54 protein-coding genes, 1 tRNA gene and 1 pseudogene (1 of these 56 only partly in view) are annotated in these 56,538 nt (G+C 55.3%); 32 read left to right on the forward strand and 24 right to left on the reverse strand.

The annotated features are described in order from the left end of the window. Positions 1-283: 283 nt before the first annotated feature. The 3 genes from ACMGEE_RS00885 to ACMGEE_RS00895 form a co-directional block, all read right to left on the reverse strand. A tRNA-Tyr gene (locus ACMGEE_RS00885) sits at positions 284-368 on the reverse strand. 146 nt (positions 369-514) lie between these two features. Continuing rightward, positions 515-1,363, reverse strand: coding sequence for a formyltetrahydrofolate deformylase (purU, locus tag ACMGEE_RS00890; RefSeq protein ID WP_125287754.1), 849 nt, complete (start codon positions 1,361-1,363; stop codon positions 515-517). 48 nt (positions 1,364-1,411) lie between these two features. After that, positions 1,412-1,870, reverse strand: coding sequence for a YchJ family protein (locus tag ACMGEE_RS00895; protein ID WP_436829487.1), 459 nt, complete (start codon positions 1,868-1,870; stop codon positions 1,412-1,414). Between the two features lie 104 nt (positions 1,871-1,974). On the opposite strand from ACMGEE_RS00895, the gene rssA reads away from it, so the two are divergent. The 5 genes from rssA to ACMGEE_RS00920 all read left to right on the forward strand — a co-directional run bounded on the left by rssA (position 1,975) and on the right by ACMGEE_RS00920 (position 7,478). Then, complete coding sequence (gene rssA, locus ACMGEE_RS00900) at positions 1,975-2,892, forward strand: patatin-like phospholipase RssA (protein WP_125287752.1); 918 nt, start codon at positions 1,975-1,977, stop codon at positions 2,890-2,892. Positions 2,893-2,971: 79 nt separating this feature from the next. Beyond that, positions 2,972-3,985: a two-component system response regulator RssB gene (rssB, locus tag ACMGEE_RS00905; RefSeq protein ID WP_301251621.1), complete on the forward strand. Its 1,014-nt coding sequence runs from the start codon at positions 2,972-2,974 to the stop codon at positions 3,983-3,985. A gap of 194 nt (positions 3,986-4,179) precedes the next feature. Continuing rightward, entirely contained in the window at positions 4,180-5,088 is a 909-nt protein-coding gene (gene galU, locus ACMGEE_RS00910) for a UTP--glucose-1-phosphate uridylyltransferase GalU (protein ID WP_125287750.1), read from the forward strand. Positions 5,089-5,115: 27 nt separating this feature from the next. Further along, positions 5,116-6,456 (forward strand): UDP-glucose dehydrogenase family protein, encoded by a 1,341-nt coding sequence (locus tag ACMGEE_RS00915; protein WP_253453776.1) that lies wholly within the window; start codon positions 5,116-5,118, stop codon positions 6,454-6,456. A gap of 14 nt (positions 6,457-6,470) precedes the next feature. Continuing rightward, entirely contained in the window at positions 6,471-7,478 is a 1,008-nt protein-coding gene (locus ACMGEE_RS00920; RefSeq protein ID WP_253453778.1) for an NAD-dependent epimerase, read from the forward strand. Between the two features lie 73 nt (positions 7,479-7,551). Here the strand turns inward: ACMGEE_RS00920 and hns are convergent, their stop codons facing one another. Beyond that, on the reverse strand, positions 7,552-7,959 hold the full coding sequence (gene hns, locus ACMGEE_RS00925; RefSeq protein ID WP_253453780.1) for a histone-like nucleoid-structuring protein H-NS: 408 nt from the start codon (positions 7,957-7,959) through the stop codon (positions 7,552-7,554). A 515-nt stretch (positions 7,960-8,474) separates the two neighbouring features. Here hns and tdk point away from each other — a divergent pair. Continuing rightward, positions 8,475-9,098 (forward strand): thymidine kinase, encoded by a 624-nt coding sequence (gene tdk, locus ACMGEE_RS00930; RefSeq protein WP_125287746.1) that lies wholly within the window; start codon positions 8,475-8,477, stop codon positions 9,096-9,098. Between the two features lie 120 nt (positions 9,099-9,218). Here the strand turns inward: tdk and adhE are convergent, their stop codons facing one another. Beyond that, positions 9,219-11,894, reverse strand: coding sequence for a bifunctional acetaldehyde-CoA/alcohol dehydrogenase (gene adhE, locus ACMGEE_RS00935; protein ID WP_301251624.1), 2,676 nt, complete (start codon positions 11,892-11,894; stop codon positions 9,219-9,221). A 457-nt stretch (positions 11,895-12,351) separates the two neighbouring features. Between adhE and ACMGEE_RS00940 the strand changes: the two genes are divergently transcribed. The 7 genes from ACMGEE_RS00940 to oppF all read left to right on the forward strand — a co-directional run bounded on the left by ACMGEE_RS00940 (position 12,352) and on the right by oppF (position 20,930). Beyond that, on the forward strand, positions 12,352-12,999 hold the full coding sequence (locus ACMGEE_RS00940; protein ID WP_125287744.1) for a YchE family NAAT transporter: 648 nt from the start codon (positions 12,352-12,354) through the stop codon (positions 12,997-12,999). A gap of 595 nt (positions 13,000-13,594) precedes the next feature. Then, on the forward strand, positions 13,595-15,214 hold the full coding sequence (locus ACMGEE_RS00945) for an ABC transporter substrate-binding protein (protein ID WP_436829488.1): 1,620 nt from the start codon (positions 13,595-13,597) through the stop codon (positions 15,212-15,214). A 146-nt stretch (positions 15,215-15,360) separates the two neighbouring features. Next, on the forward strand, positions 15,361-16,989 hold the full coding sequence (oppA, locus tag ACMGEE_RS00950; protein ID WP_369894657.1) for an oligopeptide ABC transporter substrate-binding protein OppA: 1,629 nt from the start codon (positions 15,361-15,363) through the stop codon (positions 16,987-16,989). A 77-nt stretch (positions 16,990-17,066) separates the two neighbouring features. Continuing rightward, a complete protein-coding gene (gene oppB / locus ACMGEE_RS00955; protein ID WP_253453790.1) occupies positions 17,067-17,987 on the forward strand; it encodes an oligopeptide ABC transporter permease OppB in 921 nt (306 codons plus the stop codon). Between the two features lie 14 nt (positions 17,988-18,001). Next, positions 18,002-18,910, forward strand: a complete 909-nt coding sequence (gene oppC / locus ACMGEE_RS00960; RefSeq protein WP_125287740.1) for an oligopeptide ABC transporter permease OppC — start codon at positions 18,002-18,004, stop codon at positions 18,908-18,910. 11 nt (positions 18,911-18,921) lie between these two features. After that, positions 18,922-19,935: an ABC transporter ATP-binding protein gene (locus tag ACMGEE_RS00965; RefSeq protein WP_253453792.1), complete on the forward strand. Its 1,014-nt coding sequence runs from the start codon at positions 18,922-18,924 to the stop codon at positions 19,933-19,935. Next, a complete protein-coding gene (oppF, locus tag ACMGEE_RS00970; protein WP_253453794.1) occupies positions 19,932-20,930 on the forward strand; it encodes a murein tripeptide/oligopeptide ABC transporter ATP binding protein OppF in 999 nt (332 codons plus the stop codon). The genes ACMGEE_RS00965 and oppF overlap by 4 nt, the downstream gene beginning before the upstream one ends. 39 nt (positions 20,931-20,969) lie before the next feature. On the opposite strand, the gene ACMGEE_RS00975 is transcribed toward oppF, so the two are convergent. After that, positions 20,970-21,293 (reverse strand): HI1450 family dsDNA-mimic protein, encoded by a 324-nt coding sequence (locus ACMGEE_RS00975; protein ID WP_125287737.1) that lies wholly within the window; start codon positions 21,291-21,293, stop codon positions 20,970-20,972. A gap of 45 nt (positions 21,294-21,338) precedes the next feature. Continuing rightward, positions 21,339-22,799: a cardiolipin synthase gene (gene cls / locus ACMGEE_RS00980; protein ID WP_253453797.1), complete on the reverse strand. Its 1,461-nt coding sequence runs from the start codon at positions 22,797-22,799 to the stop codon at positions 21,339-21,341. Positions 22,800-22,945: 146 nt separating this feature from the next. Between cls and ACMGEE_RS00985 the strand changes: the two genes are divergently transcribed. Beyond that, on the forward strand, positions 22,946-23,119 hold the full coding sequence (locus tag ACMGEE_RS00985; protein ID WP_125287735.1) for a YciY family protein: 174 nt from the start codon (positions 22,946-22,948) through the stop codon (positions 23,117-23,119). A 46-nt stretch (positions 23,120-23,165) separates the two neighbouring features. Here ACMGEE_RS00985 and ACMGEE_RS00990 read toward each other — a convergent pair whose 3' ends face one another. Together ACMGEE_RS00990 and ACMGEE_RS00995 are read right to left on the reverse strand one after the other, a co-directional pair. Next, the gene (locus ACMGEE_RS00990) at positions 23,166-23,264 is read right to left on the reverse strand and encodes a YoaK family small membrane protein (RefSeq protein ID WP_148101246.1); all 99 of its coding nucleotides are present in this window, start codon (positions 23,262-23,264) and stop codon (positions 23,166-23,168) included. A 21-nt stretch (positions 23,265-23,285) separates the two neighbouring features. After that, positions 23,286-23,582: a YciI family protein gene (locus tag ACMGEE_RS00995; protein ID WP_253453799.1), complete on the reverse strand. Its 297-nt coding sequence runs from the start codon at positions 23,580-23,582 to the stop codon at positions 23,286-23,288. Positions 23,583-23,783: 201 nt separating this feature from the next. On the opposite strand from ACMGEE_RS00995, the gene tonB reads away from it, so the two are divergent. Further along, on the forward strand, positions 23,784-24,527 hold the full coding sequence (tonB, locus tag ACMGEE_RS01000) for a TonB system transport protein TonB (protein WP_301251630.1): 744 nt from the start codon (positions 23,784-23,786) through the stop codon (positions 24,525-24,527). A 60-nt stretch (positions 24,528-24,587) separates the two neighbouring features. On the opposite strand, the gene yciA is transcribed toward tonB, so the two are convergent. The 3 genes from yciA to ACMGEE_RS01015 all read right to left on the reverse strand — a co-directional run bounded on the left by yciA (position 24,588) and on the right by ACMGEE_RS01015 (position 26,372). After that, a complete protein-coding gene (yciA, locus tag ACMGEE_RS01005) occupies positions 24,588-25,007 on the reverse strand; it encodes an acyl-CoA thioester hydrolase YciA (RefSeq protein WP_253453803.1) in 420 nt (139 codons plus the stop codon). Between the two features lie 40 nt (positions 25,008-25,047). After that, positions 25,048-25,584, reverse strand: a complete 537-nt coding sequence (locus ACMGEE_RS01010) for a septation protein A (RefSeq protein WP_436829489.1) — start codon at positions 25,582-25,584, stop codon at positions 25,048-25,050. 62 nt (positions 25,585-25,646) lie between these two features. Beyond that, positions 25,647-26,372, reverse strand: coding sequence for a YciC family protein (locus ACMGEE_RS01015; protein ID WP_436829490.1), 726 nt, complete (start codon positions 26,370-26,372; stop codon positions 25,647-25,649). Positions 26,373-26,721: 349 nt separating this feature from the next. Between ACMGEE_RS01015 and ompW the strand changes: the two genes are divergently transcribed. Then, the gene (ompW, locus tag ACMGEE_RS01020) at positions 26,722-27,357 is read left to right on the forward strand and encodes an outer membrane protein OmpW (protein WP_253453809.1); all 636 of its coding nucleotides are present in this window, start codon (positions 26,722-26,724) and stop codon (positions 27,355-27,357) included. 70 nt (positions 27,358-27,427) lie between these two features. Here the strand turns inward: ompW and ACMGEE_RS01025 are convergent, their stop codons facing one another. The 6 genes and pseudogenes from ACMGEE_RS01025 to ACMGEE_RS01050 all read right to left on the reverse strand — a co-directional run bounded on the left by ACMGEE_RS01025 (position 27,428) and on the right by ACMGEE_RS01050 (position 34,566). Then, positions 27,428-27,742, reverse strand: coding sequence for a BON domain-containing protein (locus ACMGEE_RS01025; protein WP_436829491.1), 315 nt, complete (start codon positions 27,740-27,742; stop codon positions 27,428-27,430). A gap of 271 nt (positions 27,743-28,013) precedes the next feature. Beyond that, complete coding sequence (trpA, locus tag ACMGEE_RS01030) at positions 28,014-28,820, reverse strand: tryptophan synthase subunit alpha (protein WP_253453811.1); 807 nt, start codon at positions 28,818-28,820, stop codon at positions 28,014-28,016. Then, positions 28,820-30,010: a tryptophan synthase subunit beta gene (gene trpB / locus ACMGEE_RS01035; protein ID WP_253453812.1), complete on the reverse strand. Its 1,191-nt coding sequence runs from the start codon at positions 30,008-30,010 to the stop codon at positions 28,820-28,822. The genes trpA and trpB overlap by 1 nt, the downstream gene beginning before the upstream one ends. A 46-nt stretch (positions 30,011-30,056) precedes the next feature. Further along, positions 30,057-31,415 (reverse strand): bifunctional indole-3-glycerol-phosphate synthase TrpC/phosphoribosylanthranilate isomerase TrpF, encoded by a 1,359-nt coding sequence (trpCF, locus tag ACMGEE_RS01040; RefSeq protein ID WP_253453814.1) that lies wholly within the window; start codon positions 31,413-31,415, stop codon positions 30,057-30,059. Position 31,416: 1 nt separating this feature from the next. Then, positions 31,417-33,007 (reverse strand): annotated as a pseudogene (gene trpD / locus ACMGEE_RS01045) (bifunctional anthranilate synthase glutamate amidotransferase component TrpG/anthranilate phosphoribosyltransferase TrpD). Further along, positions 33,007-34,566: an anthranilate synthase component 1 gene (locus tag ACMGEE_RS01050; RefSeq protein WP_436829492.1), complete on the reverse strand. Its 1,560-nt coding sequence runs from the start codon at positions 34,564-34,566 to the stop codon at positions 33,007-33,009. The pseudogene trpD and the gene ACMGEE_RS01050 overlap by 1 nt, the downstream one beginning before the upstream one ends. Before the next feature lie 274 nt (positions 34,567-34,840). On the opposite strand from ACMGEE_RS01050, the gene rnm reads away from it, so the two are divergent. Together rnm and ACMGEE_RS01060 are read left to right on the forward strand one after the other, a co-directional pair. Continuing rightward, positions 34,841-35,704, forward strand: coding sequence for an RNase RNM (gene rnm, locus ACMGEE_RS01055; protein ID WP_301251638.1), 864 nt, complete (start codon positions 34,841-34,843; stop codon positions 35,702-35,704). 38 nt (positions 35,705-35,742) lie between these two features. Then, a complete protein-coding gene (locus ACMGEE_RS01060) occupies positions 35,743-36,363 on the forward strand; it encodes an L-threonylcarbamoyladenylate synthase (RefSeq protein ID WP_369894660.1) in 621 nt (206 codons plus the stop codon). Positions 36,364-36,450: 87 nt separating this feature from the next. Here the strand turns inward: ACMGEE_RS01060 and ACMGEE_RS01065 are convergent, their stop codons facing one another. Then, positions 36,451-37,077: a serine protease gene (locus ACMGEE_RS01065; protein WP_436829493.1), complete on the reverse strand. Its 627-nt coding sequence runs from the start codon at positions 37,075-37,077 to the stop codon at positions 36,451-36,453. An 860-nt stretch (positions 37,078-37,937) separates the two neighbouring features. Here ACMGEE_RS01065 and rluB point away from each other — a divergent pair. Further along, positions 37,938-38,804 (forward strand): 23S rRNA pseudouridine(2605) synthase RluB, encoded by an 867-nt coding sequence (gene rluB, locus ACMGEE_RS01070; protein WP_253453824.1) that lies wholly within the window; start codon positions 37,938-37,940, stop codon positions 38,802-38,804. Between the two features lie 39 nt (positions 38,805-38,843). Here rluB and cobO read toward each other — a convergent pair whose 3' ends face one another. Both cobO and ACMGEE_RS01080 read right to left on the reverse strand, forming a co-directional pair. Next, the gene (gene cobO, locus ACMGEE_RS01075) at positions 38,844-39,434 is read right to left on the reverse strand and encodes a cob(I)yrinic acid a,c-diamide adenosyltransferase (protein ID WP_253453826.1); all 591 of its coding nucleotides are present in this window, start codon (positions 39,432-39,434) and stop codon (positions 38,844-38,846) included. After that, a complete protein-coding gene (locus ACMGEE_RS01080; RefSeq protein WP_436829494.1) occupies positions 39,434-40,189 on the reverse strand; it encodes a YciK family oxidoreductase in 756 nt (251 codons plus the stop codon). Before ACMGEE_RS01080 ends, cobO begins: the two co-directional genes overlap by 1 nt. 199 nt (positions 40,190-40,388) lie before the next feature. On the opposite strand from ACMGEE_RS01080, the gene sohB reads away from it, so the two are divergent. Further along, positions 40,389-41,438: a protease SohB gene (gene sohB, locus ACMGEE_RS01085; RefSeq protein WP_125287716.1), complete on the forward strand. Its 1,050-nt coding sequence runs from the start codon at positions 40,389-40,391 to the stop codon at positions 41,436-41,438. Between the two features lie 26 nt (positions 41,439-41,464). On the opposite strand, the gene ACMGEE_RS01090 is transcribed toward sohB, so the two are convergent. Beyond that, positions 41,465-41,713, reverse strand: coding sequence for a DUF2498 family protein (locus ACMGEE_RS01090; RefSeq protein WP_253453830.1), 249 nt, complete (start codon positions 41,711-41,713; stop codon positions 41,465-41,467). A 398-nt stretch (positions 41,714-42,111) separates the two neighbouring features. Here ACMGEE_RS01090 and topA point away from each other — a divergent pair, with 398 nt between their 5' ends. From topA to acnA, 5 genes are all read left to right on the forward strand, one after another. Then, positions 42,112-44,730 (forward strand): type I DNA topoisomerase, encoded by a 2,619-nt coding sequence (gene topA, locus ACMGEE_RS01095; RefSeq protein ID WP_253453832.1) that lies wholly within the window; start codon positions 42,112-42,114, stop codon positions 44,728-44,730. Positions 44,731-44,918: 188 nt separating this feature from the next. Then, a complete protein-coding gene (cysB, locus tag ACMGEE_RS01100) occupies positions 44,919-45,893 on the forward strand; it encodes an HTH-type transcriptional regulator CysB (protein WP_253453834.1) in 975 nt (324 codons plus the stop codon). A gap of 497 nt (positions 45,894-46,390) precedes the next feature. After that, positions 46,391-46,549 (forward strand): YmiA family putative membrane protein, encoded by a 159-nt coding sequence (locus tag ACMGEE_RS01105; RefSeq protein WP_125287712.1) that lies wholly within the window; start codon positions 46,391-46,393, stop codon positions 46,547-46,549. A gap of 2 nt (positions 46,550-46,551) precedes the next feature. After that, positions 46,552-46,716 (forward strand): YciX family protein, encoded by a 165-nt coding sequence (locus ACMGEE_RS01110; RefSeq protein ID WP_253453836.1) that lies wholly within the window; start codon positions 46,552-46,554, stop codon positions 46,714-46,716. A gap of 472 nt (positions 46,717-47,188) precedes the next feature. After that, positions 47,189-49,876, forward strand: a complete 2,688-nt coding sequence (gene acnA / locus ACMGEE_RS01115) for an aconitate hydratase AcnA (RefSeq protein ID WP_436829495.1) — start codon at positions 47,189-47,191, stop codon at positions 49,874-49,876. Positions 49,877-49,971: 95 nt separating this feature from the next. On the opposite strand, the gene ribA is transcribed toward acnA, so the two are convergent. Then, positions 49,972-50,565, reverse strand: a complete 594-nt coding sequence (gene ribA, locus ACMGEE_RS01120; protein ID WP_125287710.1) for a GTP cyclohydrolase II — start codon at positions 50,563-50,565, stop codon at positions 49,972-49,974. A gap of 212 nt (positions 50,566-50,777) precedes the next feature. Here ribA and pgpB point away from each other — a divergent pair, with 212 nt between their 5' ends. The 5 genes from pgpB to yciH all read left to right on the forward strand — a co-directional run bounded on the left by pgpB (position 50,778) and on the right by yciH (position 54,429). Beyond that, positions 50,778-51,539: a phosphatidylglycerophosphatase B gene (gene pgpB / locus ACMGEE_RS01125; protein WP_253453839.1), complete on the forward strand. Its 762-nt coding sequence runs from the start codon at positions 50,778-50,780 to the stop codon at positions 51,537-51,539. Positions 51,540-51,673: 134 nt separating this feature from the next. Next, positions 51,674-51,982, forward strand: a complete 309-nt coding sequence (locus tag ACMGEE_RS01130; RefSeq protein ID WP_253453841.1) for a LapA family protein — start codon at positions 51,674-51,676, stop codon at positions 51,980-51,982. 6 nt (positions 51,983-51,988) lie between these two features. Then, the gene (lapB, locus tag ACMGEE_RS01135; protein ID WP_253453843.1) at positions 51,989-53,158 is read left to right on the forward strand and encodes a lipopolysaccharide assembly protein LapB; all 1,170 of its coding nucleotides are present in this window, start codon (positions 51,989-51,991) and stop codon (positions 53,156-53,158) included. A gap of 234 nt (positions 53,159-53,392) precedes the next feature. Continuing rightward, a complete protein-coding gene (gene pyrF / locus ACMGEE_RS01140) occupies positions 53,393-54,103 on the forward strand; it encodes an orotidine-5'-phosphate decarboxylase (protein WP_436829496.1) in 711 nt (236 codons plus the stop codon). Then, positions 54,103-54,429, forward strand: coding sequence for a stress response translation initiation inhibitor YciH (gene yciH / locus ACMGEE_RS01145; RefSeq protein ID WP_301251646.1), 327 nt, complete (start codon positions 54,103-54,105; stop codon positions 54,427-54,429). Before pyrF ends, yciH begins: the two co-directional genes overlap by 1 nt. A 57-nt stretch (positions 54,430-54,486) precedes the next feature. Here the strand turns inward: yciH and osmB are convergent, their stop codons facing one another. Further along, positions 54,487-54,705, reverse strand: a complete 219-nt coding sequence (gene osmB, locus ACMGEE_RS01150; protein WP_125287704.1) for an osmotically-inducible lipoprotein OsmB — start codon at positions 54,703-54,705, stop codon at positions 54,487-54,489. A 372-nt stretch (positions 54,706-55,077) separates the two neighbouring features. On the opposite strand from osmB, the gene ACMGEE_RS01155 reads away from it, so the two are divergent. Continuing rightward, positions 55,078-55,779, forward strand: a complete 702-nt coding sequence (locus ACMGEE_RS01155) for an L-ribulose-5-phosphate 4-epimerase (RefSeq protein WP_436829497.1) — start codon at positions 55,078-55,080, stop codon at positions 55,777-55,779. Positions 55,780-55,976: 197 nt separating this feature from the next. Further along, positions 55,977-56,538 carry the 5' portion of a crotonase/enoyl-CoA hydratase family protein gene (locus ACMGEE_RS01160; protein WP_253453851.1) on the forward strand. Its footprint extends 308 nt past the window's final position, so only the first 562 of its 870 coding nucleotides appear in the window; the start codon lies at positions 55,977-55,979; its stop codon lies off the right edge, out of view.

The following is a 56,538-nucleotide window of genomic DNA, read 5'->3' on the forward strand; positions in this document are numbered from 1 at the left end:
TGCAGGAAGGATTCACGTCACTGCGTTCCGTGCCCTTCGGGTCAAACCTTCGAGGTCGAAGCTTCTCATCCTTCCCCGCGGGGAATATGACAGAGCGTGCTTAAACGCCGAACCAACATAAGTTGGAAATGGTGCAAACTAACTTGTGCTGCTGTGCAGGAAGGATTCACGTCACTGCGTTCCGTGCCCTTCGGGTCAAACCTTCGAGGTCGAAGCTTCTCATCCTTCCCCATGGGGAATATGACAGAGCGTGCTTAAACGCCGAACCAACATAAGTTGGAAATGGTGGTGGGGGAAGGATTCGAACCTTCGAAGTCGATGACGGCAGATTTACAGTCTGCTCCCTTTGGCCGCTCGGGAACCCCACCACTGGCCTTGCTTCCTGCTTGCTGAAGCGGGGCGCATCATATCAAATGCTGGCCCGCTGTAAAGCCCGGATTCAGCGATTATAACGCGTTTGCCGCTTTTTTATTCTGACTGCTGCTTTGTCCGACAAAACAGCAGTCTTTAACCTTTACAGAATGATAGTGCGATTGCCGTAGACAAATACGCGCTGCGCCAGCACTTGATAAAGCGCGCGGCTCAGCACATTTTTCTCTACGTCACGTCCCGCACGCATCATATCTTCCGCCGTGTAGGTGTGATCCACATGGATGACGTCCTGCATGATAATCGGGCCTTCGTCCAGATTGTCATTAACGTAGTGCGCGGTAGCCCCGATAATCTTCACACCACGCTCGTAGGCCTGGTGATAAGGCCGCGCGCCGATAAAGGCAGGCAGGAACGAGTGGTGGATATTGATAATCTGATTAGGATAGCGCTGCACAAAAGCAGGCGTCAGCACGCGCATATACTTGGCCAGCACCACATAATCAGGCTGGAAACGGTCAATCTCCGCCGCCATGTTATTGTCGTGATCTTCCCGCGTCAGGCCTTCATGGCTCACCAGAATAAACGGAATATCAAAGCGTTCGACCAGCGTCCGCAGCGTTTCGTGGTTGCCGATAACCGCCGCGATTTCAACATCCAGACCGCCATAGGTGCTCTTCATTAACAGATCGCCCAGGCAATGCGCTTCTTTCGTCACCAGGATCACCACGCGGCGACGGCCCGCAGCGTTCAGCTCTCTGAACGATCCGGCAGGCAGGGCGTTGTCCAGCTCGGCCAGCAGTGTGGCATCGTTAAAAACGCCTTCCAGCTCGGTGCGCATAAAAAAGCGGCCGGTGCGATGATCAACAAACTCATTGTTCTGCACGATGTTCAGCTCGTGCTGGTAACAAATGCTGGTAATTTTGGCGATCAGGCCTTTGGCATCAGGGCAAATGGTTCGTAAAACTTTTCGTTGTAGTGTTTGCGCTTGCATTGCGATGGTAATCCTGTCAAAGCAATTCTGAGGGAATGCGGGGGACCATTACTGGCCACAACATTTTTTAAATTTTTTTCCGGAGCCGCACGGGCATCGGTCATTTCGCCCTGTTTCGGGGAAGGTTCCGTCAACATAATACCAGCGTTGCGCCAGACGAAGAAAGCGCGAACGTTCATGAATAAAGCTGTTGCGCTGATTTTCAGAGAAACGGGCGAAGAAGGTGACGTAGCCTTCTGCATTATCTCCTGGTACTTGTGCCTCAACTATATGTAAACTAAGCCATCTGGTCACGGCAAAGCTCTCTTCCAGGCTCTCGCGGAAGCGCGCGGCATCGCAGTCAGGATGCCAGGTGGCAATCAGGTAATCGGCATCGCCTTTGGCGTAAGCGGTATAGCGCGAGCGCATCAATGCTTGCGGCGTAGGGGGAATGCCGTCACCATTGAGCCAGGGCTGGCAACATAAGCTATACTCCAATCCGCTACAGCATGGGCAGGATTCAGACACGTTGTCTCCAGAGGATAATAAAAAGCAGAGTGAGTTTTGGGCGTCATGGTAACCGAGCTGTGTGAGTGGCGCCATTGGTTCGTTAAGCAAACACCAGAGGTGGAATGAGACAGGTTAAGATTGGGCTGGCACTGGGATCGGGTGCAGCCAAAGGGTGGGCTCATATCGGCGTGATTGAGGCGCTGGAACGAGCCGGCATCAGGATTGATGTGGTGGCAGGTTGCTCCGTGGGAGCGCTTGTCGGCGCCGCTTATGCCAGTCAACGTCTTCCTCTTCTCGCCGGTTGGGTGCAGGGTTTCAGCTATTGGGAAGTGCTTCGCCTGATGGACTTCTCCTGGCGGCGAGGCGGCCTGCTGCGCGGCGAGCGCGTGTTCAGCCATGTACGTCGCCTGCTGCCGCATACGCATATTGAGGCTTGCAGCCTGCCGTTTGGCGCCGTCACCACCAATCTCAGTACCGGACGCGAACTCTGGCTGACGGAAGGGGATCTTCATCAGGCCATTCGCGCCTCATGCAGTATGCCGGGTCTGCTTTCGCCGGTCGCCTGGAACGGCTACTGGCTGGTGGACGGTGCCGTCGTCAATCCCGTGCCCATTTCTTTAACCCGTGCGCTGGGCGCCGATATCGTTATCGCCGTCGATTTACAGCACGACGCGCATCTGATGCAGCAAAACTTACTCTCCGTTACGCCACAAACCGTGAAGCTGCCCGCTGCTGCCGATGGCTGGCGCGGCAAGCTGCGACAAAAACTGAGCGAGATAGCCCAGAAAAAAGTTAATCAAACGCCGGGAGCGATGGAAATTATGACTACCTCGATTCAGGTGCTCGAAAACAGAGTCAAGCGCAACCGGATGGCCGGCGATCCGCCGGATGTGCTGATACAGCCTTTCTGCCCGCAGATTTCCACCCTGGATTTTCATCGGGCGGAAGAGGCCATTGAGGCAGGCAGGCTTGCCGTAGAGAAAAAGATGGATGAATTGCTTCCGCTGGTCCGTCAGTACGCAATGCCGGAAGAGAAATGAACAGACTTCGGGCAAATCTGAGAGGCGCAATTGTGGTTTTTGAGCCACTATTGACTTATCTGGCGCACAAGGGGGGACAATGGAGAAGCCATTAAGCGGAAAACAGATCCTGATAGTTGAAGACGAAGTGGTTTTCCGTTCTCTGCTGGATAATTTTCTGAGCGCGCTGGGCGCCACTACCTCGCTTGCCGATGATGGCGTTCAGGCTCTGGAAAGTATGCAGCACCAGGTCTTTGACCTGATGATATGCGACCTGGCTATGCCGCGCATGAACGGTATCAAGCTGGTTGAACATCTGCGGACCCGGGGCAACCCCGTGCCGATCCTGGTGATTTCCGCCACTGAAAACATGTCTGATATCGCACACGTACTGCGCCTTGGCGTGCAGGATGTGCTGCTGAAGCCGTTAAAAGATCTGGAAAGGCTGCGCGAGGCGGTTTACGAATGCCTCTATCCCTCTATGTTTACTTCCAAAGTCGAAGAGGACGAGCAGCTCTTTCAGGACTGGGACGCCCTGGTGCGCGATCCCCAGGCGGCGGCAAAGTTGTTAAAGCAGCTGCAGCCGCCGGTACAGCAGGAAATCGCTAACTGCCGCATTAACTATCGTCAGCTGACGATGGCGGAACAGCCGGGCCTGGTGCTCGACGTCGCGGCGCTTTCTGATAAAGACCTGGCTTTTTATTGTCTGGACGTTACGCGCGCGGGCGATAACGGCGTGTTGGCCGCGTTATTATTAAGGGCATTATTTAACGGCCTGCTTCAGGATCAGCTTTCGGGTCAGGCGCAACGTCTGCCCGAGCTAAATAGTTTGCTGAAACAGGTTAATTTACTTTTACGCCAGGCCAACCTTCAGGGGCAATTTCCATTGCTGGTCGGCTATTATCACCAGGGATTAAAAAACCTTATCCTGGTTTCTGCTGGTTTAAACGCCACTCTGAATATTCATTCTCATCAAATACAGCTGAGTAATGGCGTTCCGCTTGGCACGCTGGGCAGTACGCATCTTAATCAAATCAGCCAGCGCTGCGATGCCTGGCAGTGTCAGGTGTGGGGCGCCGGCGGCAGGCTGCGCCTGATGTTGTCCACCGATTAAACGTCCCTTTCCTTTTTATCGCTGCGTGCCAGGGACAGGACCAGCGATAAGCTTTACACTTAGGTAATAGTCTTAAATTGCGTGGAAATGAATGAACCAGGATAAATCCATCCGGGTTCAGCTGATATACTCACTTCGTTTTTTAACTCGACATATCAAGTAATAACTTGAACGGCCTAAAGAGAGGTACTTAGATGTCTGCCTATAAGTCCAAAGTAAAAAAAGCGGTTATCCCTGTTGCTGGTCTGGGAACCCGTATGTTACCTGCCACCAAAGCAATTCCTAAAGAGATGCTGCCGCTGGTTGATAAGCCGTTAATTCAGTATGTCGTTAACGAGTGTATCGCTGCTGGTATCACCGAGATCGTGCTGGTAACGCACTCATCTAAAAACTCTATCGAAAACCATTTTGATACCAGCTTTGAGCTGGAAGCGATGCTGGAAAAACGCGTTAAGCGTCAGCTGCTGGAAGAAATCCAGTCTATCTGCCCGCCTCACGTGACCATCATGCAGGTACGTCAGGGTCTGGCGAAAGGCCTGGGCCACGCGGTAATGTGCGCTTATCCGGTTGTCGGTAACGAGCCGGTAGCGGTTATCCTGCCTGACGTTATCATCGACGAGTACGAATCTAACCTGGCTCAGGACAACCTGGCCGACATGATGCGTCGCTTCGATGAAACCGGCCACAGCCAGATCATGGTAGAGCCTGTAGAAGACGTGACCGCATACGGCGTGGTTGACTGCCAGGGCGCAGAGCTGAAAGCGGGCGAAAGCGCGCCGATGGTCGGTGTGGTAGAGAAGCCTAAAGCAGATAAAGCGCCATCTAACCTGGCGGTTGTGGGTCGTTACGTGCTGTCTGCGGATATCTGGCCTCTGCTGGCGAAAACGCCTCCAGGCGCAGGTGATGAAATCCAGCTGACTGACTCTATCGCTATGCTGATGGACAAAGAAACCGTTGAAGCTTACCACCTGAAAGGCATCAGCCACGACTGCGGTAACAAACTGGGCTACATGCAGGCATTCGTCGAATACGGCGTGCGTCATAATACGCTGGGTGCAGATTTCAAAGCATGGCTTGAAAGCACCGTTGGCAACGAGAAATAAGATTAATTTTTTAACCGGGACAATTCAATGAAAGTCACCGTATTTGGTATCGGCTATGTGGGTCTGGTTCAGGCTGCGGTTTTGGCCGAAGTCGGACATGACGTTCTTTGTATCGATGTCGACGCAAATAAAGTCGAGAATCTGAAGAAAGGGATCATTCCAATTTTTGAACCAGGCCTGACGCCGCTGGTGATGCAGAACTATGAGGCCGGTCGCCTTAAGTTCTCCACCAATGCGGAAGAGGGTGTTAACCACGGCATTATGCAGTTTATCGCTGTGGGCACGCCTCCGGATGAGGATGGCTCTGCGGATCTGAAATATGTCACCGCGGTAGCGCGTACGATTGCCCAACATATGAACGATCATAAAGTGGTTATCGACAAGTCAACCGTACCGGTAGGAACGGCTGACCGCGTGCGCGGCGTGATGGAAGAAACGCTGAAGGCGCGTGGCAAAGAGATCGCTTTCGATGTGGTATCTAACCCGGAATTCCTGAAGGAAGGTGCGGCGGTCAACGACTGTATGCGTCCTGAGCGTATTGTGGTAGGTACCGACAACGAAGCGGTAGTAGACCTGCTGCGCGAGCTGTATGAGCCATTCAACCGCAATCACGATCGTATGATCCTGATGGATATCCGCAGCGCCGAGCTGACCAAGTATGCGGCTAACTGCATGCTGGCAACAAAAATCAGCTTTATGAACGAGATCTCCAACCTGGCTGAACGCCTGGGTGCGGACGTCGAGAAAGTGCGTCAGGGTATTGGTTCCGATTCCCGTATCGGCTACTCCTTTATTTACCCTGGCTGCGGCTACGGCGGCTCCTGCTTCCCGAAAGACGTGCAGGCGCTGATCCGCACCGCCGAGCAGATTGGCTATAAGCCGCGTCTGCTGCAGGCTGTGGAAGACGTTAACGACTCGCAGAAGCACAAGCTGCCGGACTTTATCAAGCGTCACTTTGGCGACAACCTTCAGGGCAAAACCTTTGCGCTGTGGGGACTCTCCTTTAAGCCAAACACCGACGATATGCGTGAAGCGTCAAGCCGCGTGCTGATGGAAGCACTGTGGCAGGCCGGGGCTTCCGTTCAGGCTTTCGATCCGGAAGCGATGGACGAAGCGCAGCGCATCTATGGTCACCGCAGCGATCTTAAGCTGATGGGCACCAAAGAAGCGGCATTGCAGGGCGCAGATGGCCTGGTTATCTGCACCGAATGGCAAAACTTCCGCGCGCCGGATTTTGATGTCATTAAAAATGCGCTGAAAGAACCCGTGATTTTTGATGGTCGTAACCTGTATGATCCAGAAAGAGTCAGCAAACGCGGTTTCGTTTATTATGCAATCGGCCGCGGAGCTTCTATCCAAATTGCATAATTAACGAGGGAAGTATGAAATATCTGGTTACCGGCGCAGCAGGCTTTATCGGTTTTCATGTCGCACAACGCCTGTCAGGCGCCGGTCACCAGGTTGTCGGTCTCGACAACCTGAATGACTATTATGATGTAAAACTCAAACTCGCCCGCCTGGATTTACTCAAACCTTTTTCAAACTTCACTTTTATTGAGCTTGACCTTGCCGACAGGGAAGGGATGGCCGCGCTTTTTGCCGCCGAAGGTTTTGACCGCGTTATTCACCTGGCCGCGCAGGCAGGCGTTCGTTATTCGCTGGAAAACCCGCTGGCCTATGCCGATGCCAATCTCATCGGACATTTAAATATTCTGGAAGGATGCCGCCATAATAAAGTCGGTCATCTGCTTTATGCTTCTTCCAGCTCCGTATATGGCCTGAACCGCAAAATGCCGTTCTCAACCGACGATACGGTAGACCATCCGGTTTCCCTGTATGCGGCGACTAAAAAAGCCAATGAGCTGATGTCTCATACCTATTCTCATCTTTATGGCATCCCAACTACCGGTCTGCGGTTTTTCACCGTCTACGGCCCGTGGGGACGCCCTGATATGGCCTTGTTTAAGTTTACCCGCGCCATGATTGCGGGTGAAAAGATTGACGTATATAACAATGGCCAGATGCGCCGCGACTTCACCTATATCGACGATATTGCCGAGGCCATCGTACGTCTGCAGGACGTTATTCCTCAGCCAGACGCCAGCTGGACAGTAGAAAGCGGCAGCCCGGCGACCAGTTCGGCGCCGTATCGCGTCTATAATATCGGCAACAGCAGCCCGGTGACGTTAATGGCTTATATCGAGGCGCTGGAGAAAGCGTTAGGCATGACCGCCGAGAAAAACATGCTGCCTATGCAGCCAGGCGACGTGCTGGAGACCAGCGCGGATACCACGGCGCTTTATAAGGCGATTGGATTTAAGCCACAGACTGGTGTAGAGGAAGGCGTAAGTCGATTTGTTAACTGGTATCGCACTTTCTATCAGGTATAACGGTAATAAAAAAAGGAAGCTTCGGCTTCCTTTTTTTATGTAGCCCGGATGAAAATTCATCCGCTGAAGAAATTTACAGCATGAAATCTTCGAGTTTTTTACCCTGTTCTTCGATAGCTTTTTTGATTACGGCTGGCGTACGACCCTGGCCGGTCCAGGTTTTCGTTTCGCCATTTTCATCCACATATTTATACTTGGCAGGACGGGCAGCGCGCTTGGCTTTACCCACGCTTTTTGCAGCGTTCTGCGTAGCAAGCAGTTCATTAGGATCGATGCCGTCGGCAATCAGCATTTCACGATATTGCTGCAGTTTACGGGTACGCTCTTCGATTTCAGCCTGAGCGTGGCTCTCTTCATCACGGCGTTCGTGCACAACAACTTCCAGCTTCTCCAGCATCTCTTCTAAAGTTTCCAGCGAGCATTCTCTGGCCTGTGCACGCAGAGTACGGATGTTGTTCAAAATTTTAAGTGCTTCGCTCATTGTTCTAATCTCAAAAATTATAATGGGGGAATGTTCTGCCTGATAATAATAGAGTGCGTCATAATGAACTGCAATAGCTAATTTTGTAAGGGAAAGAAATGTGTTTATCTTTCGACGCTGACAATCCCTTATTAAGCCCTGGACAAATAGGCTTAAGATGAATAAAAGATTGATTGTTGCAACAGATAACCACTTCAGCTTACCCCAACGCCTGGAATTATAATCAAAGTTGTAGGCTTGTTTTGCTAAATGGTGTTCAAAGCTAACCCACAGAAAACGCAGTGAATAATAGCAAGATCACAATCCTTTTTTTAATCGTTAAATGCGATAAAAATAGCCGCGGTAAAACCCGTTGCGAAAAGGGGCCGGCGATTTCGCCTGTCCATTAGTATAGTCTTTACGCCAGCGGCTACGCAATACTGCACGAAAAAGGCGCGCCGCAGGGTCATCCTGGTCTTTGATGAGTGTGATACAATAATCTTAACCCGTTAAACTTTAATTCGGAGCAAGGCCAGATGGCTCAGCTTTATTTTTATTATTCCGTAATGAATGCAGGTAAATCGACTGCGCTATTGCAGTCCTCATATAACTATCATGAGCGCGGGATGCGCACGCTGGTCTATACAGCAGAAATTGATAATCGTTTTGGATCGGGCAAAGTGAGTTCGCGTATTGGCCTTTCTTCTCCAGCAAAATTGTATAATAACGACACGGCACTTTTTGATGAGATAAAAGCAGAGCAGCAAATGGAACCGGTTCACTGCGTGCTGATAGATGAATCGCAATTTCTGACCAGAGAGCAGGTAAAAGCGTTATCTGACGTGGTGGATAATCTGGATATCCCGGTTCTCTGTTATGGTTTGCGAACCGATTTTCGCGGGGAGTTATTTAGCGGCAGCCACTATCTTCTTGCCTGGGCCGACAAGCTTGTCGAGCTGAAAACAGTTTGCCACTGCGGAAGAAAAGCGGGAATGGTATTAAGAGTCGATGAAAACGGCGAGCCTTACGATGAGGGCGAGCAGGTAGTGATCGGCGGCAACGAGCGCTACGTCTCGGTCTGCCGTAAGCATTATAAGGCGGCGCTTGAGCAGCACTCGCTGGAGGCGGTTTACGGGGAAAAAGGCCGCAAGCCAGCCTGAAAAGGGGAAAGGCGATGCGACAAAACCAGAGCGGTTCTTAACGCCTGATGTGCGCAGGATGATTAGCCCGGCTTAAGGATAAAAAAAACCCGCCTTGCGGCGGGTTTCAGTCAGGTTAGATTATTTTTTCACTTTCTTGCGCATTTCGACCGGCTGCGCCACCAGGGCTTCGGCTACGGAATCGAAAGGCTCTACGTATTCACGACCGTAGAAGGTATCCATCATAATTTGCTTCAGCTCGGCGATCAGCGGATAGCGCGGGTTAGCACCGGTACACTGATCGTCAAAGGCATCTTCCGCCAGCTTATCCACTTTTGCCAGGAAGTCCGCTTCCTGTACGCCAGCCTCGCGAATCGATTTAGGAATACCCAGTTCCGCTTTCATTCCTTCGAGCCATGCAAGCAGTTTTTCAATTTTCTGCGCGGTGCGGTCGCCAGGCGCGCTAAGACGCAAATGGTCGGCTATTTCAGCATAGCGGCGGCGAGCCTGCGGACGATCGTACTGGCTGAACGCCGTCTGCTTGGTTGGGTTATCGTTAGCGTTGTAGCGGATAACGTTGCTGATCAGCAGGGCGTTAGCCAGACCGTGTGGAATATGGAACTCAGAGCCTAACTTGTGCGCCATGGAGTGGCAGACGCCCAGGAAGGCGTTGGCAAAAGCGATACCGGCGATGGTCGCGGCGTTATGGACGCGCTCACGAGCAACAGGGTTTTTCGCGCCGTCACGATAGCTCGCCGGTAAATTTTCCTGCAGCAGCTTCAGCGCCTGGAGCGCCTGGCCGTCGGAATATTCGTTAGCAAGCACGGAAACATAGGCTTCCAGCGCGTGGGTCACGGCATCCAGACCGCCAAAAGCACACAGCGACTTCGGCATGTTCATCACCAGGTTGGCGTCAACGATAGCCATATCCGGCGTCAGCGCATAGTCAGCCAGCGGATATTTCTGGCCGGTCGCGTCATCGGTCACCACCGCAAAAGGCGTAACTTCTGAACCGGTGCCGGACGTAGTGGTAATGGCAATCATCTTCGCCTTCACGCCCATTTTCGGGAACTTATAGATACGTTTACGGATATCCATAAAGCGCAGCGCCAGCTCTTCGAAATGGGTTTCAGGATGCTCGTACATCACCCACATAATTTTTGCCGCATCCATTGGCGAACCGCCGCCGAGAGCAATAATCACGTCCGGTTTGAAGGAGTTCATCTGCTCCGCGCCCTTACGCACGATGCTCAGCGTCGGATCCGCTTCGACTTCAAAGAACACTTCGGTTTCAAGGCCGTGAGATTTCAATACCGATACCACCTGATCCGCATAGCCGTTGTTAAACAGGTAACGGTCGGTAACGATAAAGGCGCGTTTGGCACCGTCGGTCGCCACTTCTTCCATGGCGATAGGCAGGGAACCGCGGCGGAAGTAGATAGACTTAGGAAGTTTATGCCACAACATATTTTCTGCTCGCTTGGCCACGGTTTTCTTGTTGATCAGATGTTTAGGTCCTACGTTCTCGGAGATAGAGTTGCCGCCCCAGGAGCCGCAGCCGAGCGTCAGTGACGGAGCAAGTTTAAAGTTATACAGGTCGCCGATGCCGCCCTGCGAAGCCGGGGTATTAATCAGAATACGCGCGGTTTTCATTCTGTCGCCGAAGTAGTTAACGCGCTCACGCTCGTTATCCTGATCGGTGTACAGGCAGGAGGTGTGACCGATACCGCCCATCGCCACCAGTTTCTCCGCTTTGCTGACCGCGTCTTCAAAATCTTTTGCACGGTACATGGCAAGCGTAGGGGAAAGTTTTTCATGCGCGAAAGGTTCGGACTCATCGACCAGCTTCACTTCGCCAATCAGGATCTTAGTGCTGGACGGTACGCTGATACCTGCCATTTCGGCAATTTTCACCGCTGGCTGGCCCACAATCGCCGCGTTCAGACCGCCGTTTTTCAGGATGATATCCTGTACCGCTTTCAGCTCTTTGCCCTGCAGCAGATAGCCGCCGTGGCTGGCGAAGCGTTCGCGTACGGCGTCGTAGGCGGAATCCACCACGATAACAGATTGTTCAGAGGCGCAGATTACGCCGTTATCGAAGGTTTTAGACATCAGGATGGAAGCTACGGCGCGTTTGATATCCGCCGTCTCGTCAATCACGACCGGAGTATTACCGGCACCGACGCCGATAGCCGGTTTACCGGAGCTATAGGCCGCTTTCACCATGCCTGGCCCGCCGGTCGCAAGGATCAGGTTAATATCCGGATGGTGCATCAGCTGATTGGAAAGCTCCACGGAAGGCGCGTCAATCCAGCCGATAATATCTTTTGGTGCACCGGCGGCAATAGCTGCCTGCAGCACGATGTCCGCCGCTTTGTTGGTGGCGTCTTTAGCGCGCGGGTGCGGAGAAAAGATAATACCGTTGCGGGTTTTAAGGCTAATCAGCGCTTTAAAAATAGCGGTGGACGTTGGGTTAGTGGTGGGTACAATGCCGCAGATCAGGCCGGTAGGTTCGGCGATAGTGATGGTGCCGAAGGTGTCATCAGTGTCGAGAATACCGCAGGTTTTCTCATCTTTATAAGCGTTATAGATATATTCAGAGGCAAAATGGTTTTTGATGACTTTATCTTCAACAATCCCCATTCCGGATTCCGCTACGGCCATTTTAGCCAGAGGAATGCGGGCGTCGGCAGCAGCCAGAGCGGCAGCTCGGAAAATCTTGTCGACCTGTTCCTGAGTGAAATTCGCGTACTCTCGCTGGGCTTTCTTTACACGTTCGACCAGTGCGTTAAGCTCAGCAACGTTAGTAACGGTCATAATGCTCTCCTGATGAAAGTTAAACTCTGTTAGTAAACAAGTCAGAACTGTCAATTATAGACAAGGGCGCCTGGTTGTTACCGAAACGTGCTGGCTTTTTGGTTTCCAGGTTCTACAGGTTTACTAAAAGAGTCTACGCATCATTACCGTTACAGGCGGTGAATCTGCGGGTAATTCCGTTTACTGAGTACAATAGTACGCACAGGTCTGGCCGATGATTTTGATGTAGATCAAGAAGCATTCATGCTGACACCTTTCAGCATCAGCCTTGCGGCCTGTTACCTGAATTTTCAATAGGCTACATTTGCCGAACAGGCTAAATTATTAGCGCTATAGTTTGCTAATATATGAATTATTAGAGTAATTAACTGCTTAAACAGCTGTCGGAGGGAGCAAATCTACGGCAGCCCGGGCTTGACCGACGCGTTAAGCGACATCCCCCTTACTGGAGTAAAGCGTGAACCCGACCATCCTCGATCTTTCAGGCTATATAAAATTTTTCGTCGGGCTTTTTGCGCTGGTAAACCCGGTCGGCATTATTCCCGTCTTTATCAGTATGACCAGCTATCAGCTGCCGGCAGCCCGTAACAAAACCAACCTGACGGCCAGCCTTTCCGTCGCCATTATTCTCTGGACCTCGCTGTTTTTAGGCGACGCCATTCTGCATCTGTTCGGTATCTCGATTGATTCTTTCCGCATTGCGGGCGGAATACTGGTGGTGACTATCGCGATGTCGATGATCAGCGGCAAGCTGGGCGAGGATAAACAGAACAAGCAGGAAAAAACAGAAACCGCCGTGCGCGAAAGCGTGGGCGTAGTGCCGCTGGCGCTGCCTTTAATGGCGGGGCCTGGCGCCATCAGCTCGACCATTGTCTGGAGCACCCGCTATCACAGCTGGGTAAACCTGCTTGGCTTTAGCGTGGCGATTGCGCTTTTCGCCGTCTGCTGCTGGCTGCTGTTTCGCGCGGCACCGCTGATGGTCAGGGCGCTGGGGCAGACAGGAATCAACGTTATCACCCGTATTATGGGGCTGTTGCTGATGGCGTTGGGTATCGAATTTATCGTCACCGGCGTCAGGGCGCTGTTTCCGGGGCTGGTGGGATAAAACTCCTCACTATAAAACGGGCCTGTAGAGGCATAATCTGCGCTTAATTCACCGATGCAATAAAATGGCGCCCCAAAATTGTGCAAAAGAGTGCTGCGCTGCCCTTTTTTGGTGCGAGTATTCTTCTGGCTTAACCAGCTGCGCAGATTATTAATGTAATTACTGAAAAATAACCTTTTTTCAGAAGCTCATCAGAAAATGTTATTTCAATAACAAATTTTATCGCTGTTATGATGCGTGCATCACACAGTAAATGTCATGATAAAGGTTTCATCTATTATTTTATGCTGAGAAATAGGGGTTAAAGCCTCATCTCTGCTGCAACATACAAATAACGGCAAGAAATAGCGGATTTTTAAAGGAATTATTTCCAAATCAAAGGGTTGCCTTTTGTTTTTTGTTCAAAATAAGTTATGTATTCGTTAACTTCTGCGTAATAAAAGCGAATTGGTTAACATTTTCGTTATTTTACCTTGGCGCGAAAAGTCGGCATCTGATAGGTTTTGCTGCAGCGGACAAAACTGGCATCAGATGTGCAAAGCCTGTCAGGCAACGTTTACGTCAGAAATTTTCGTACAGAGGTAGAAATCGTTTAATGAGATTATTGCTGAAGCCTCTGAAGCTGGCCGTCGCTGTCTGTAGCGCGTTGACCGCTTCCTCCCTGAGCGCTGCGCCCGCAGGCATTGCACTGGCCCCGCAGCAAAGCATCACGATTAATAACGGCGGCGAAGTCTCCACGCTCGACCCGCAAAAAATTGAGGGCGTGCCGGAAAGCAACGTGGTGATCAACCTGCTGGAAGGGCTGGTGGCGACCGACAACAATGGCCATATCGTGCCGGGTATGGCCGAGAGCTGGCACAGCGAGGCGGGCAAGGTCTGGAATTTTACGCTGCGTAAGGCCACGTGGAGCAACGGCGAGCCGGTAACCGCACAGGATTTCGTTTACAGCTGGCAGCGCCTGGCCGATCCGCATACGGCTTCACCCTATGCCAGCTATCTGCAATACGCGCATATTGAAAACATTGACGAGATCCTGGCCGGAAAAAAACCACCGACAAGTCTTGGCATCCGCGCGGTTGACGACACTCATCTACAGATAGTGCTGAGCGAGCCGGTACCTTATTTTATCGCGCTGGCGGCCTACGCGGCACTGAAGCCGGTAAACCGTAAAGCCGTCGAACAGTGGGGCGAGAAGTGGACGCAGCCTGCGCACTACGTCGGCAACGGCGCTTATACCCTCAGCGACTGGGTAATCAACGAAAAAATCGTGCTGAAGCGCAATCCTCACTACTGGAACAATGCGCAGACCACTATCGAAACGGCCACCTTTCTGCCCATAACGTCTGAAGCGACCGATGTTAACCGCTATCGCAGCGGCGAAATCGATATGACCAACAGCGTGCTGCCGCCCGAGCTTTTCCCCATGCTGAAGGAAACGCTGGGCACTCAGGTGCGCGTCAGCCCGCTGCTGTGCACCTTCTATTATGAACTGAATAATAAGCGACCGCCGTTTAACGATCCGCGCGTGCGTACAGCGGTCAAGCTGACTCTGGATCGCGATATTATCGCCAACAAGATTATGGGGCAGGGGCAGATCCCGGCGGGCGGGTTTACGCCGCCTTTTATTGACGGCGCGGACTTACCTCCACCGGCCTGGATGAAGCTGACGCAGCAACAGCGCAACGAACAGGCGAAGGCCTTGCTGAGCGAGGCAGGCTACAGCGCGGAAAAACCGCTGCGTTTCCGGCTGCTTTATAACACGTCCGATTTAAATAAAAAGCAGGCTATCGCTGCGGCTTCAATGTGGCAGAAAAACCTGGGCGCGCAGGTCACGCTGGATAATCAGGAGTGGAAAACCATGCTGGATACCCGGCATCAGGGCGATTTTGAGGTGGCTCGCGCTACCTGGTGCGCCGACTACAACGAACCTTCCACCTTTCTTAACGCCATGCAGAGCCAGTCTTCCAACAACACGGCGTTCTATAAAAGCGATAAATTCGACGAGCTGTTGGCAAAAACGCTGTCGGCTGACGATGCCGCGCAGCGCGCCTCGCTTTATCAGCAGGCCGAGCAGCAGCTCGATCGCGATTCCGCTATCGTTCCCGTCTATTACCGCGTCAGCGCAAGGTTGATCAAGCCCTGGGTTGGCGGTTTTACCGGTAAAGATCCGCAGGATCAGCCGGATATAAAATATTTATATATTATAAACCATTGATTTGTAAGGAAGGTAATAGCTAGTGATGACAGCAGCCAGGGCAAATAAAAAACGGCCGTGACGTATTCGTTCCCCGTCATGAGCCGTGGCCCGGCAAAGAGGGATAGCTAAAGCGTCCCGGTAATAATAAAAACTGGAGTAGCAAAATGACCAACATCACGAAAAAGCGCCTGCTGGCGCTGGGTATTCTGAGCGCGCTGACCGGCATGGCATCGGCCGCCACGGTGCCCGCAGGCGTGCAGCTTGCCGCTAAGCAGGAGCTGATTAAAGGCAACGGCGACGAAGTGCAGTCGCTGGATCCCCATAAAATTGAAGGCGTGCCGGAATCTAACGTCAGCTACGACCTGCTGGAAGGGCTGCTGATCAACGACACCAACGGCCATCCCATTCCGGGCGTGGCGGAAAGCTGGGAAAACAAGGACGGCAAGGTCTGGACTTTCCATCTGCGCAACAACGCTAAATGGTCTAACGGCGAGCCGGTCACCGCACAGGATTTCGTCTACAGCTGGCAGCGCCTGGCCGATCCTAAAACGGCATCGCCTTACGCCAGCTACCTGCAATACGGGCATCTGGCCAATATCGACGATATTATCGCGGGCAAGCAGAAGCCCGACCAGCTGGGCGTAAAGGCGCTTGATGCGCACACGCTTCAGGTCACTTTGACCGAATCGGTGCCTTATTTTTATAAGCTGCTGATCCATCCATCCATGTCGCCGGTTTATAAACCCGCTATCGACAAGGCTGGCGAAAAGTGGACGCAGCCGGAAAACTGGGTCGGCAACGGCGCCTATAAGCTACAGGAACACATTATTAACGAGCGCATCGTCGTGGTGCGCAACCCGCAGTATTGGGACAACGCGCATACCGTGCTCGATAAGGTTACCTTCCTGCCGATCCCTTCTGAAGTTAACGACGTTAACCGCTACTTCAGCAGCAACGGCAGCGATATGACCTACACCAACCTGCCGATCGAGCTGTTTAAAAAGTTGCAAAAAGAGAATCCGAAGGAATTGCGCGTCGATCCTTATCTCTGCACCTATTATTACGAACTCAACAATCAGAAAGCGCCTTTTAACGATCCTCGGGTCCGCACCGCGCTGAAGCTGGGGCTGGACCGCGATATCATGGTCAATAAAGTGCTGGCGCAGGGTCAGCAGCCCGCCTGGAGCTATACACCGCCGGCCATTGACGGCGCCGATTTAGTCAAGCCGGAATGGATGAGCTGGACGCAGGAGAAGCGTAACGAAGAGGCGAAAAAACTGCTGGCGGAAGCGGGCTACACTGCCGATAAGCCGCTGACCTTCGAGCTGCTTTATAACACTTCCGATCTGCATAAGAAGTTGGCTATCGCCGTCTCGTCGATCTGGAAGAAAAACCTGGGCGTCAATATCAAGCTGAATAACCAGGAGTGGAAAACCTTCCTGGATACTCGTCATCAGGGCAATTTTGACGTGGCGCGCGCCGCCTGGTGTGCGGACTATAACGAGCCGACCTCGTTCCTGAACACCATGCTCTCCGACAGCAGCAACAATACCTCGCACTATAAATCGCCAGCCTTCGATAAAATTATGGCGTCGGCCACGGCGGCCAGCGACGAGGCGGCCCGCAGCAAGGCCTATACCCAGGCGGAGCAGCAGCTGGATAAAGACTCAACCATCGCGCCGGTGTTCTACTACGCCAATACGCGCCTGGTTAAGCCTTACGTCGGCGGCTATACCGGCAAAGATCCGCTGAACTATCTCTACGACAAAAATCTCTACATCATCAAACACTAAAAAAAATCGGGGGAGGGACGCTTCCCCCACGTAATTCTTTTGAGCAGTGCTGAAGCACAGGCCAGCAGGTACGGGCAATGTTAAAATTTATTTTTCGTCGTTTTCTGGAAGCGATTCCGACGTTACTGATCCTGATTACTATCTCTTTCTTTATGATGCGCCTCGCACCCGGCAGCCCTTTTACCGGCGAGCGTACGCTGTCGCCCGAAGTGATGGCGAACATCGAAGCCAAATATCATTTAAACGATCCCATCTGGAAACAGTATCTGGACTATTTGATCCAGCTGGCGCGCGGCGATTTCGGGCCGTCGTTTAAATACAAAGACTATTCGGTCAACTACCTGGTCGGACACGCCTTTCCGGTATCGGCCAAACTGGGTTTTGCTGCTTTTATCCTGGCGATTGTGCTGGGCGTGACGGCGGGCGTAATAGCCGCGCTGAAGCAGAACAGCAAATGGGATTTCCTGGTGATGGGCGTGGCGATGACCGGCGTGGTGATCCCCAGCTTTGTGGTGGCGCCGCTGCTGGTGCTGGTGTTCGCCATCGTGCTGAAATGGCTGCCGGGCGGCGGCTGGAACGGCGGGGCTATCCAGTACATGATTTTGCCGATGGTGGCGCTGTCGCTGGCCTATATCGCCAGTATCGCCCGCATCACGCGCGGATCGATGATCGAGGTGCTTCACGCCAACTTTATCCGCACGGCGCGCGCTAAAGGGTTGCCGATGCGCCGCATTATTCTGCGCCACGCGTTGAAGCCTGCGATGCTGCCGGTGCTTTCCTACCTTGGCCCGGCGTTTGTCGGCATTATTACCGGTTCAATGGTTATCGAAACCATTTACGGCCTGCCGGGTATTGGGCAGCTGTTCGTGAATGGCGCGCTGAACCGCGACTACTCGCTGGTGCTCAGCCTGACCATTCTGGTCGGCGTGTTGACCATTCTTTTTAACGCGATCGTTGACGTGCTTTATGCGGTTATCGATCCAAAAATTCGTTATTAATCGCGGAGTTCGCCATGATACTGAGTAAGAAAAACAGCGAAGCTCTCGACGCCTTTAGCGAAAAGCTGGAGATCGAAGGCCGCAGCCTGTGGCAGGACGCCCGCCGTCGCTTTATTCATAACCGGGCGGCGCTGGCCAGCCTGAGCGTGCTGGTGCTGATTGCGCTCTTTGTGATCTTCGCGCCCATGCTCTCCTCGTTCACCTACGATGATACCGACTGGGGCATGATGTCCAGCGCGCCGGATATGGTGTCTAAGCACTACTTCGGCACGGACTCGTCGGGACGCGATCTGCTGGTGCGCGTGGCGATCGGCGGACGGATCTCGCTGATGGTCGGCATCGCTTCCGCGCTGGTGGCGGTGCTGGTGGGCACGCTTTACGGCTCGCTGGCCGGTTACCTGGGCGGCAAAGTCGATTCGGTGATGATGCGCCTGCTGGAAATCCTTAACTCCTTTCCGTTTATGTTCTTCGTGATCCTGCTGGTGACCTTTTTTGGCCGTAATATCCTGCTGATTTTCGTGGCGATCGGGCTGGTTTCCTGGCTGGATATGGCGCGTATCGTGCGCGGCCAGACGCTGAGCCTGAAGCGCAAAGAGTTTATCGAGGCGGCGCATGTCGGCGGCGTCTCTACCGCCAGCATCGTGCTGCGCCATATCGTGCCTAACGTGCTGGGCGTGGTGGTGGTTTATGCCTCGCTGCTGGTGCCGAGCATGATCCTGTTTGAATCCTTCCTCAGCTTCTTAGGCCTGGGCACGCAGGAGCCACTGAGCAGCTGGGGCGCGCTGCTCAGCGACGGCGCCAACTCGATGGAAGTCTCGCCGTGGCTGCTGCTGTTCCCGGCCGGTTTTCTGGTGGTGACGCTGTTCTGTTTCAACTTTATCGGCGATGGTCTGCGTGATGCCCTCGACCCGAAAGATCGCTAAGGAGTTTCCCGATGAACGTTACACAACTACAGCCAGCGATGGCCACGCAGGCGGGAAGCGAACTGCTGCTGTCGGTAAAAGATTTGCGCGTGACTTTCACCACGCCGGACGGCGATGTGACCGCCGTTAACGACCTTAATTTTGACCTGCGGGCGGGCGAAACGCTGGGCATCGTCGGCGAGTCCGGCTCCGGCAAGTCGCAGACGGCTTTTGCACTGATGGGGCTGCTGGCGGGCAACGGGCGCATCGGCGGCTCGGCGCGTTTTCGCGGCAATGAGATCCTCAACCTGCCGGAAAAGCAGCTTAACCGGCTGCGGGCGGAACAGATCGCGATGATTTTTCAGGATCCCATGACCTCGTTAAATCCCTATATGCGGGTGGGCGAGCAGCTGATGGAAGTGTTGCAGCTGCATAAAGGCTTGAGCAGCGCGCAGGCTTTTGAAGAATCGGTGCGGATGCTGGATGCGGTGAAAATGCCCGAGGCGCGCAAGCGCATGAAGATGTATCCGCACGAGTTCTCCGGCGGGATGCGGCAGCGCGTGATGATCGCGATGGCGCTGCTGTGTCGGCCTAAGCTGCTGATTGCCGACGAACCGACCACGGCGCTGGACGTCACCGTGCAGGCGCAAATTATGACGCTGCTCAACGATCTGAAAAGAGAGTTCAACACCGCGATTATTATGATCACCCATGATTTGGGCGTGGTGGCGGGCATCTGCGATCGCGTGCTGGTGATGTATGCCGGACGTACGATGGAGTACGGCAAAGCGCGCGATATCTTCTATCAGCCAACGCACCCTTATTCGATTGGTTTGCTCAACGCCGTGCCGCGCCTCGACGCGGAGGGCGAATCCCTGACCACCATTCCCGGCAATCCGCCCAACCTGCTGCGGCTGCCAAAAGGCTGTCCGTTTCAGCCTCGCTGTCCGCACGCGATGGAAATTTGCGCCACGATGCCGCCGCTGGAGCCGTTTGGACAGGAGCGGCTGCGCGCCTGCTTTAAACCTGCGGAGGAGCTGGTATGAGCACGACAGAAAAGAACGTTCTGCTGGAAATCGCCGATCTGAAAGTGCATTTCGCGATCAAAGACAGCGGGCAGTGGTTCTGGCAGCCGCCGAAAACGCTGAAGGCCGTGGACGGCGTCAGCCTGCGCCTGTACGAAGGCGAAACCCTGGGCGTGGTGGGCGAGTCCGGCTGCGGGAAATCAACGCTGGCCCGCGCCATCATCGGGCTGGTCAAGGCCACGGAAGGGCGCGTCGCCTGGCTGGGCCGCGACCTGCTGGGGCAAAGCGAAGAGGAGTGGCGCAGGGCGCGTAGCGATATCCAGATGATATTTCAGGATCCGCTGGCCTCGCTGAATCCGCGTATGACCATCGGCGATATTATTGCTGAACCGCTGCGTACCTATCATCCTAAAATGGCGCGTCAGGAAGTCAAAGAGCGGGTCAAAACAATGATGATGAAGGTGGGGCTGCTGCCGAACCTGATTAACCGCTACCCGCACGAATTTTCAGGCGGCCAGTGCCAGCGCATCGGCATTGCCCGGGCGTTAATTCTGGAGCCCAAACTGATTATCTGCGACGAGCCGGTTTCCGCGCTGGATGTTTCTATCCAGGCGCAGGTGGTCAACCTGCTCCAGCAGCTACAGCGCGAGATGGGGCTGTCGCTGATCTTTATCGCCCACGATCTGGCGGTGGTAAAACATATCTCCGATCGCGTGCTGGTGATGTATCTGGGTCATGCGGTAGAGCTGGGCACCTATGATGAGGTTTATCAGAACCCGCAGCATCCTTACACCAGGGCTTTAATGTCCGCCGTGCCGATCCCCGATCCCGACCTGGAGAAAAACAAGGTTATCCAGCTGCTGGAAGGGGAACTGCCTTCGCCGATCGATCCGCCGTCGGGCTGCGTATTTCGTACCCGCTGTCCGATAGCCGGGCCGGAGTGTGCCAAAACGCGTCCGCTGCTGGAAGGCAGCTTCCGTCATGCGGTCTCCTGCCTGAAGGTCGATCCGTTATAAAAACCAGACCGCATCCCGGCGACGGGATGCGGCTGCGGTTTATTCACGCCACAGAATATGGCAGAGCTTGTGGTCTTTTTCGCGGCACAGCAGGACGCGAGCGAAGATATCGGTCACCGGGTCGCCGTCGTTTTCTCCCAGGCCAATCACCACCTCGGCAAAAAAGTCCGGGTTCAGATCGAAATCCACATGCTCGGCCCAGTCCTCGGCGGGATCGTGCAGCTCTGCGCCGCCGCGCTCTTCAAACTGAAGATTAAAGAGCAGGATATCGGCCGGATCGAGATTATCGCCCGCCAGCTCCAGAAAAATATCGTAGGCCTGTTCCAGGGTTTCATCTTCGGTAAGGCGGTTATTTAAATCCATAAAATTTCCCATAATGCCCGTCAGGGCTGTGCAATGCCGCTCGTTTTACAACAGCGGGCTGAAGAAATAAAACAGTCGTTCGACAATCCTCTGCCACCAGGCGCGCCGCGTCCACTGTTTTGCATCCAGCAGCCGCGAACGGGCGATATAATCATCCTGTACGCGCGCCAGATCGCCGCCGAAACCGTCATCATCAATCACCAGCGTAATCTCGAAATTGAGCCACAGGCTGCGCATATCCAGGTTAACCGTGCCGATGAGGCTCAGCTGCCCGTCAACCAGCACGCTTTTGGTATGCAGCAGGCCTTCTTCAAACTGATAAATTCTGACGCCCGCTTCCAGCAGTTCCGCAAAAAAAGCGCGGCTCGCCCAGCCTACCAGCAGTGAATCATTATGTCTTGGCACGATAATGCTCACCTCGACGCCGCGCTGCGCGGCGGTACAGATAGCGTGCAGCAAATCGTCGCTGGGCACGAAATAGGGCGTGGTCATAATCAGCTGCTCGCGCGCCGAATAGACGGCGGTCAGCAGCGCCTGGTGAATCAGATCTTCAGGAAAGCCCGGCCCGGAGGCGATAACCTGAATGGTGTGGCCGCTTTCCTGCTCGAAAGGCATAATAGTGCCGTCCGGCGGCGGCGGCAGAATGCGCTTGCCGGTTTCAATCTCCCAGTCGCAGGAGTAAATGATGCCCATGGTGGTTGCCACCGGGCCTTCCATGCGCGCCATCAGGTCAATCCACTGGCCCACGCCCGCATCCTGTTTAAAAAAGCGCGGATCGACCAGGTTCATGCTGCCGGTATAGGCAATATAGTTATCGATCAGCACCACTTTGCGATGCTGGCGCAGATCCATGCGGCGTAAAAAGACGCGCAGCAGGCTGACTTTCAACGACTCCACGACATCAATGCCCGCGTTGCGCATCATCGCGGGCCAGTCGCTGCGGAAAAACTGCACGCTGCCGGCGGAGTCCAGCATCAGCCGACAGTGAACGCCGCGCCGCGCCGCCGCCATCAGCACTTCCGCCACTTCATCCGCCATGCCGCCGGGCTGCCAGATATAAAACACCATCTCGATATTATGGCGAGCCAGCTGGATATCGCGGATCAGCGCCTGCATCGTATCGTCCGTAGAGGTGAGCAGCTGTAGCTGGTTACCTTTTACCCCGGCGATACCCTGACGGTTTTCACAAAGCTGAAACAGCGAGCGCGCCACGTCGCTGTTATCACGGGCAAAAATATGGTGACAGGATTTCAGATCGTTCAGCCATTTGGCGGTGGAAGGCCACATGGTGCGGGCGCGTTCGGCACGACGCTTCCCCAGATGCAGCTCGCCAAAGGAAAGATAGGCGACGATGCCTACCAGAGGGAGAATATAAATAATCAGCAGCCAGGCCATCGCCGAAGGCACCGCGCGGCGCTTCATCAGAATGCGCAGCGTGACCCCGGCAATCAGCAGCCAGTAACCAAACAGCAGCAGCCAGCTCATTAAAGTATAAAAAGTCGTCATAAAAGCGGAAGTCCTGTTCACCTCTGATTACAGGAGTTTACGTGCAGATCGGAGCGGACGAAACCTTTTCCTCAAGTCATCGGACTTGGCGTAGAGACAGAAGTCTTTATAATGCGGCGCGAGTTTTTGCAAGCGAAGAGGGTAATATGAGACGGAGTAGAAATGAAGTCGCACGCTGGCGCATGTCGCGTCAAATTCAGCGCCGACGGGCGCGCTGGCTGGAAGGGCAGTCGAGACGCTACGGACGGATGCACGCCATTCGCCATCAGCTAAGCCAACAGCAGCGTCGTTCTATTCTGTTTATTACCCAGCTGGTCTGAGCGTAAATACCCGGCCTTGCGCCGGGTTTCTTTTACTGCCTGCGCCTCAGGCGCCCGGCATCCAGGCGCCGCTGGCGATAAACCATATCAGCAGCGCCGCGCCTGCTATACCGACCGCGGCCGGGAAAAGATAGCCAATTTTCATCAGGGTTCCAGGCGGAAGGCGTTAAAACGTGCGCTTAAATGGTTTAACGGCAACCTGCTTATACACGCCCGCGGCGATATAAGGATCGTCCTGCGCCCAGGATTGCGCCTCTTCCAGCGACGAGAACTCGGCGATCACGGTAGAGCCGGTAAAGCCCGCCACGCCAGGTTCGTTGCTGTCCACCGCCGGCATCGGCCCGGCGATAATCAGGCGTCCCTCATCCTGTAACAGCTGCAAACGTGCCACATGCGCGGGGCGAACCGCCTGCCGCTTTGTCAGTGAATCCGCATTATCTTCTGCATAAATTACGTAGAGCACGTTAACTCCTGTCCATCGCTAATGATTGGCGATCACGTTAAGGCATCGTTCGCTATTCTGCAAATGAAAGATGCTCTTGCAGGCGCGGCGCGTAAGGCTAACCGATTTTCTGACAAATTCACGCCTGAAAAGAGGCGAGTTGTTGAAACTGATTGCTATTTGCATTTAAACTTACGCCTCAACTTTTACAGCAGAAAGATTATGACGACGCTGACAGAAACTTCATTTCCTCGCCGACTTTCGCTACCGACCCTGCTTTCCGTGGGTCTGCACGCCGTGGTGATTGGCGGAATACTTTATGCTTCTTTTCACCAGACCGTGGAAGTGCCAAAAGCGTCTCAGCCTATCAGCGTCTCTCTGGTCGCGCCGGAAGTGCAGCCGGAGCCACAGCCAGCGCCCCAGCCTGCGCCGCAGCCGGTAGCGGAGCCTGAACCCGAACCTGAACCCGTGCCGGAGCCGGAGCCGCCTAAAGCGGAACCGGTGCCGATCCCGAAACCCGTTCCCAGGCCTAAACCCAAACCTAAGCCTAAAAAGGAAGTGGTGAAGCCGAAGAAAGAGGTGAAGCCGCGCGAGGAGCCTCGCCAGGCCGCGCCGTTGAATAACGATCGTACGGCTACCGCGACCAAACCTTCTACCGCGCCGAAAACATCGGCAGCGCCTTCAACGGCCGTCTCTTCCGGCCCGAAAGCGATGAGCATTGGCAAACCGGCCTATCCGTCACGCGCCTTTGCGCTGCGTCTGGAAGGGCATGTTCGCGTGCAATTTGACGTGGACAGCTCGGGGCAGGTGGGAAATATCCGCATTCTCGAGGCCGAGCCGCGCAATATGTTCGAGCGTGAAGTGAAAAACGCCATGCGTAAGTGGCGCTATGAGGCGGGCAAGCCGGGCAAGGATTTGAAAATGAACGTTGTCTTTAAAATCAACGGCGGCAGCAGCATTGAGTAACGGGTGATGTTGCCCATCATAAAAAAACGGGAGCAAATTTTGCTCCCGTTTTTTATGCCGTTACGCTTCGCTAAAATGGCTTTTTTCCGGTGGCAGCGGTCGCGATTTGCCTTCGCTGTCAACGGCAACGTAGATAAATACCGCTTCGGTGGTACAGTAGCGCTGGCCAATCGGTTCTGAAGACACCTTCTTAATCCAGACTTCTACGTTAATCGTAATCGAGCTGCTGCCGGTACGAATGCAGCGCGCATAACAGCTGACCACGTCACCTACCGCAACCGGCTTCAGAAAGGTCATGCCGTCAGCCCGCACCGTCACCACGCGGCCGCCCGCGATCTCTTTTGCCAGAATGGCGCCGCCCATATCCATTTGCGACATCAGCCAGCCGCCGAAGATATCGCCGTTGGCGTTAGTATCCGCAGGCATAGCCAGCGTGCGCAGCACCATTTCGCCCTCAGGCTGTCGTTGTTCGTCGCTCATTATCTTGCTTCCGCATAAAAACGCCGTATCCGGCGCTGAATTATTTTTCTTCCTGCGGCATCAGGCGATAGATACAGACGCCGCTGAGCAGGGTGAAGAGCAGAGTCAGGCCGGTCAGGCCAAACACTTTAAAGTTAACCCAGAAATCCTGCGGTAGCCAAAAGGCGACGTAGATATTGGCCAGGCCACAGGCCAGAAAGAATATCGCCCAGGCCACGTTCAGCCTGCGCCACGCGGCCTGCGGTAACGTCAGCTCTTTACCCAACATGCTCTGGATCAGCGTCTGTTTCATCCAGAACTGGCTGTAGAGCAGCGCGGCAGAGAACAGCGTGTAGATAACCGTGACTTTCCATTTAATAAATTCGTCATTATGAAAAACCAGCGTCAGCGTGCCGAAAACGGCGACCAGCACAAAAGTGACGATGGTCATCTTCTCCAGCCTGCGATAAAGCAGCCAGCTGGCCACCAGCGCCAGCGCGGTGGCGACGATCAGCGCGCCCGAGGCGACGAAAATATCGTAGAGCTTATAAAAAACGAAAAAGACCACGAGAGGAAGAAAATCGAGTAACTGCTTCATAAGGGCTTCCGGTTATCAGATCAACATATCGGCTGCGCGCCGGTGAAGCGCGCAGCGACTGATTAACGTAACAGCATATACAGGCGGCTGAGGTAAATGATCAGCAGCGCCGAAACGAGATTGCTTAGCGCGTTCAGCAGCACCGAGGTGACGTTGGCCGGCAGCACGGTCAGCGACGAGGCCATCAGCAGCACCAGCACCTTCGCCAGCAGCCAGCCCAGGATAGCGGGCGCCACCACCTTAACATGTCCCCACACCAGCCGAGTGCTGGCGCGCATCGCGGCGAAAATGCCGACTTTTTCCGCCGTCATGATCATCGGCGACAGCGACAGGATGATAGCGAAAATAATGCCGGGCACCATCAACGCCATAAAGCCGAGCTGAATAATCAGCGTCATAAAAAACACCAGCGGCAGCAGTCGCAGCAGCATCGGCGCGGAAGCGCCCATGGCGCGCAGGGCGCTGACGCGCTCGCCGGCGGTAACCATAGGGATCAGGCAGAGCATCGCGCCCAGCAGCAGCGTATTGCCGACCAGCGAGGCAAGCGTACCCGCAGCGGAAGCGTGCAGCAGCAGCTGCTGCTGTTCTGGCGTCATGGTACGGATCCACTCCATCAGGCTCATTGAGCCGCTGTTGCCATCCGCCAGCCCGGAAATATCAGGCGTCAGCGCATGGCCGATCAGTACCGTAATAAAAGAGGTTAACAGCGCGATCAGTACGATGGTAACAAACTGATGGCGAAAGAAATTTCCCGTGTCACGGTATAACGAAGCCGCCGTGAATAACATGTACACTCCTTGAGAGCCGAATTTAGCGATCCGGCGATTGTACATGGTCTTAAGCCAACCTGGCACCCTGGCTTACACAACTTTCGCTTTGGCGATTTCTCGTGCCGTCTGACGTACACCGCCTGCACGCTTCATATAACACTATCTGGCCAATAAACCCGCATCAGATCACTTTTTAACTTAATTTTTCTTTATGAAATAAAGGTGGTTTTGATCCAGATCAATTTTTAGTGGATTTGCCGTTTATTGTGTTTCTGTGAGGGTGATCTTTCTGAAAATAAAGATAAAATCAGCGCATTAAAAATAAGGGTGACAATTTGCGCTTTTTTCTATGTACACAGGAGTGATTATGAAAATTTCAGTATTGGCCTTGCTGGTCGCGGCCTGCGCGCCGGTAGCCGCTTCGGCACATCAGGCCGGCGATTTCTTTATGCGTGCGGGTTCCGCGACCGTGCGTCCAACCGGCGGCTCGGATAACGTCCTGGGACTGGGCGAATTCGACATCAACAACAATACCCAGCTGGGCCTGACGTTTACCTATATGCTGACCGATCACGTCGGCGTTGAGCTGCTGGGCGCCACGCCGTTCCGTCACAAGGTCGGGCTGGCCTCTACCGGCACGCTGGCTACCGTGCATCAGCTGCCGCCAACGCTGATGGCGCAGTGGTATTTCATGGATAACAACAGCAAGCTGCAGCCCTATGCCGGTATCGGCGTGAACTACACCATGTTTTATGACACCGATTTTAACCAGACCGGCCGCGATGCGGGCCTGAGCAACCTGAGCGTAAAAAACAGCTGGGGCGTGGCGGGCCAGGTCGGCCTGGACTATCAGCTAACGCCGCAGTGGATGCTGAACGCCTCGCTGTGGTACATGGATATTAATACCAAAGTGCGCTTTGACGCGGCGGGCGCAGGCCGCCAGAGTATCGACACCCATATCAACCCGTTCGTGTTCTTCTTTGGCGCGGGTTACCGCTTCTGATCGCCGCCGTCAGACAGCAAAAAGGCGCATACGCTGCGCCTTTTGTCGATCCTGTTACGCCCGAAAAGCGTTATTTGATCTGCATATTATTTACTACGGACTTCACGCCTTTCACGCTGCGGGTCACCTCCACGGCACGGCTGGCCATCTGGGCCGAGCTGACGAAACCGCTGAGCTGTACGCGACCCTTAAAGGTTTCCACGTTGATTTCACGGGACTTCAGCGCTTCATCGTTCAGCAGCTGCGTTTTAACTTTGGTGGTGATGACGGTGTCGTCAATATAGCCGCCTGTGCCTTCCTGCTTTGCCGTTGGCGCGCAGGCGCTAACTGAAACAGCCACAACGGCTGCGATAACCATACCCGTCAACATTTTAAACAGCTTCATGGTAAATCTCCCTGTTATTTCCGAATGGCCTGGGCCGTGATTACAGATTCGCTCTGTAAAAGAAGCGTAGACCTGGGCGGCGAATTTTCCACAAAACAGCGCAAAAAGAGCGTGTTACTTGTTTACGGGGCGGTAAAGCGGCTGCCTGAGGCTACGCGGCTGGCCTGCTCTCGATCGGGCTGGCGTAACGGCTCAGCAATTATTGCTGAGCCGCAAAGAATACTAAACGTACAGGAGGGGCAAAGCCCTGCCAGAGCGACAGGGCGGACGGTTAGCGCGTGGCGGCCTTCAGCTTCGCGACGAAAGCTTCCAGCTCGGCCAGCATCGTGGCCGGTTCATTGTGATGACGCTCGATGATTTTGACGATAGCGGAGCCGGAAATCGCACCCGCTGCGCCAGCGGCAAGCGCTTCCTTCACCTGAGACGGTTCAGAAATCCCGAAGCCCTGTAGCGGCGGCGCGGCGTGGTATTCGGTCAGCTTGTCCACCAGATGATGCAACGACTGGCTGACGCCACGGCTTTCCGTGCCGGTTACGCCCGCGCGGGAAAGCAGATAGGTATAGCCGCGCCCGTGTGAAGCGATCTCGCGCAGCAGATCGTCGCTGGCGTTCGGCGGGCAAATAAAGATCGGCGCAACATTATGCCGCATTGCCGACTGGCGGAACGGCGCGGACTCTTCGACCGGCACGTCTGCAATCAGCACGGAATCCACGCCCGCCTGCTGGCAGCGCGCATAAAAGTTGTCGATGCCGTTGGCGAAGACCAGGTTAGCGTACATCAGCAGCCCGATCGGGATGGTCGGATGCTTCTGGCGGACGGCGGCCAGCAGCTCAAAGCAGTGGCTGGGCGTCACGCCGGCGGCAAAGGCGCGCAGCGTGGCGTTCTGGATGGTCGGGCCGTCGGCCAGCGGATCGGAGAAGGGGATCCCCAGCTCCAGCGCGTCGGCGCCGCCCGCGATCAGCGCATCGATAATTTGCAGCGACAGCTCGGGCGTGGGATCGCCCAGGGTGACGAAAGGCACAAAGGCGCCTTCCTTACGCGCGTTCAGCCGCTGAAAAAGCTGGTCATAACGTTCCATCAGATCTCTCCCTTCGCTGTCAGAATCTCGTGCACGGTGAAAATATCTTTATCGCCGCGGCCGGACAGGTTCACCACCAGCAGCTGCTCTTTTTCCGGCGCTTCACGCATCATTTTCAGGGCGTGAGCCAGCGCGTGGGAAGACTCCAGCGCGGGAATAATGCCTTCGCTGCGGCAAAGGGTTTTAAACGCGTCCAGCGCTTCGTCATCGGTAATGGAAACGTAGTCGGCGCGGCCGATGCTGTTCAGATGCGCGTGCTGCGGCCCCACGGAAGGGAAATCCAGACCGGCGGAAATCGAATAGGACTCCTCAATCTGACCCTCTTCCGTCTGCATCATCGGCGCTTTCATGCCGAAATAGATGCCGACGCGGCCATGCTTCAGCGGCGCGCCGTGCTCGCCGGTTTCAATACCGTGACCGGCAGGCTCCACGCCAATCAGCCCGACGGAAGCCTCGTCGATAAAGTCCGCGAACATGCCGATAGCGTTGGAGCCGCCGCCCACGCAGGCGATAATCGCATCCGGCAGGCGGCCTTCCTGCTCCTGGATCTGCACTTTAGTTTCTTCACCGATCATGCGCTGGAATTCGCGCACTATAGTCGGGAAAGGATGCGGGCCCGCCGCCGTGCCTAACATATAGTGGGCGTTTTCATAGCTGCCCGACCAGTCGCGCAGCGCCTCGTTACAGGCATCTTTCAGCGTGGCGGAGCCGCTGTGCACTGGGATCACCTCTGCGCCCATCAGCTTCATGCGGAACACGTTGGGCGACTGGCGCTCAATATCCTTGGCGCCCATATAGATGCGGCACTTCAGACCCAGCAGGGCGCTGGCGAGCGCCGAAGCGACGCCGTGCTGGCCCGCACCGGTTTCCGCGATAATTTCGGTTTTGCCCATGCGCTTCGCCAGCAGCGCCTGGCCCAGCACCTGATTGGTTTTGTGCGCGCCGCCGTGCAGCAGATCTTCACGCTTCAGGTAAAGACGGGTTTTGGTGCCTTTGGTCAGGTTCTTACACAGCGTCAGCGCAGTGGGGCGACCGGCGTAATTTTTCAGCAGGCCGAGGAATTCCGCCTGAAACTCAGGATCGCGCTGGGCGCTGACAAAGGCCTCTTCCAGCTGTTGCAGCGCGGGCATCAGGATCTGCGGCACGTACATACCGCCGAACTCGCCAAACCAGGGATTTAATAAAGTCATTTCGCTTCCTTATTCGCAGTTGCGCCGCCGTAGCGACGCCAGACGGTCAGTAGGCTCTCAGCGTTTGAAACACCGAGGCGATTTTGTCCGCATCCTTCAGGCCGGGTGCACTTTCGACGCCGGAGTTAAAATCCAGGCCGGCGCAGCCAAGTCGGGCGGCGCTGACGCAGTTGTCGGCGCCCAGGCCGCCCGCCAGCAGCACGTTATCCAGCTTTTCGCCTTCCAGCAGTGCCCAGTCGAAACGGTTGCCGGTGCCGCCGCTGCCGTTGTCAAAGACGTAGCGATCGACGTGCGGCCAGTCGCGGGCAGGCAGCGCGGAACGAATGCTGAACGCCTTCCAGATTTTTACCTCATCCGGCAGCTGACGGCGTAGCTCGGCGACAAAATCCCGATCTTCATCACCATGCAGCTGTACGGCAGAAAGGCCCAGCTCGCGGCTGATAGTGACAACGTCACTAAGGGAGTTGTTACGGAACACGCCGACGTATTTCAGCGCGCCGCCCGCCATCACCGTTTTCGCCTGCTCCGGCGTCACTTTGCGTGGCGAGCCTTCGGCGAAAATCAGGCCGCCGTAGACCGCCCCGGCTTCCAGCGCGCTCCGCGCATCCCCGGCGCGGGTCAGGCCGCACACTTTGTTATCGCCAATAATGACCCGACGCACGGCGGCGGAAAGATCCGCCTCCGACATCAGGGCGGAGCCGATTAAAAAGCCGTTGGCGAAGTGGCTCAGCTCGCGAACCTGAGCATAGTTATTGATGCCTGATTCGCTGATCACCGTTACGCCATGGGCAACTTTAGGCGCAAGACGACGCGTGCGGTCGAGATCGATAGAGAGATCGCGCAGGTCGCGGTTATTGATGCCAACCACTTTGGCGCCCAGCGCGGTGGCGCGCGCCAGCTCTTCGTCGCTAATCACCTCAGTCAGTACGCCCATATTCAGGCTGTGCGCCACGGCGGCCAGCTGGCGATACTGCTCGTCATTCACTACGGAAAGCATCAGCAGGATCGCGTCTGCCTGGTAGTAGCGCGCCAGATAAATTTGATACGGATCGATAATAAAATCTTTGCACAGCACGGGCTGGGTAATGGCGGCGCTGACCACCGGCAGAAAATCGAAGCTGCCCTGGAAATATTTTTCGTCGGTCAGTACCGAAACGGCCGAAGCGTGATCTTTATAAACGCCCGCAATGGCGGCCGGATCGAAATCTTCCCGGATCACGCCTTTTGAGGGCGAGGCCTTTTTGCATTCCAGAATAAAAACGGTTCTGGCGCCTGACAGCGCATGATAAAAGCTGCGGGTCGCCGGTTCGATCTCGTTCTGAAACGAGGCCAGCGGCTGGCGCTGCTGGCGCTCGGCCAGCCAAATCGCCTTATCCTGCACAATTTTGTTCAGTACGGTTTCCATATTATCCTCTTGCTGCCAGCGCGACCACGCGCTCATAGGCCTGGCCGCTGCGGATCGCTTTCAGCGCCTTTTGCGCATTTTCCCGTAAGTCTTCCTGGCCGAAAATCTTCAGCAGCAGCGCGACGTTAACGGCCACGGCCTCTTCGTGCGCCTGCTCGCCTTTACCCTGGAGCAATCGCGTCAGAATGTCACGGTTTTCTTCCGGCGAGCCGCCCGCCAGCGCCTCCTGGGGATGATAGCTCAGGCCAAAATCTTCTGGCGTCAGCTGATAGCTGGTGATTTCGCCGTCACGCAGCTCCGCCACCTGCGTCGCGCTGTGCAGCGCCACTTCGTCCATGCCGCCGCCGTGCACCACCGCCGCGCGCTGATAGCCCAGCACTTTCAGCGTCTGGGCAATCGGCAGCACCAGCTCCGGGCTGTAAACGCCGATCACCGCCAGCGGCGGCCGCGCCGGGTTGATTAGCGGGCCAAGCACGTTGAACAGCGTGCGGGTCTTCAGCTGCTGGCGCACCGGCATCGCGTGGCGGAACCCGGTATGGTACTGCGGCGCAAACAGGAAGCAGACGTTAAGATCGTCCAGCGCCTGGCGCGCCTGTTCGGCTGGCATAGCCAGATTGATGCCGAATGCTGCCAGCAGATCGGAAGATCCGGATTTGCTGGAGACGCTGCGGTTGCCATGTTTTGCCACCTTCAGCCCGCAGGCCGCCGCCACAAAGGCGCTGGCGGTAGAAATATTGATGCTGTTGCTGCCGTCGCCGCCGGTGCCAACGATATCGGCAAAGGCGTACTCCGGGCGCGGAAAGGGTTTGGCGTCCGCCAGCAGCGCCGTGGCGGCCCCGGCGATCTCTTCAGGCCGTTCGCCGCGGATCTTCATGGCGATCAGCGCGCCGGCCAGCTGGGTTGGCTCCAGCTGTCCGGTGACAATGGCGGAGAACAGCTGGTGGCTCTCGTCGCGGGTCAGGGTCTGCGCCTGGTACAGTTTTTCCAGTATTGCGTTCATCATGCTCTCCTTATTTCGCCAGCGCCCAGGCCAGGGTCTGCTCCAGCAGGCGTGCGCCCTGACTGGTCAGAATCGATTCCGGGTGAAACTGGAAACCGCAGACGCGGTCGGCGTCGTGACGCACCGCCATCACCATGCCGTTAAAAGTCGCGTTAATTGTTAGCTCAATCGGTACGTTACTGCCGACCAGCGAGTGGTAGCGTGCCACGGGCAGCGGATTGCTCAGCCCGGCGAACATGGCCGACTCGTCATGGGTGATGGCTGATGCTTTACCGTGCAGGATCTCGCCCGCCTGGCCGACGTGGCCGCCGTAGGCTTCCACAATCGCCTGATGGCCCAGGCAGATCCCGATAATCGGCAGCTGTCCGCGCAGGCGCCGCAGCAGTTCCGGCATACAGCCCGCATCGGACGGCGCGCCAGGGCCTGGCGACAGCAGCAGCACAGGATTGTCCATCTCCTGCAAACGGGCTATCAGCGTGTCGGCAGGCACGTTATTGCGGTAGATCACTACGTTATGACCGAAAGCGCGCACCTGGTCGACGAGGTTCCAGGTAAAAGAGTCGATATTGTCGAGCAGCAGAATATCAGCCATCAGAAAATCTCCTTGCAGTGATGGGCAGTGGCGATGGCGCGCAGCACCGCGCGGGCTTTATTGCGGCTCTCATCGGCTTCCGCCTGCGGGTTGGAATCCAGCACCACGCCCGCGCCGGCCTGAACGGTAGCGATGCCATCCTCGACGTAGGCTGAGCGGATCACGATGCAGGTATCCAGATCGCCGCTGGCGGTAAAGTAGCCGACCGCGCCGCCGTAGCTGCCGCGCCGGGTGCCTTCCGCCTCGGCGATCAGGCGCATGGCGCGAACTTTCGGCGCGCCGCTCAGCGTGCCCATATTCATACAGGCGCGGTAGGCATGCAGCACATCCAGATCCTTACGCAGTTTGCCTACCACGCGGGAAACCAGGTGCATCACAAAAGAGTAGCGGTCGACCTTGGTTAAATCGGCCACGTAGCGGCTGCCCGGCTCGCAGATGCGCGCCAGATCGTTACGCGCCAGATCTACCAGCATCAGATGCTCGGCCAGTTCTTTATGGTCGGTACGCATCTCCAGCTCGATACGGCTGTCGAGATCGCGATCCAGCGAGCCGTCGGCATGACGACCGCGCGGGCGGGTTCCGGCAATCGGATAAATTTCGATCTGGCGGCTGTCGGCCGAATACTTCAGCGAGCTTTCCGGCGAGGCGCCGAACAGGCTGAAATCCTGATCCTGCATAAAAAACATATAGGGGCTGGGGTTGCTGTTCTTCAGCGTGTCGTAGGCGGCCAGCGGCGACGGGCAGGGCAGCGAGAAGCGGCGCGACGGCACCACCTGGAAGATTTCGCCGCTGCGGATGGCTTCCTGCATCTTGCGCACCACGGCGCAATACTCCTCGTCGTTCTGGCTGACGGCAAGCGACATTGTCTCCAGCGGCTGCACCGGAATAGCGGACGCGGGCTGCAGCATCTGGCCGTGCAGCTGTTCGATACGGCGCTGCAGGCGTAAAAATTCGCCGGGCGCTGCCGTAAACAGGCTGGCCTGTAAGCGCGCGCTCTGGCTCTGATGGTCGATCACCAGTAACGTTTCGGCCAGATAAAAGCAGTAATCGGGACAGCGCTGGTCGTTGTCCAGCCCGGGCAGATCTTCAAATCCTGCCACCAGGTCGTAAGCGAACAGGCCGCCAAGCAGCATCGCCTCGCGCTCGTCCGCCGGGCTTTTCAGCAAATGCGGGATCAGGCGCAGCGCGTCGAACACCGACAGCGTCTTCAGACGGGAATCCTCATCCTGCACCGCATTATCCTGCGGAAAACGCAGCTCGCGGCCGTCGGGACGTACGGTATTGATAACCGACTCCGGCAGCGCGGCATCCAGCAGCGGCAGCAGCGCGCGGCCATTCTCCGACAGCGCCTGGACGGTAACGGTATCGTCCAGCGCCTTAATGCGCAGCGCGCTGTCGATAATCAGCAGGCTTTTCAGGTTGCGTTTGCTGTCAATGTCCGCCGACTCCAGCAGCAGCGTAGCGGGACGCGCGCCGCAGAGCTGGTGGAAGAGCGCGGCCGGATCCTCACGGTAGGGCGCGGCGCCGGTAATCAACTTCACTGTAGTTTGCGTTTGCATAAGGTCAGTTCTCAAATTTGGCTAAAAAAAAGGCCCGCTTGCGGCGGGCCTGGGTAGCGTTACAGCGACAGCTGCGTGCACGACTTCTCCGCCCGTTCAGGAAGAAGTACGCCACCAGCCGTTCGTTGTCATTGTGTTTTTCATTTTTCGCTACCTTGTGTGTGAACTTGCGTACTAGTTAACTGGTTCGTGACGGAAATGTCAATACTCTTTTTCTCTTGCCCGCAATTGCGGGTATCATGCAGCGACCTTTTTAGCGCTTTCCGGAGTCGTTTTGTCTGCAACCCCGCTTAATCCCTGGCCCATCTACGATTTACACAGCCACACCCGCGCCTCTGACGGCCTGTTAACGCCTGAAGAACTGGTGCTCAGAGCCGTGGAGCAACGCGTCGGTGTCCTTGCTATCACCGATCACGATTCGGTTGACGGCGTGCAGCCCGCCCGCGAAGCCATCGCCAGACACCAGCTGCCGCTGCGGCTGATAGCGGGCGTCGAAGTTTCTTCGCTATGGGAAAATCACGAAATTCATATTGTCGGACTGGGCGTGGAAGAAGAGCATCCCGTGCTGAAGCAGTTTCTGCAGGCACAGAGCGATCGTCGAATGGTTCGCGCGCAGCTGATAGCTGAACGGCTGGAGAAAGCGCGCATTCCCGGTGCGCTGGAAGGCGCGCTGGCGCTGGCCGACGGCGGCGCGATCACCCGAGGCCATTTTGCCCGCTTCTTAATTGCGCAGGGCAAGGCCGATAATATGGCGCAGGTCTTTAAAAATTACCTGGCGCGCGGCAAAACCGGCTACGTGCCGCCACAGTGGTGTACAATTAAACAAGCCATTGATGCTATTCATCATTCTGGCGGGCGTGCCGTGTTGGCTCATCCGGGCCGCTACGGCCTTTCCGCAAAATGGTTGAAGCGTTTAATCGCCCACTTTAAAGAAGAAGGGGGGGATGCAATGGAGGTCGCACAGTGCCAGCAGGCGCCCAACGAGCGCACGCAGCTGGCGCGTTACGCGCAGGACTACCAGCTGGCCGCGTCGCAGGGATCTGATTTCCATCAGCCCTGTCCGTGGATAGAGCTGGGAAAAAAATTATGGCTTCCGGCCGGTGTGGAAGCCGTCTGGCTGCGCTTTCCTGAAATTTGATCCTGTTCGCCCGTCGCGCGACAGGCATGAGGTCGATTATGAGTCAGTTCTTTTATATACACCCGGAAAACCCCCAGCCCCGGCTGATCAAACAGGCCGTAGAGCTGCTGCATAAAGGGTCGGTCATCGTTTATCCTACGGACTCGGGCTATGCGCTGGGCTGCAGGCTGGAAGATAAAAACGCGATGGAGCGCATCTGTCGCATCAGGCAGCTGGACAGCGACCATAACTTTACGCTGGTCTGCCGCGATCTTTCAGAGCTGTCTACCTATGCGTACGTGGACAATACCGCGTTTCGCCTGATTAAAAATAATACGCCAGGCAACTACACGTTTATTTTGAAGGCGACCAAAGAGGTGCCGCGCCGTCTGATGAGCGATAAGCGTAAGACGATTGGTCTGCGTGTGCCTTCCAATCCGGTGGCGCTGGCGCTGCTGGAGGCGCTGAACGAACCCTTGATGTCCACTTCGCTGATGCTGCCGGGCAACGATTTTACCGAATCCGATCCGGAAGCGATTCAGGAGACGATCGGCAAGCAGGTTGATTTAATTATTCACGGCGGCTATCTGGGGCAGCAACCTACTACGGTTATCGATTTAACCGAAAGTACGCCGCAGGTTGTGCGCGAAGGCGCAGGCGACATTAAACCTTTTCTCTGAATAATATCAGGCTCGTCAAAAAGGCGAGCCTTAATAAATAAACATAGATAATTACTTTTCAGATATTAATACGCGAGCATATTATTCTCACGACGTTGTTTTTTGCAGCCAGTCTTTAAAATCCGCATAAGGAATATAAAGTGACACATCTTTCAACGGTGCGCTACCGGCCTTATGCCTTTTAATCTGATTGGTGAAACCAACTATCACGCCGCCGATTGTATCATCGCCGTTATAGACCGCGCCGCCCGACATGCCTTTCACCACGCCCGCATTGGAAGCCATCGCTACGCAGGGACGCTTGTTCCATTCGTTGCGAATACCGGTCCGCGCCAGGTTAACGCCGGAAGATTCCACCGGCATGGCGGTAATAAAGCTGTAGCCGTACATTTTTACCGGCGCGCCAATTTCACCCTGGCGGAATTTTGGCAGGGTTTTCATGTCGTTTTTATGATAGATAATCGCCAGGTCGCAGTAAGGATGATAAGCCTTAACGCGCTGTACGGAGAGTTTAGCCACGTGAGCGGCAGTCAGGCTGTACTCGGGCGTAATCGGAATGCTGGTACCCAGCGAGCCGACGCCCAGCACGGTAGGAATGCCGGTAAAGTTCATATCGACACGTTTCAGTGCTTCTCTGCTGTACTCATATTTACCTACAGAGCAGCCGGTCAGCGTCAGCAAAGCCAACGCCGCGAGGGGCATTATTCTTTTCATAATAGTTACACTTTGTCGGACACGTCAGTAAATCCCTGGTGAAGATTGACGACGTGCAAGGCCGATGCCGATTGAAATCGGCGTTATACAGGGAGTCGTGCTCCCCTCTGTTTTTTAACTGACGTTTACTGCAAAATAATTTACGACTTAACTAAAATTTTTATTGTGACTGTTTAACAGTTCACTGTGCAGGCTCTTTTTGGCCTGAGTGAATTCTACACAAACTAATTAGTGGATCAAATAAATAAACAGCCGAAAATAATTAAAACCGCAATTACGATGAATTAACTCAATCTAAAATGGCGATAAGCTATTTGTTTGGAGATGGCTTTAGTATTTGCGTTGGTCATTTGTGTTAAGTCAGCTTTAATCACTGACCTGGCGTAAAAAAGTGGTTTTAACATCGGAGAAACATTTTGCTTAATGGATTCACCCTCTGCTGAGGTGGCTATTTGGGTTTAATCAAGGTGAAATTCAGGCGCGGCGCAGTATCGGCAGAAAATACATTAACTTTAATTTAACTTAAAATAACTAAATATATATCAACAAGGCGATAACATTTGCCTTAAATAACGCGGCGCGGCCCGGCGTTAAATTGGCTTAGGGCGGCCGCTTTGGTAAGCGCCGGGAATGAGTGGCCGTCCGTCGATAGCGGGCGACGCCGCCGCTTTTCAGGATGGCGCATCTTTTCCCTGGCAAACGGCCCGGTAGCGTTATCAATAGCCGATAACTTAGTGTAGAATGCGCTTCCCCTGAAAATGGGGCGGGCGTCGCGTGCATTCAGCCGCAAAAAGCCCCGCCTCCTGAGTAACGGCCCATTCATTTTATGACGCCTGGGAAGGCGACAAAGAGGCAGCGCCATGAGCGAAAAATTACAGAAAGTCTTAGCGCGCGCCGGGCATGGTTCCCGCCGCGAAATTGAAACCATGATTTCTGCCGGGCGCGTTAGCGTGGACGGCAAAATGGCCACGCTGGGCGACCGCGTAGAGCCGAGTAAAGCATTAAAAATCCGTATCGACGGCCATCTGGTTTCGGTAGCGGAATCCACTAATGAAGTTTGCCGCGTGCTGGCCTATTACAAACCGGAAGGCGAACTCTGCACCCGTAACGATCCCGAAGGCCGTCCTACCGTATTCGACCGTTTACCCAAGCTGCGTGGCGCACGCTGGATCGCCGTAGGGCGTCTGGACGTTAACACCTGCGGCCTGCTGCTGTTCACAACGGATGGCGAGCTGGCTAACCGTTTGATGCACCCAAGCCGGGAAGTGGAAAGGGAATACGCCGTACGCGTGTTTGGGCAGGTCGATGACGATAAGCTGAAGCAGCTGAGCCGTGGCGTACAGCTGGAAGATGGCCCGGCGTCGTTTAAAACGCTGAAGTTTACCGGCGGCGAAGGCATCAACCAGTGGTATAGCGTTACGCTGACCGAAGGCCGCAACCGCGAAGTGCGTCGCCTGTGGGAATCGGTAGGCGTGCAGGTCAGCCGTCTGATCCGTACCCGCTACGGCGACATCACGCTGCCGAAAGGGCTGCCGCGCGGCGGCTGGACGGAGCTGGATCTGCCGCCGACCAACTATCTGCGCGAGCTGGTTGGGCTGCCGCCGGAAACCACCAGCAAAGTGGCGTTGGAAAAAGATCGTCGCCGTACCAAGGCCAATCAGATCCGTCGCGCCGTCAAGCGCCATACTCAGGTCAGCGGCAACCGCCGTACGACCAGCAAGCGTTAACAGAAAAGGGCGAAGCGATTCGCCCTTTTTTTTGGCCTGTTACCAGTCGATACCCTGCTGCGCCTGGATCCCCGCATCAAAAGCGTGTTTAACCGGACGCATTTCGGTTACGGTATCCGCCAGCGCCAGCAAATCGCGATGACAGCCCCGGCCGGTAATGATAACGCTCTGCTGAGGCGGACGGGCGCGCAGCGCCGCCATGACCTCTTCCAGCGGCAGATAGTCAAAGCTCACCATATAGGTCAGCTCATCCATCACCACCAGATCCAGCGACGCATCCTGCAACATCCGTTTGCCGTGCTGCCAGACTTCAAGGCAGGCGGCGGTATCAGTTTCGCGGTTCTGCGTATCCCAGGTGAAGCCGGTGGCCATCACCTGAAACTCCACGCCGTGCGGCTCCAGCAAATTGCGTTCGCCGTTTGGCCATTCGCCCTTAATAAACTGAATGACGCCCACGCGCTTTTGATGGCCCACCGCACGGGCGGCAGTGCCGAAAGCGGCCGTGGTCTTGCCTTTGCCGTTACCGGTAAACACCATCAGAATGCCGCGCGTTTCGGTCGCGGCGGCAATGCGCGCGTCAACTTTTTCCTTCAGCTTTTGTTGACGCTGCTGGTGGCGATCGTCGGCCATTATTCCGCTGCTCCCGGTTTGCGTCCTGGCTGCGCATCGAAGCTGACGCCGCTTTCCGTGCAGTCATCGCCCATCACGTAAAGGTAAGTGGGCATAATATCCGCCGGGGTTTTCAGCTTGCCTGCGTTCTCCTGCGGGAAGGCGCTGGCGCGCATTTTGGTGCGTGTGCCGCCGGGGTTAATGCAGTTGACGCGCAGCTGGCCGCGATACTCTTCAGCCAGCACCTGCATCATGCCTTCGGTGGCGAATTTAGAGACGGAGTAGACGCCCCAGCCCGCGCGTCCCTGGCGGCCCACGCTGGAAGAGGTAAACACCAGCGAGCCGGCCTGTGACTTCAGCAGCAGCGGCAGCAGCGCCTGAGTCAGGAAGAAAGTGGCGTCAACGTTTACGCGCATCACCTGCTGCCAGACGGCGGGATCCTGCTCGGTCATGGGCACCACGTCGCCCAGCAGGCCCGCGTTATGCAGCACGCCGTCCAGCCTGGAGACATGACGGGAAATTTCATCGGCCAGCTGACGGCACGCTTCGGGCGTGGCGCTGTCCAAATCCAGCGTAAAGAAAAGCGGCGAAGGCTTGCCGACAGCGGCGATTTCATCCGCCACATTTTGCAGCTTCTGCGCGTTGCGTCCCAGCAAAATAACCTGCGCGCCATAGCGAGCGTAGGTGACAGCAGCCTCGCGGCCAATGCCGTCGCTGGCGCCGGTAACAAGAATAATACGATCGTTGAGCAATTGACTGGCAGGTTGATAATTCATTGATGCGCCTCTGGCGATGCTTAGTGCGGAAGGGAAACAGGGTAACGCCGCTAATCCATTGACCGCAACAGTAAACCGCCCGAATGCCTGGTCTCTGCGCAGCGCTATCTTTGCGTACTCAACGGATCCGGGCGACGACGGGCAGCGACTCGGCTACACTAGCTGCTGATCTAATTGGATGTTAAATAAGGCGGAATGCGTGGAACTACTCTCTTACTACGGACTTTTTCTGGCCAAGACGGTCACGGTGGTCGTGGCGATCGCGGCCATTGCTATTTTGATTACGCATCTGGCCATGCGTAAACGCGCTCAGGGCGGCCAGCTGCGCCTGACGCGGCTGAATGAGGCGTATCAGGAGATAAAGGATGAAATGCGCCTGGCGAGCATGAAGCCGCATGACAAAAAACGCTGGTATAAAGAGCAGAAAAAAAAGGACAAGCTGGAGGCGAAAACCGCTAAAGCCGAGGCGAAACAAGGTATTAAGCCAGCCGAAAGCAAACCCACGCTGTACGTGATGGATTTTAAAGGCAGCATGGACGCGCACGAGGTCGCCTCGCTGCGTGAAGAGATCTCGGCGGTTATGGCCGTCGCCAGACCGCAGGATGAAGTGCTGCTGCGTCTGGAAAGTCCGGGTGGCGTGGTGCACGGCTACGGGCTGGCCTCTTCCCAGCTTCAGCGGCTGCGCGATAAGAACATCCGTTTGACCGTGGCGGTGGATAAGGTAGCGGCGAGCGGCGGCTATATGATGGCCTGCGTGGCCGATCGCATCGTGGCTGCACCGTTTTCTATCATTGGCTCGATCGGCGTGGTTGCCCAGATCCCTAACTTCAACCGCCTGCTGAAGCGCAATGAAATTGACGTAGAGCTGCATACGGCCGGAGAGTACAAGCGCACGCTGACGCTGTTTGGCGAAAACACCGAGCAGGGCCGCGAAAAATTCCGCGAGGATCTCAACGAGACGCATCAGCTGTTTAAAGAGTTTGTGCATCAGATGCGCCCGACGCTGGACATCGACAGCGTGGCGACGGGCGAACACTGGTTCGGCACCCAGGCGCTGGAAAAAGGCCTGGTTGACGCTATCGGCACCAGCGACGATCTGATTATCGACCAGATGCAGGCGCGGGAAGTGGTTGCGGTGCACTACGTGAAGCGCAAAAAAATGATGGATCGCTTTACGCAAAGCGCCAGCGTCAGCGTCGAACGCCTGCTGCTGCGCCTGTGGCAGCGTGGCGAGAAGCCGCTGCTGTAGTCCTGTTAGCGCCTGCCTGGCGGGCGCTATTCCTGCAAGTGATAAAGCGGCGACAGCTCCGTGGCCAGAAACTTAAAAACGTTAAACACCACCGTGCTTTTACTGCCGGGCAAGCCTTGCTCGTCCAGAAAATAGTCGCCGCAAAAAACCAGCACGTCGCCTTTCTGCTCCACGTCGGTGGCGCTCAGTCCGGGAAAAAAATCCTTGTGCTCCGCGATGAGCTCGTTCGCCTTTTGCAGGAGTGCGGATTTATCAATAGCCTGGGTATGCTTCACAGAATTCTCTCCTTTATAGAGACGGCAGATGAGCAGTATATTACGCCGCGCTGCCGCAAAAACTCAATGCCGATGGGCGCTTGCCTGCCCACACGCTTTTTTATGACTTTCTGGCGTAAATCCGTTGTGGATGCTAATTAAGTTGCGTAACAGATTTTATCAGGTAGAGTGTGGGCGTTTCGGGTTCCGGGCGTAAAACTGGCTTTACGCTTTGTTAGTGATGCGCTTAACAGTTTGTAAAAGGTGTCGTTAATCAGTGAGTTGGCTTCCTGAGCGGGAAGCGTTAACAGGGAAAGTGCCGGATTCTGCCGTCGGCCATGAAGGTTTTAACGCGCTGGATTGCCCGCAGGCTTTCGGCACAATTTACTCTCGGATGTTTTAATCAGGTAAAGGTAAATATGGGCAAAGCTCTCGTAATAGTTGAGTCCCCGGCAAAAGCCAAAACAATCAATAAATATCTCGGAAACGACTACGTGGTGAAATCCAGCGTCGGTCATATCCGCGATTTGCCGACCAGTGGATCAACAGTTAAAAAGAGCGCTGACTCTACAACCAGTAAGACCACCAAAAAGGTGAAAAAGGACGAGAAGGCCGCGCTGGTAAGCCGGATGGGCGTCGATCCTTATCACGGCTGGGAAGCGAACTATCAGATCCTTCCCGGCAAGGAGAAAGTGGTCTCCGAGCTGAAAGCGCTGGCGCAAAATGCCGACCACATCTATCTCGCAACCGACCTTGACCGCGAAGGGGAAGCCATTGCCTGGCACCTGCGGGAAGTGATCGGCGGTGATGATTCGCGCTTCAGCCGCGTGGTGTTTAACGAAATCACCAAAAATGCTATTCGTCAGGCTTTCGACAAGCCGGGCGAACTGAATATCAATCGGGTTAACGCTCAGCAGGCGCGCCGCTTTATGGACCGCGTGGTGGGCTATATGGTTTCGCCGCTGCTGTGGAAGAAAATCGCTCGCGGACTGTCCGCCGGGCGCGTGCAGTCGGTCGCCGTGCGGCTGGTGGTGGAGCGCGAGCGCGAAATCAAAGCGTTCGTGCCGGAAGAGTATTGGGAACTGCATGCCGATCTGAATACGCCGGAAGGCACGCTGCTGCCGATGGAAGTGACTCATCAGCACGACAAGCCTTTCCGTCCGGTTAACGGCGAGCAGACCCAGGCCGCCGTCAGCCTGCTGGAAAAAGCGCGCTATCAGGTTACCGACCGTGAAGATAAGCCGACCAGCAGCAAGCCCGGCGCGCCGTTTATTACCTCAACGCTGCAACAGGCGGCCAGTACCCGTCTGGGCTACGGCGTGAAAAAAACCATGATGATGGCACAGCGCCTCTATGAAGCGGGCCACATTACCTATATGCGTACCGACTCGACCAATCTGAGTCAGGATGCGGTCAGCATGGTGCGCGGCTATATTGAAAACGAATTTGGCGAAAAATATTTGCCGAAGGCCGCCAATGCCTATGCCAGCAAAGATAACTCGCAGGAAGCGCACGAAGCGATCCGTCCTTCGGACGTCGCCGTCCTGGCCGAGCAGCTGAAGGATATGGAAGCCGACGCGCAGAAGCTGTATCAGCTAATCTGGCGTCAGTTCGTTGCCTGTCAGATGATGCCGGCGCAGTATGACTCCACGACGCTGACCGTCAGCGCCGGCGAGTTTAAACTCAAGGCGAAAGGGCGCACGCTGCGCTTTGACGGCTGGACCCGCGTGATGCCTGCGCTGCGCAAGGGCGATGAAGATCGCACGCTGCCGCCGGTTGAAGTGGGTAAAGAGCTGGCGCTGCAGCAGCTGAAGCCAAGCCAGCACTTTACCAAACCGCCGGCACGCTTCAGCGAAGCCTCGCTGGTGCGCGAGCTGGAAAAACGCGGCATCGGTCGTCCTTCTACCTACGCCTCGATTATCTCGACCATTCAGGATCGCGGCTACGTGCGCGTGGAAAGCCGTCGCTTCTATGCGGAAAAGATGGGCGAAATCGTTACCGACCGGCTGGAAGAAAACTTCCGCGAGCTGATGAACTACGACTTCACCGCGCATATGGAAAACAGCCTGGATCAGGTTGCCAACAACGAAGCGCAGTGGAAAGGCGTGCTGGATAAATTTTTCGCCGACTTCAGCCAGCAGCTGGAAAAGGCGGATAAAGATCCGGAAGAGGGCGGCATGCAGCCGAACCAGATGGTGCTGACCACCATCGATTGCCCAACCTGCGGGCGTAAGATGGGTATCCGTACCGCCAGCACCGGCGTGTTCCTCGGCTGCTCGGGCTATGCGCTGCCGCCGAAAGAGCGCTGTAAACAAACCATCAATCTGATCCCAGAGAATGAAGTACTGAATATTCTCGAAGGCGAAGATGCGGAAACCAACGCGCTGCGCGCGCGCCGTCGCTGCGGCAAATGCGGCACGGCGATGGACAGCTATCTGATCGATAACCAGCGCAAACTGCACGTGTGTGGCAACAACCCAAGCTGCGACGGTTACGAAATCGAGCAGGGCGAATTCCGTATCAAAGGCTATGACGGGCCGATCGTAGAGTGCGAAAAGTGTGGCTCGGAGATGCACCTGAAAATGGGGCGTTTCGGCAAGTACATGGCCTGCACCAACGACGACTGTAAAAATACCCGTAAGATCCTGCGTAACGGCGATGTTGCGCCGCCGAAAGAAGATCCGGTTCCGCTGCCGGAGCTGCAGTGCGAAAAATCGGATGCTTACTTTGTACTGCGCGACGGCGCGGCAGGCGTTTTCCTGGCGGCCAACACCTTCCCTAAATCCAGGGAGACGCGCGCGCCGCTGGTGGAAGAGCTGCAACGCTTCCGCGATCGCCTGCCGGAAAAGCTGCGCTATCTGGCCGACGCGCCGGTTGCCGATGATGAAGGCAACAAGACGGTAGTGCGCTTCAGCCGCAAAACGAAGCAGCAGTACGTCAGTACGGAAAAAGAAGGTAAGGCTACAGGCTGGACGGCGTTCTACGTCGACGGCAAATGGGCCGTCACCGAAAAAGCGGCGAAAGCCAGTAAGAAATAACCTGTCGGGCCGGCGTTTCAGCTGGCCCGTTTTTCTCCTGCGGCTTCAGCCCTGCTATACATTCCACCCATCTTTGATATGATTGTTATAGATATACCTTTCCTTATTATAAAATCGCATTAGGCCGATACGTTGTGCTCTGTCAGCACAGCCCGTCGGCGCGCGGCGCCAAACTGGACGGATCAAACATGAAATTGCAGCAGCTGCGTTACATCGTTGAAGTGGTCAATCACAATCTGAACGTCTCTTCAACGGCTGAGGGGCTTTATACATCGCAACCCGGGATCAGTAAGCAAGTACGTATGCTGGAAGACGAGTTGGGTATCCAGATCTTTGCCCGCAGCGGCAAGCATCTGACGCAGGTCACGCCCGCAGGCCAGGAAATTATCCGTATCGCCCGCGAAGTGCTGTCAAAAGTCGAAGCCATCAAATCAGTCGCCGGGGAACATACCTGGCCGGATAAAGGCTCGCTGTATGTTGCTACAACGCACACGCAGGCCCGCTACGCGCTGCCCAACGTGATTAAAGGCTTTATCGAACGCTATCCTCGCGTTTCGCTGCATATGCATCAGGGCTCGCCTACGCAAATTGCAGAAGCGGTGTCTAAAGGCAACGCGGATTTTGCTATCGCTACCGAAGCGCTGCATCTTTATGACGATCTGGTTATGCTGCCTTGCTATCACTGGAATCGCGCCATCGTGGTGACGCCGGATCATCCGCTGGCAGGCAAAGAAAAAGTCTCTATCGAAGAGTTAGCCGAGTATCCGCTGGTTACCTATACCTTCGGCTTTACCGGACGTTCAGAGCTGGATACGGCGTTTAATCGGGCTGGCCTGACGCCGCGTATCGTTTTCACCGCGACGGATGCGGACGTGATTAAAACCTACGTACGTTTAGGATTGGGCGTGGGTGTCATCGCCAGCATGGCGGTCGATCCGGTCTCGGATCCGGATCTGGTCAGAATAGAAGCTACGGACGTCTTTAGCTTCAGCACCACCAAAATCGGCTTCCGCCGCAGCACCTTTTTGCGCAGTTACATGTATGATTTTATTCAGCGTTTCGCGCCGCACCTGACCCGTGACGTCGTCGATACGGCCGTGGGGCTGCGCTCGAACGAAGATATTGAAGCAATGTTTAAAGATATTAAATTACCCGCCAAATAATTTTCCGTCCCTGCATCCCTATTCAGAGCCGCGACGCGGCTCTGCGATAATCATTGGTCCTGCCTGTTACTGCAATTGATAAAATCTTTTTATTCTTTTTACGTAAATGCCGCCCCCATCACATGTTTTTCCAAAGTTATTCATTAAATGAGAAACAGTACACATTTTTCAGCGGGCATCTTTGCGCACCTCCAGGATGATTCTCATACTCTGGTTATCAAGGCGCGACAGGGCGCGAACGGCAAGGAGGTTTCAATAAATGCTGATTTATCAATGGTGCGAAAAAACAGCTATTGTCAGTAAATTTGGCTTAAAGGGTAATTTGTTAACGCGAGTTTGGTTAAGTACGATCAATAGATTTCATAAACTTTAATGAATACTATTAATCGTTCGGCGTAATAAAAATAGCTGGATTTCACGCCATAAAATGTTTAGGATTCCTCCTAATTTCTGATTGCTCAAAACAATCGTTTCAATGAGAGTGATTATCAAAAACTATGGCTAGCAGAATTTCTGTAGAAACCGACTTCGGTCACAAAGCTCTGAAGGTTCAGCGTAACAGCAATCTGAGACGTAAGGCCTGGTTAGCGGTATTCGCCGCATCGGCGCTGTTTTGGGGAGCTGTTGCAGTCGTGATTTGGCAGATATGGGGGTAGCGATGCACCTGCAGTATTCGGATCAAAAACCACAGCAAGCTGTTAAGTTGAAAAAAGTAGAGTGTAAAAGCAAAGCGAGAGAGAGCATCATCCCGGAAAGCTGGGGGCTGAGCGAAGTGCAACGTAACTTTATTGATTTTATGACGGATAAAACGAATAAAGCTTAAGCCTTACGCTTATATTCACTCTTTGTTTTAACCATGACAAATATAAATATTAACATTATTTAACGGACCAGCTATTTCTGGTCAGGGCACGCTGTCGGCCCAACGATGGGAAACCACAATGGCAACCCATTGATAAACGGTAAAACCTGCTCGCAAAGGCGTGAGGTTTTGAAGTAATACGTTTGGTCTTATAAGACCTGAGTGAGGGCAAAAATGAATTTAACTCAAATGACATGGTTCAGTGCCTGGACGTTTTCAGCCTTATTCTGGGCTAGCCTGCTCTGGCTGAGCATGGTCATGCATTAATAAAGCATATTTAAACAGATATTAACGACGCCTCGCTGAGCAATCAGCGGGGCGTTTTTCTTTTATGCTTCATCGATGTTATCAAAACGTTACGCCAACTTTGTACTATCTTTAAATCAAACCCTGCTTTTATTCAGGTTATGCGAAGATAAACGAAGGAGGAGTAATGTCGTCTACCCTACGTGAAATAACAAAAGACGCGCTGGAAGTTAAAGGTCAACGTTATCACTATTACAGCCTGGCCAAAGCCGCCGGGCAGCTTGGCGATCTCTCCCGTATGCCCAAATCCCTGAAAGTGCTGCTGGAAAACTTGCTGCGCTGGCAGGATGAAGAGTCCGTTACCGATGAGGACATCCGCGCGCTGGCAGGCTGGCTGGCTCAGGCGCATGCCGACCGCGAGATCGCCTATCGGCCCGCCCGCGTGCTGATGCAGGACTTTACCGGCGTGCCCGCGGTGGTCGATCTGGCCGCTATGCGCGAAGCGGTGAAAAGACTGGGCGGGGACGTGGCTAAAGTGAATCCGCTTTCGCCAGTCGATCTGGTTATCGACCACTCGGTTACCGTTGACCGTTTCGGCGACGACGACGCCTTTGAAGAAAACGTGCGTCTGGAGATGGAGCGTAACCATGAGCGCTACGTCTTTTTGCGCTGGGGGCAGAAAGCCTTTAACCGTTTTAGCGTGGTGCCGCCGGGCACCGGGATTTGCCACCAGGTCAACCTGGAATATCTCGGCCAGGCGGTATGGCATGAAATGCAGGACGGTGAGGAAGTTGCCTATCCCGACACGCTTGTTGGCACGGACTCGCACACTACCATGATTAACGCGCTGGGCGTCTTGGGCTGGGGCGTGGGCGGTATCGAGGCGGAAGCCGCTATGCTGGGGCAGCCGGTGTCAATGCTTATCCCTGACGTGGTTGGCTTCAAGCTTAACGGTAAACTCAATCCTGGCATTACCGCCACGGATTTAGTGCTGACCGTGACCCAGATGCTGCGTAAACACGGCGTGGTAGGGAAATTCGTTGAATTCTATGGTGATGGCCTGGCTGACCTGCCGCTGGCGGATCGCGCTACCATCGCCAATATGGCGCCGGAATATGGCGCAACCTGCGGCTTTTTCCCCCTGGACGACGTCACGCTGGGCTATATGAAACTTACCGGCCGCAGCAGCGAACAGGTGGCGCTGGTGGAAGCCTACGCCAAAGCGCAGGGGCTGTGGCGTAATCCCGGCGATGAGCCGGTATTTACCAGTTCACTGGCGCTGGATATGGCTACCGTTGAAGCGAGCGTGGCCGGGCCGAAACGGCCGCAGGATCGCGTTTCGCTGGGCGAAGTGCCGCAGGCTTTCCAGGCCAGTAACGAGCTGGAAGTCAATCGGGCGCAGAAACAGCACCAGTCGGTCAGCTATCGCGACAGCGCCACGGGCAAGGAGCATCAGCTGGAAGATGGCGCAGTAGTGATTTCAGCCATTACTTCCTGCACCAATACCTCCAATGCCAGTATCCTGATGGCGGCGGGCCTGCTGGCGAAAAACGCGGTAATGCTTGGCCTGGACCGCAAGCCGTGGGTAAAAGCGTCGCTGGCGCCGGGATCCAAAGTGGTTTCCGACTATCTGGCGGCGGCGCGACTGACGCCTTATCTGGACAAGCTGGGCTTTAACCTTGTTGGCTACGGCTGTACTACCTGTATCGGTAACTCCGGCCCGCTGCCTGACGCTATCGAGAGCGCGATTAAAAAAGGCGACCTGACGGTTGGCGCGGTGCTTTCCGGCAACCGCAACTTTGAAGGCCGAATCCATCCTTATGTCAAAACCAACTGGCTTGCTTCGCCGCCGTTGGTGGTGGCCTATGCGCTGGCCGGCAATATGAATGTTAATCTGGAAACGGATCCGCTTGGTACTGACAAGACCGGCAAGCCGGTATATCTGAAAGATATCTGGCCGTCACCAGAAGCGATTGCGGAAGCGGTACAGCTGGTTTCCACCGATATGTTCCATAAAGAGTACGCGGAAGTGTTTGAAGGCACGCCGGACTGGCAGGCCATCAGCGTTAGCGAAGCGGCCACCTACGACTGGGACGAAGGATCTACCTATATTCGCCTTTCACCGTTCTTTGATGATATGGAAAAAGAGCCGAAGCCGGTTGTTGATATCAAGGGCGCCAGGATCCTCGCGATGCTGGGCGACTCGGTCACTACCGACCATATTTCGCCTGCCGGCAGTATCAAAGCGGAAAGCCCGGCCGGGCGCTATCTGCTTGCTCATGGCGTCGAGCGGGGCGATTTTAACTCTTACGGCTCGCGACGCGGCAACCATGAAGTGATGATGCGCGGTACCTTTGCCAACATTCGCATCCGCAACGAAATGGTGCCGGGCGTGGAAGGCGGCATGACGCGTTTCGTGCCCGGCGACGAGCAGCTGGCGATCTACGATGCGGCGATGAAATATCAGCAGCAGGGGACGCCGCTGGCGGTGATCGCCGGGAAAGAATATGGCTCCGGCTCCAGCCGCGACTGGGCGGCTAAAGGCCCGCGCCTGCTGGGGGTGCGCGTGGTCATCGCCGAATCTTTTGAGCGTATCCACCGTTCAAATCTGATTGGGATGGGCATACTGCCGCTGGAGTTCCCGGAAGGCGTAACGCGTAAAACGCTGGGGCTGACCGGTGACGAGCAGATCGACGTGGAAAACCTGAGCCAGCTGAAGCCCGGCGGCACGGTGAAAGTCACGCTGACCCGTGCGGACGGCAGTCAGGAAACGCTGCAAACGCGCTGCCGTATCGATACCGGCAATGAGCTGACCTACTACCGCAACGACGGCATCCTGCACTACGTTATACGTAACATGCTGGTCGAGAGCTAAAATAAAAATGCCCCTGATAAGGGGCATTTTTTTGCGCGGAAGGGGGAATACGCCGCGCGGAAAAACAAAACGGGACGCTGTCGGCCCCGTATCCGTTACTCTTTTGGCAAGAGATGACCCATCTTCTCGGCTTTGGTATCAAGGTAGTGCGCGTTTTCAGGATTGCGCCCGACAATCAGCGGCACGCGCTCGATGATATTAATCCCCGCCTCGCTAAGGATCTCGACCTTACGCGGATTGTTGGTCAGCAAACGCACTTCATTAACGCCCAGCAGCTTAAACATGTCCGCGCAAAGGGTAAAATCGCGCTCGTCGGCCGCAAAGCCAAGCTGGTGGTTAGCCTCAACGGTATCGTAGCCTTTATCCTGCAGGGCATAGGCGCGGATTTTATTCAGCAGACCGATATTGCGGCCTTCCTGACGGTGATAAAGCAGAACGCCGCGGCCTTCTTCCGCGATATGGTTCAGCGCCGCCTCCAGCTGGAAACCGCAGTCGCAGCGCAGGCTGAACAGAGCATCGCCCGTCAGGCACTCGGAATGCACGCGCGCCAGCACCGCCTCGCTGTTCGTTATATCGCCATAAACCAGCGCCACATGATCGTGACCGGTTGCCAGTTCTTCAAAACCAACCATGAGGAAATCTCCCCACGGCGTGGGCAGTTTGGCTTCTGCTACCCGTTTAAGCTGCATGTGACTCTCCAGATACATCAGGGGCTGCGCTAACCTTTGCGCCGACCATTCATAATAGCTATTTTGCCACAATCGGGCGTCGGGCGGTTAACCTCTTCGAGCGATTGTTTTAATACCGCACAATTATCGCCATCTCAATCAATATGTTATTATTTTTTATCACGTTGTCATCAGAAATAAATCAATGCCTTACTGAATCGCCGGGGAAAGCCATGTTTGAGATCGCCAAACGCACCACGCTGGGTGCTCTGTTGCTGTTGATTATGCCATTCGGCGTGCTGCTGTCCGGCTGGCGCTGGCAGCCGGTGGAAACAGGGTGGGGCCATCAGCTGCTGTTCTGGCTGACCGAAACCGTGACCAGTCCATGGGGAACCTTAACCAGCGTGATCCTCTGCGCGTGGTTCCTGTGGTGCCTGCGCTATCGCCTTAAGTCGGCAATTATTCTGTTGCTGATCGTGGTGTCGGCAATCCTGCTCGGGCAGTACACCAAAACGTTTATTAAAGATCAGGTACGCGAGCCGCGCCCTTATGTGCTGTGGCTGGAGCAAAACCACGGGCTTGATGAAAAATACTTTTACGAGCAGACCCGCAAGCAGCGCAGCGTAATGGTGCGGGAAGCGATTGCGGAAGATCCTCGCCTGCCTGACTGGCTGAAGGCGCACTGGGAATTTGAAACCGGCTATGCTTTCCCTTCTGGTCATACCATGTTTGCAGCCAGCTGGGCGCTGCTGGCGGTAGGGCTGTTATGGCCTCGCCGCCGTATCGTCACGCTGTGCGTGCTGGTGGCCTGGGCGATTGGCGTGATGGCAAGCCGTCTGGTGCTGGGAATGCACTGGCCGCGCGACCTGATTACCTCAACGCTTATCAGCTGGGTGCTGGTCACGCTGGCGACCTGGCTGGTGCAGCGCTACAGCGGGCCGCTCACCGTTCCGCCGGCGGAAGAGCAGGAAATAAGCGAACGCGACGAGGCGTGATTGTGTTCGCGCCGTTTGCCCCCATAACCTGAGGATTGGGCAGGCATTTCATGCGCCCTGCGCGCATCAGGCAAGCAACAGGGCTAATTTTTTGGCATAATTCATCTGGTTATCACCAGACTATGGGACGGACTGTGAAATACTTGCTGATTTTTTTACTGGTTTTAGTGATTTTCATTATCTCTATTACGCTTGGCGCGCATAACGATCAGGTGGTTACCTTTAACTATCTGCTGGCGCAGGGCGAATATCGCGTTTCGACGCTGCTGGCTACGCTGTTCGCTGCGGGTTTTTTAATCGGCTGGGCGATTTGCGGTCTGTTCTGGCTCCGTCTGCGCGTGGCGCTGGCTAATTCCCAGCGTAAACTGAAACGTCTCCAGCAGAAGCTGGGGCAGGCAGAAGAAGCGGCGGCTCAGCCAGCCGTGCCTGCCGTTAAGGAATAATCCCCTATGTTGGAACTGCTGTTTCTGTTGCTGCCTGTTGCCGCTGCCTATGGTTGGTATATGGGGCGCAGGAGCGCGCAGCAGGATAAGCAACAGGAAGCGAGCCGCCTGTCGCGCGATTACGTCGCCGGCGTCAATTTCCTGCTGTCCAATCAGCAGGATAAAGCGGTCGATCTCTTTCTGGATATGCTGAAGGAAGACAGCGGCACGGTAGAGGCGCATCTGACGTTGGGTAACCTGTTTCGCTCGCGAGGCGAGGTTGACCGGGCTATCCGCATTCATCAGGCCCTGATGGAAAGCGCTTCGCTGACCTACGATCAGCGCCTGCTGGCCGTGCAGCAGCTGGGCCGCGACTATATGGCCGCGGGTTTTTACGATCGGGCGGAAGAAATGTTCAGCCAGCTGACCGATGAGACGGACTTCCGCGTCGGCGCGCTGCAGCAGCTGCTGCTTATTCATCAGGCGACCAGCGACTGGCCAAAAGCCATCGAGGTGGCCGAACGGCTGGTAAAGCTGGGCAAAGAAAAGCAGCGTATGGAAATTGCGCATTTCTACTGCGAGCTGGCGCTCCAGGCGATGGGCAGCGACGATCTGGATCGCGCTATGGGCCTGCTGAAAAAAGGCGAATCCGCCGACAGGCAGAGCGCCCGCGTCTCGATCATGATGGGGCGTATCCACATGGCGAAAGGCGACTATGCAAAAGCGGTTGGGTTTTTACAGCGCGTGATAGAACAGGATAAAGAGCTGGTCAGCGAAACGCTGGCGATGCTGGAAACCTGCTATCAACAGCTGCAACAGCCCAACGCCTGGGCCGAGTATCTGAAGCGCTGCGTTGAGGAAAATACCGGCGCGGCGGCCGAGCTTTACCTCTCTGACGTCATTGAAAAAGACGAGGGCGGCGAAGTGGCGCAGATCTATATTAATCGCCAGCTGCAGCGCCATCCTACCATGCGCGTTTTCCATCGCCTGATGGATTACCACCTGCATGAAGCGGAAGACGGTAGGGCAAAAGAGAGCCTGATGGTGCTGCGGGATATGGTCGGCGAACAGATCCGCACCAAGCCGCGCTACCGCTGCCACAAGTGCGGCTTTACCGCCCATGCGCTTTACTGGCACTGTCCTTCCTGTCGCGCCTGGTCCTCGGTTAAACCTATCCGCGGCCTGGACGGGCAATAAACCGGCCAGCGGCTCCTGTTGTGGAGCGCTGGCTTTTTTAACAGGTCAAAAATAGTTACAACATACTAATAAGTAAACTTCATATCAGGGTTTCAGCAGCAATGAGAGCCGCATGGTCTGGCAGGCGAAAAGGGAAAACTTGCCGCTAAACTGTGAATTTAACGACGTCGCAGGTAGAATGCTTGCCGTTTATCTCCTGCACCCGCGCGGTGCGCTATTTCAGAGGGTTTCAACATGCAATCATCTCACCGCTCCCGGATCCTGGTGGCGCTGGACTACGCTAATCACGCCAGCGCCATGGCCTTTGTTGACCGTATCGATCCGCGCAGCTGCCGCCTGAAAGTCGGCAAAGAGATGTTTACGCTGTTTGGCCCCCAGCTGGTGCGGGATTTACAGCAGCGCGGCTTTGAGGTGTTTCTGGACCTGAAATTCCATGACATCCCCAATACCACCGCACATGCCGTTGCGGCGGCGGCCGATCTGGGCGTCTGGATGGTTAACGTCCACGCCAGCGGTGGCGCGCGGATGATGACGGCCGCTCGTGAGGCGCTAAAGCCCTTTGGTAAAGACGCGCCGTTGCTGATCGCCGTGACCGTACTGACCAGTATGGAAGCGGAGGATCTGCGCGGGATTGGCATCGAGCTTTCGCCAGCGGAGCATGCTGAAAGGCTGGCGCGGCTCACGCAGCAGTGCGGCCTGGACGGTGTGGTATGCTCAGCGCAGGAAGCGGCGCGCTTCAAACAGACGCTGGGCAGCGATTTTAAATTGGTCACGCCGGGCATTCGTCCTGCGGGCAGCGAGGCGGGCGATCAGCGGCGCATTATGACTCCGCAGCAGGCGCTACAGGCCGGGGTGGATTATATGGTGATTGGTCGTCCCGTCACCCAGGCCGCTGACCCGGCAGCCGCGTTGAATAACATCATCGCATCACTTCAGGAGGCATAATGGCCGATAACAACAGCCGTCTGGTCTATTCCACCGAAACCGGACGCATCGATGAACCCAAAGCGGCGGTACAGCGGCCAAAAGGTGACGGCATCGTGCGCATACAGCGGCAAACCAGCGGCCGTAAAGGCAAGGGCGTATGCCTGGTCACGGGCGTCGATCTGCCGGATGCCGGGCTGGAAAAGCTGGCGGCCGAGCTGAAGAAAAAATGCGGCTGCGGCGGATCGGTTAAAGAGGGCGTGATTGAAATTCAGGGCGACAAGCGCGATCTGCTGAAAACGCTGCTGGAAGCTAAAGGACTGAAAGTGAAGCTGGCGGGCGGCTGAAGCAAAAAGGCCGCGTTTTGTCGCGGCCTTGTGCTTTCTTTGCTTAACGGTCAGCCGTTAACGGCTGATCTGATGACCGATGATCCCGCCCACAGCGGCACCGCCGACGGTGCCCAGACCGCTGCCGTTAGAAAGAATAGACCCGCCGATAGCACCCGCGCCCGCGCCGATAGCGGTATTGCGATCGCGTTTCGACCAGTTTGAGCATCCGCTTAAGGAAAGCACCAGAGTGGCGGCCAGCAGGCCAGCGGTAATACGTTTAATTGTTACTGACATAGTCACTTCTCCATCATTGCTGCTGCAGGAATAACGCTATAAGTATAGAGGTTTACCTTGCCTTTTGGCCCGGACACGCCCGTTTCTTAGCGATTTATCTCACGTAAATAAAACATTGCCATCATATATCACGTCGTTCTTACCGTACTCGTGAAGCAACACTTACACATTTGTTAAGTTTCAGACTTATTTCTGTAAAGGTATTGCTGGCACGTATTCTAAGCATAGACGATCGTCTTCACAGGTAAAAAATCTTAATTTCCCACGCTTTTTACCGTCACCCAGCTAATTTCTGCCACGCATCCAGCGATTGCCTCCATACCCTGATGGCTGGCCAGCGGGGACAATGTAGAAAAAAGTGGGAGAAACCAAATGCTGGAAGAACTGAAACAACAGGTGTTGGAAGCCAATCTGGCGCTGCCTCGCCACGGTCTGGTGGTGTTCACCTGGGGTAACGTAAGCGCGGTCGATCGTGAGCAGGGCCTGATAGTGATTAAACCTTCCGGGGTCAGCTATGAGGCGATGAAACGCGAAGATATGGTCGTGGTCGATCTGCACAGCGGCGAGGTGCGGGAAGGCAATATGCGGCCTTCTTCCGATACCGACACGCACCGCGCGCTCTATCTGGCCTGGCCTGAGGTAGGCAGCATTGTCCATACGCATTCCCGCCATGCCACCATTTGGGCGCAGGCGGGCAAAGAGATCCCTGCCTGGGGCACCACCCACGCCGATGATTTTTACGGCGCCATTCCCTGTAGTCGCCAGATGACGCCGGAAGAAATCGGCTCCCGCTATGAGTGGGAAACGGGGCAGGTGATTATCGAAACTTTCCGTGAAAAAGATCTGGATCCGCTGGCTGTGCCGGCCGTTCTGGTCAATTCCCACGGCCCGTTTTGCTGGGGAAAAACGCCGGAAAAAGCCGTGCATTCGGCGGTCGTGCTGGAAGAAGTCGCCTATATGGGCATTTACAGCCAGCTGTTAACGCCGTCGCTGCCCGCCATTCAGCAGCCGCTGCTGGACTGCCATTATTTACGCAAGCACGGTAGCAATGCCTGGTATGGTCAGATAAAATAATTTAATCAGAAATCATAACGTTATTTCCCTCCACCGGTCTTTGCGGTAAAAACCGTCAGTTATTAGCGCCTCGCTGGCTTTCAGGCCGGCGGGGTGAAAATAATTTACCTTTAAAATCAAACGAAAGTACAGCCGTCTCGCACTCTGCATTACGCTTGGAGCGCGCTTAAGCGCACCCATAAACAGAGGATGAGAATATGACCGTAATTAATCAGACCACCTGCCGGCTGTTTAGCGAAGCTGGACAAACCACTCAGCTTTCCGCCTACTACGAAGAAGGACGACGCACGTTATGGATGATGCTACGCGCGCAGCCGCGCCCCAGCTTTAACCATGAGCTTATCGAAGAGATAATGAACCTTAGCTATGCCGCGCAGCGTTCCGGCTTGCCCATCGACTTTTGGGTAACCGGCTCGCTGGTGCCGACGATGTTTAATGCGGGCGGCGACCTCGGATTTTTTGTGGAATGCATTAAAAACGGGCGTCGTGAAGCGCTGCGGGCCTACGCGCGCGCCTGCGTGGACTGCATTCATGCGGCGGCGCGCGGGTTTGATACCGGCGCGGTGACCATCGCCATGATCGAGGGCAGCGCGCTGGGCGGCGGCTTTGAGGCCGCGCTGGCGCACCACTTTATCCTGGCGCAGGACACGGCGCGCATGGGCTTCCCGGAAATTGCGTTCAACCTGTTTCCGGGCATGGGCGGCTATTCGCTGGTGGCCCGGCGTTCGGGCATGAAGCTGGCGGAAGAGCTGATCTGCG

Source organism: Erwinia artemisiae (assembly GCF_051400835.1).
GTDB classification, from domain to species: Bacteria; Pseudomonadota; Gammaproteobacteria; order Enterobacterales; family Enterobacteriaceae; genus Erwinia; species Erwinia aeris.

Bases quoted from the DNA above. Each gene is read 5' to 3' on its own strand.
- purU (WP_125287754.1), bottom strand. From the start codon at position 1,363: ATGCAAGCGCAAACACTACAACGAAAAGTTTTACGAACCATTTGCCCT.
- rssA (WP_125287752.1), top strand. From the start codon at position 1,975: ATGAGACAGGTTAAGATTGGGCTGGCACTGGGATCGGGTGCAGCCAAA.
- rssB (WP_301251621.1), top strand. From the start codon at position 2,972: ATGGAGAAGCCATTAAGCGGAAAACAGATCCTGATAGTTGAAGACGAA.
- galU (WP_125287750.1), top strand. From the start codon at position 4,180: ATGTCTGCCTATAAGTCCAAAGTAAAAAAAGCGGTTATCCCTGTTGCT.
- ACMGEE_RS00915 (WP_253453776.1), top strand. From the start codon at position 5,116: ATGAAAGTCACCGTATTTGGTATCGGCTATGTGGGTCTGGTTCAGGCT.
- ACMGEE_RS00920 (WP_253453778.1), top strand. From the start codon at position 6,471: ATGAAATATCTGGTTACCGGCGCAGCAGGCTTTATCGGTTTTCATGTC.
- hns (WP_253453780.1), bottom strand. From the start codon at position 7,959: ATGAGCGAAGCACTTAAAATTTTGAACAACATCCGTACTCTGCGTGCA.
- tdk (WP_125287746.1), top strand. From the start codon at position 8,475: ATGGCTCAGCTTTATTTTTATTATTCCGTAATGAATGCAGGTAAATCG.
- adhE (WP_301251624.1), bottom strand. From the start codon at position 11,894: ATGACCGTTACTAACGTTGCTGAGCTTAACGCACTGGTCGAACGTGTA.
- ACMGEE_RS00945 (WP_436829488.1), top strand. From the start codon at position 13,595: ATGAGATTATTGCTGAAGCCTCTGAAGCTGGCCGTCGCTGTCTGTAGC.
- oppA (WP_369894657.1), top strand. From the start codon at position 15,361: ATGACCAACATCACGAAAAAGCGCCTGCTGGCGCTGGGTATTCTGAGC.
- oppB (WP_253453790.1), top strand. From the start codon at position 17,067: ATGTTAAAATTTATTTTTCGTCGTTTTCTGGAAGCGATTCCGACGTTA.
- oppC (WP_125287740.1), top strand. From the start codon at position 18,002: ATGATACTGAGTAAGAAAAACAGCGAAGCTCTCGACGCCTTTAGCGAA.
- ACMGEE_RS00965 (WP_253453792.1), top strand. From the start codon at position 18,922: ATGAACGTTACACAACTACAGCCAGCGATGGCCACGCAGGCGGGAAGC.
- oppF (WP_253453794.1), top strand. From the start codon at position 19,932: ATGAGCACGACAGAAAAGAACGTTCTGCTGGAAATCGCCGATCTGAAA.
- ACMGEE_RS00975 (WP_125287737.1), bottom strand. From the start codon at position 21,293: ATGGATTTAAATAACCGCCTTACCGAAGATGAAACCCTGGAACAGGCC.
- cls (WP_253453797.1), bottom strand. From the start codon at position 22,799: ATGACGACTTTTTATACTTTAATGAGCTGGCTGCTGCTGTTTGGTTAC.
- ACMGEE_RS00985 (WP_125287735.1), top strand. From the start codon at position 22,946: ATGAGACGGAGTAGAAATGAAGTCGCACGCTGGCGCATGTCGCGTCAA.
- ACMGEE_RS00990 (WP_148101246.1), bottom strand. From the start codon at position 23,264: ATGAAAATTGGCTATCTTTTCCCGGCCGCGGTCGGTATAGCAGGCGCG.
- tonB (WP_301251630.1), top strand. From the start codon at position 23,784: ATGACGACGCTGACAGAAACTTCATTTCCTCGCCGACTTTCGCTACCG.
- yciA (WP_253453803.1), bottom strand. From the start codon at position 25,007: ATGAGCGACGAACAACGACAGCCTGAGGGCGAAATGGTGCTGCGCACG.
- ACMGEE_RS01010 (WP_436829489.1), bottom strand. From the start codon at position 25,584: ATGAAGCAGTTACTCGATTTTCTTCCTCTCGTGGTCTTTTTCGTTTTT.
- ACMGEE_RS01015 (WP_436829490.1), bottom strand. From the start codon at position 26,372: ATGTTATTCACGGCGGCTTCGTTATACCGTGACACGGGAAATTTCTTT.
- ompW (WP_253453809.1), top strand. From the start codon at position 26,722: ATGAAAATTTCAGTATTGGCCTTGCTGGTCGCGGCCTGCGCGCCGGTA.
- ACMGEE_RS01025 (WP_436829491.1), bottom strand. From the start codon at position 27,742: ATGAAGCTGTTTAAAATGTTGACGGGTATGGTTATCGCAGCCGTTGTG.
- trpA (WP_253453811.1), bottom strand. From the start codon at position 28,820: ATGGAACGTTATGACCAGCTTTTTCAGCGGCTGAACGCGCGTAAGGAA.
- trpB (WP_253453812.1), bottom strand. From the start codon at position 30,010: ATGACTTTATTAAATCCCTGGTTTGGCGAGTTCGGCGGTATGTACGTG.
- trpCF (WP_253453814.1), bottom strand. From the start codon at position 31,415: ATGGAAACCGTACTGAACAAAATTGTGCAGGATAAGGCGATTTGGCTG.
- ACMGEE_RS01050 (WP_436829492.1), bottom strand. From the start codon at position 34,566: ATGCAAACGCAAACTACAGTGAAGTTGATTACCGGCGCCGCGCCCTAC.
- ACMGEE_RS01060 (WP_369894660.1), top strand. From the start codon at position 35,743: ATGAGTCAGTTCTTTTATATACACCCGGAAAACCCCCAGCCCCGGCTG.
- ACMGEE_RS01065 (WP_436829493.1), bottom strand. From the start codon at position 37,077: ATGAAAAGAATAATGCCCCTCGCGGCGTTGGCTTTGCTGACGCTGACC.
- rluB (WP_253453824.1), top strand. From the start codon at position 37,938: ATGAGCGAAAAATTACAGAAAGTCTTAGCGCGCGCCGGGCATGGTTCC.
- cobO (WP_253453826.1), bottom strand. From the start codon at position 39,434: ATGGCCGACGATCGCCACCAGCAGCGTCAACAAAAGCTGAAGGAAAAA.
- ACMGEE_RS01080 (WP_436829494.1), bottom strand. From the start codon at position 40,189: ATGAATTATCAACCTGCCAGTCAATTGCTCAACGATCGTATTATTCTT.
- topA (WP_253453832.1), top strand. From the start codon at position 42,112: ATGGGCAAAGCTCTCGTAATAGTTGAGTCCCCGGCAAAAGCCAAAACA.
- cysB (WP_253453834.1), top strand. From the start codon at position 44,919: ATGAAATTGCAGCAGCTGCGTTACATCGTTGAAGTGGTCAATCACAAT.
- ACMGEE_RS01105 (WP_125287712.1), top strand. From the start codon at position 46,391: ATGGCTAGCAGAATTTCTGTAGAAACCGACTTCGGTCACAAAGCTCTG.
- ACMGEE_RS01110 (WP_253453836.1), top strand. From the start codon at position 46,552: ATGCACCTGCAGTATTCGGATCAAAAACCACAGCAAGCTGTTAAGTTG.
- acnA (WP_436829495.1), top strand. From the start codon at position 47,189: ATGTCGTCTACCCTACGTGAAATAACAAAAGACGCGCTGGAAGTTAAA.
- ribA (WP_125287710.1), bottom strand. From the start codon at position 50,565: ATGCAGCTTAAACGGGTAGCAGAAGCCAAACTGCCCACGCCGTGGGGA.
- pgpB (WP_253453839.1), top strand. From the start codon at position 50,778: ATGTTTGAGATCGCCAAACGCACCACGCTGGGTGCTCTGTTGCTGTTG.
- lapB (WP_253453843.1), top strand. From the start codon at position 51,989: ATGTTGGAACTGCTGTTTCTGTTGCTGCCTGTTGCCGCTGCCTATGGT.
- pyrF (WP_436829496.1), top strand. From the start codon at position 53,393: ATGCAATCATCTCACCGCTCCCGGATCCTGGTGGCGCTGGACTACGCT.
- yciH (WP_301251646.1), top strand. From the start codon at position 54,103: ATGGCCGATAACAACAGCCGTCTGGTCTATTCCACCGAAACCGGACGC.
- osmB (WP_125287704.1), bottom strand. From the start codon at position 54,705: ATGTCAGTAACAATTAAACGTATTACCGCTGGCCTGCTGGCCGCCACT.
- ACMGEE_RS01155 (WP_436829497.1), top strand. From the start codon at position 55,078: ATGCTGGAAGAACTGAAACAACAGGTGTTGGAAGCCAATCTGGCGCTG.